The following is a 56,280-nucleotide window of genomic DNA, read 5'->3' on the forward strand; positions in this document are numbered from 1 at the left end:
GAGGAGACCATCCCATCTCGGAAAAACACGGAAAAATAAAAGACGTAAAGATTTTTTTGCCACGAAACCCACTAAAGAACACGAAATTAAAGAGAAAGAAATTTTAATTTTTCAGTCAGTCATCTTTGTTCGTGTTCTTTAGTGGATTTCGTGGCAAATCATTCTTCTTTTTTCCGTGTCCTTCCGTGGATTCCGTGGCCAATCAGGTCTTTAAGCCGCGCCTTCGGAGGCCAGGAAGTTCTGGGCGAAGCGCTGCAGTACGCCGCCGGCGGAGTAAACGGTGACTTCTTCCGCGGTGTCCAGTCGGCAGATTACCGGTACCCGGTCTTCTTCACCGGTCTTGCGGTGGATGACCAGTTCCAGCTTCGCACCCGGGGCTGCGGCACCTTCTACGTCGTAGGTTTCGGTACCGTCCAGCTGCAGGGTCTGGCGTGTGGTGCCTTCCTCGAACTGCAGAGGCATTACACCCATGCCTATCAGGTTGGTACGGTGAATGCGCTCGAAGCCTTCAGCAACGATGGCTTCCACACCCGCCAGGGCTACACCCTTGGCGGCCCAGTCACGGGAAGAACCCTGACCATAGTCAGCGCCAGCGATGATGATCAGCGGCTGCTTGCGCTCCATGTAGGTTTCGATGGCTTCCCACATGCGCATGGTCTTGCCTTCCGGCTCAACACGGGCCAGGGAGCCCTGCACCACTTCACCGTTTTCGTCCCGAACCATTTCGTTGAACAGTTTCGGGTTGGCCAGGGTGGCACGCTGGGCGGTCAGGTGATCACCACGGTGGGTGGCGTAGGAGTTAAAGTCTTCCTCCGGCAGGCCCATCTTGTGCAGGTACTCACCGGCTGCGGAGTCCATCATGATGGCGTTGGACGGCGACAGGTGATCCGTAGTGATGTTGTCCGGCAGGATCGCCAGCGGGCGCATGCCCTTGAGCTGGCGCTCAGCCGCCATGGTGCCTTCCCAGTACGGCGGGCGGCGAATGTAGGTGGACTGAGGGCGCCACTCGTACAGCGGGCTCTTGGCCTGCTCGGCTTCATCCAGGTTGAACATCGGGATGTACACCTGCTTGAACTGCTCCGGCTTAACGAACTCGCCCACAATGCGGTCGATTTCTTCATCAGACGGCCACAGGTCTTTCAGGGTGACCGGCTTGCCGTCCTTGTCGTAGCCCAGGGCGTCCTGTTCGATATCGAAACGCACAGTACCGGCGATGGCGTAGGCCACAACCAGTGGCGGAGACGCCAGGAACGCCTGCTTGGCGTAGGGGTGAATCCGGCCGTCGAAGTTGCGGTTACCAGACAACACCGCAGTGGAGTACAGGTCGCGGTCGATGATTTCCTGCTGGATTTTCGGGTCCAGGGCGCCAGACATACCGTTACAGGTGGTGCAGGCGTAGGCCACGATACCGAAGCCCAGCTTTTCCAGCTCAGGCAGCAGGCCGGCTTCTTCCAGGTACAGGCGGGCAACCTTGGAGCCCGGTGCGAAAGAAGATTTCACCCAGGGCTTGCGCACCAGCCCCAGCTCGTTGGCTTTCTTGGCCAGCAGGCCGGCAGCCACCACGTTGCGGGGGTTGGAGGTGTTGGTGCAGGAAGTGATCGCCGCGATAATCACCGCGCCATCGGGCATCAGGCCCTTCTTCTCTTCTTCCAGGGCCTTGTCCAGGTTCACGGCAATGCCGCGATCGTGCAGGTCGGAAGTCGCCACACGGCGATGCGGGTTGGACGGGCCAGCCACGTTACGCACAACGGTTGAAAGATCAAACTCCAGCACACGCTCGTACTGGGCTTCGGTCATTTCGGTCGCCCACAGGCCGGTTTCTTTAGCGTACTTCTCAACCAGGTCTACCTGCTCGGGCTCACGGCCGGTCAGTTTCAGGTAGTCGATGGTCTGCTCGTCGATGTAGAACATCGCGGCGGTGGCACCGTATTCCGGAGTCATGTTGGAAATGGTGGCACGGTCACCGATGGTCAGGCTGGAAGCGCCTTCGCCGAAGAATTCCAGGTAGGCACCAACAACGCGTTCCTTACGCAGGAACTCGGTAATGGCCAGGACGATATCGGTGGCAGTGATGCCCGGCTGCCGCTTGCCGGTGAGCTTCACACCCACGATATCCGGAAGGCGCATCATGGAAGGCTGACCCAGCATAACGGTTTCTGCTTCCAGGCCACCCACGCCCACAGCAATAACACCCAGGGCATCAATGTGCGGGGTGTGGCTGTCAGTACCTACGCAGGTGTCCGGGAAGGCGATCGGATGGCCATCTTCGTCCGGGCGGTTCTGGATCACCGGAGACATTTTCTCCAGGTTGATCTGGTGCATGATGCCGTTACCGGCCGGAATCACATCCACGTTACGGAACGCGGTGCGGGTCCAGTTGATAAAGTGGAAACGGTCTTCGTTGCGGCGGTCTTCGATGGCACGGTTCTTTTCGAACGCGTCCGGATCAAAGCCCGGAGCTTCCACCGCCAGGGAGTGATCCACGATCAGCTGGGTGGGCACCACCGGGTTAACTTTGGAAGGATCACCGCCCTTCTCCGCGATGGCATCACGCAGGCCGGCCAGGTCTACCAGGGCAGTCTGGCCCAGGATGTCGTGGCACACCACACGGGCCGGGTACCAGGGAAAGTCCAGGTCACGGCGGCGCTCGATCAGCTGCTTGAGGGAATCGGTCAGGGATTCCTTGTCACAACGACGCACCAGTTGCTCGGCGAGGATCTTGGAGGTGTACGGCAGCTTGGCATAGGAGCCCGGCTGAATGGCCTCTACCGCCTGGCGGGTGTCGTAGTATTCCAGGTCGGTGCCTGGAAGGGCTTTTCTGAATTCGGTATTCATGGTTTAAAACCTCTTAAGAACGCTCGCCAATCGGCAGCCAATCCTGGTGCTCAGGGCCAGTGTATTCGGCACTCGGGCGGATGATGCGGTTGTTGGCGCGTTGCTCTTTTACGTGGGCAGTCCAGCCGGAAACCCGGGACATCACGAAGATCGGGGTGAACAGCTCGGTCGGGATGCCCATGAAGTGATAGGCAGACGCGTGGAAGAAGTCGGCGTTACAGAACAGCTTCTTCTCGCGCCACATAACCTCTTCGCAGCGAACAGATACCGGGTACAGCACGGTGTCGCCCACTTCCTTGGCCAGCTTCTCGGACCACTTCTTGATAATGGCGTTGCGCGGGTCGGATTCGCTGTAGATAGCGTGCCCGAAGCCCATGATTTTCTCTTTGCGCTCCAGCATGCCCATCAGGCCGGCTTCGGCTTCTTCCGGAGTCTGGAATTTCTGGATCAGCTCCATGGCCGCTTCGTTAGCACCGCCGTGCAGCGGGCCACGCAGGGAACCGATGGCGCCGGTTACGCAGCTGTGGATGTCAGAAAGCGTGGAGGCACAAACGCGCGCGGTGAAGGTAGATGCGTTGAATTCGTGCTCGGCATAGAGAATCAGGGAAACATTCATCACCTGCTCGTGCAGCTCGCTGGGCTTCTTGCCGTGCAGCAGCTCCAGGAACACGCCGCCGATGGAATCACTTTCGGTGTTGGCGGTGTCGATACGCACGCCTTCGTGGGCGAAGCGGTACCAGTAAGTGATGATGGCCGGGAACACCGCCAGCATACGGTCGATCTTGTCGTCCTGCTCGCTGAAGTCCTGCTCGGTTTCCAGGTTACCCAGCATGGAGCAACCGGTTCGCATGACGTCCATCGGGTGGGCGTCTTTGGGGATCTGCTCCAGCACCAGTTTCAGGGCATCCGGCAGGGTGCGCAGGCTCTTGAGCTTGCCTTTGTAGGCATCCAGCTCGGCCTGGTTCGGCAGCTTGCCACGCAGCAGCAGGTAGGCCACTTCTTCGAACTGGGCGTTGTCAGCCAGGTCGGTGATGTCATAGCCGCGGTAGGTCAGGCCGGTACCGGTTTTGCCAACGGTACACAGGGCGGTTTCGCCAGCCACCTGGCCGCGCAGGCCTGCTCCACCTAGTTTCTTTGCTTCAGCCATGTTGGTCTCCCGTAGTTTCTGTTTTGTTCGTTTTAATTAAATCAAGCGATGTCAGGAGTTCGACAGAAGTCTGGCAGGGGGTCTGACCCCGAGTTCGACCCCGAGTTCGACAGGGGTCTGACCCCGAACGGGGTCAGACCCCCTTACTCCACTTACTCCCAGTCCCCTTACTCCAACATTTCCCTAGTTATCAGTCTTTCTTCTGGGCAAACAGCTGGTCCAGCTTCTGCTCGAAATCGTGGTAGTTCAGGAAGTCGTACAGCTCCATGCGGGTCTGCATCAGGTCTACCACGTCTTTCTGGTCGCCCTTCTCGAGGATGTTCTGGTACACCGTCAGCGCGGCCTTGTTCATGGCGCGGAAGGCGCTCAGCGGATACAGCACCATGGCGGCACCGGCTTCGGCCAGTTCAGACTTGTTGTACAGCGGCGTGGCACCGAACTCTGTGATGTTGGCCAGGATCGGCGCATCGATGGCTTCGGCGAACGCTTTGTAGTCGCTCAGCTCGTGTACCGCTTCGGCGAAGATGCCGTCTGCACCGGCTTCAATGCAGGCCTTGGCGCGGTCAATCGCAGCTTCCAGACCTTCTTTCTGGAAGGCATCGGTACGGGCCATGATGAAGAAATCTTTATCTTCCCGGGCATCGGCCGCAGCCTTGATGCGGTCAACCATTTCCTCTTTGGAAACGATTTCCTTGTTCGGGCGGTGGCCACAGCGTTTCTGGGCAACCTGGTCTTCGATATGAACCGCAGCAGCACCGGCGCGTTCCATTTCACGGATGGTACGGCCGATGTTGAAGGCTCCGCCCCAACCGGTGTCGATATCCACCAGCAGCGGTACGTCTGTGGCAGCCGTAATGCGGCGCACATCTTCCACCACATCGTTCATGGTGGTCATGCCCAGGTCCGGCAGGCCGTAGGAGGCGTTAGCCACACCACCACCGGAAAGGTAAATGGCCTGGTGCCCTACCCGCTCTGCCATCATGGCGGCGTAGGCATTGATAGTACCAACAATTTGCAGCGGCTGGTTTTCTTTCAGGGCCTTGCGGAAACGGGCACCGGGGGAGAGTTTGTTAGCCATGTCATTTACCTCTTTGTTCAGATAGTTAGAACGCCTTCTTGAATCTTTTTCTCAATATTCTTGCGGGCGGCGTTGATGTGTCTTTTCATCAGGAATTCGGCGAGTTCTCCATCGCGCTGGGCAATGGCCTCGACGATACGGCGGTGTTCACCCAGCGCCAGATGGGGGCGCCCGGCCGAGGTGCTTAACCGGTAACGGTACATCCGCACCATGTAATACAGATCGCCCAGCAGCATCTGGGCCAGCTTGGCATTGCGGCTGCCGGTGGCAATCCGGTGGTGGAAATCGTAGTCACCTTCAGCCTGGTAATAAGCTTGCCCCTGAGCTTCTTCTATCATCTTTTCATGACTGTCCAGGGTCGCTTTCAAGTCACGGATTTCCTCATCGGTCATCCGCTCGGCAGCCTGGCGCGCCGCCAGCCCTTCCATCACTTCGCGAATCCGGTAGAGTTCAATCAGCTCATCAGCGCTGACAGACACCACCTTAACCCCGGCATGGGGCCGGCGAACCAGCAGGCCGCGAGACTCCAGCCGGCCCAGTGCTTCACGCAGCGGGCCCCGGGTCAGGTTAAAGCGGGAGCACAGCTCTACCTCACCGATCTTCTCACCGGGCGCAAGGTCTCCGGTAACAATAGCAGTTTGCAGACAATCAAAAGCCTCATCGGCGCGGGTTAACGATTGAATCGCAGGCTGGCTCATAGGTTTGTTAACAATATCTGTTGAATTGTTCTGGAATTTACGCATCAAACCCCGGATTGTCAACAATACTGATTTTCTGGTTAGACTATTTGCTAACAATGACTGCGACCTTTATTACACAGGGCTACCGGAACACCCACGCGCCCTCCCCCTTGCCCGGCAAGTCCGGTAAACTCTGGGACTTGTGAATCATTTTCTGTGTATCACCGGATCAATACTAAGGACGCCCACATGATCAGGAAGTGCCTGTTCCCTGTTGCCGGCTACGGCACCCGCTTTCTTCCGGCCACCAAGGCCATGCCCAAGGAAATCCTGCCGGTTGTTAACAAACCGCTGGTGCAGTACGGCGTAGAAGAAGCAGCCGATGCCGGAATCCATGAATTCGGATTTGTAACCGGCCGGGGCAAGCGTGCGATCGAAGACCATTTCGATATCAGCTACGAGCTGGAGCACCAGATTGCCGGCTCCGGCAAAGAAGGCCTGCTTACTTCAATCCGGGATCTGATCGACAACAACACCTTTGCCTTTACCCGCCAGAACGAGATGAAGGGGTTGGGCCACGCCATCCTCACCGGCCGCAACCTGGTGGGCGACAACCCGTTCGCCGTGGTGCTGGCCGATGACTTCTGCGTGGGCCCGGAAGACGGCGACGGCGTGCTGACCCAGATGGTGAAACTGTACAACCAGTTCCGCTGCTCCATCGTGGCGATCGAAGAAGTGCCGCAGGACGAGACTCACAAATACGGCGTGATTGCCGGTGAGTCCATGAAAGACGGCCTGTACCGCATCACCGACATGGTGGAAAAGCCGGCCCCGGAAGATGCGCCCAGCAACCTGGCGATCATTGGCCGTTACATCCTGACTCCGGACATTTTCGACATCCTGGAGCGCACGCCTCCAGGCAAGAACGGCGAAGTCCAGATTACCGATGCCCTGCTGGAGCAGGCGAAGAATGGCTGTGTGCTGGCGTACCAGTTCAAGGGCCAGCGTTTTGACTGCGGCAGCATTGATGGCTTTGTAGAGGCCACCAACTACGTTTACGAGAACATCTACAAGAAAGAGAACTAAAAGCGGAATCCGGGGCGCCTAGCGCCCCAGCAACTGCAGCACCATGCGCCGGTTATCGTCTGTTGTCTTGCGGAACCGTCGCAGCAGTTCCGCCTCGCCGTCTGTCAGCTGAACCCGGCTGATTTCCTGCTCCAGCTCCTGCAGCGCTACCGAAAGATCATCACTGTTACTGAAGGCCAGGCCTGGCAGCTCCAGCTGGTCACTGTCTCCGGCTTCTTCCATATCGAGCAGCTGTTCAAGGGGCGTCTCGGTCCTGAGACACAGGTCCAGCAATTCGGTAACCCCGGGAAAGCCCCGCTGGCGGGCATCTTCCGCCTCCCAGCTGCGCACCCGCGCCTCGTCTACACCGCAGATTTCAGCAATATCGGCCAAAGACAGCTGCCCCTGCTCCCTTACATGCCGCAGGCGCCTGTTGAACGATTGCAGGTAGCGCATGTCTCAATGCCCCTGAAAATTTGAGAAAAAGTGAATCAATTTGAAAATGTAGCGTACCTACAGCTTTGTACACAATGTTCCTATACTGAAATCACAACAAACATACACGCAGGTAGCCCATGGCCAGGAACGCACTGGACACCGACATCTCATGGCAGCTGATACTCGACGCCGCCAACCGCAGCAACATCACCTTGCCGGCGCCGGGCTCTGATCAACCCGCCCTGAAAATCAACGGCAAAAGCTGGGAGCTGGTACAACCCGCCAGCGAACAGGTGCACAGTCTGTTTTCTTTATTCATGCCCCTGTGCCGGCCGCTGAAAGACGCCAACAGCATCCGGGTAATTGGCCAGTTAGGCCAGAGCCTGGATGGCCGCATCGCCACCGTGACCGGCTGTTCCCGGTTTATCAATGGCGACGACGGCATTACCCACCTACACCGAATTCGAGCCCTGTGTGATGCGGTCGTGGTGGGCGCAGGTACTGCAAGCACAGACAACCCCCGGCTGACCGTTCGCCGCGCACCCGGCCGGAACCCGGTACGGGTGGTGATCGACCGCCACGAACGGGTACCGGCAAGCCATCACCTGTTTACCGACAAAGCGGCCCCCACCCTGCACCTGGTTGCCGGGCACTATCAGCCGGGCCAGCAGCGCATAGAGCCCGGTGCCGTCACCCGGGTGCCCTGCTTGGGCAGCAGCAGCGACACGCAACCGGTCGACCCCAAGCATATTCTCGAGGTGTTACAGGACCTTGGCTTGGGCAAGATTTTTATCGAAGGCGGCGGCGTGACTGTGTCGTCGTTTCTCCGGGCCGGCCTGCTGGACCGGTTGCATGTGATGGTGGCCCCGATGATTATCGGCAGTGGCCGCCCGGCATTTTCCCTGCCAGAGATTGACCAGCTTGATGAGGCCCTGCGACCGGAAGCTCAGCTGGTAAACCTGGGGAGCGATATGTTGTTTGACTTGTCTTTCTACCCGGACCGCAGCTGATCAACGCCCGGAAACCAGCACCAGGGCCCCGGGCAGGCTGGCCAGAAACACCATAGCGCCATAACCCACACTCAGGGCCACACCCTGCTCCGCAGGCAGGCCGGCCAGCGGCCAGAGCAAAGCAGCGGCGCCCTCGCGAACGCCCCAACCGGAAATAGTGATAGGCACCGCCATCGCCAGCAAAAGCAACACACAGAGCCCGGCCAGCATCCAGGGGGACACGCCCTGCCCCAAGACATCCATATCCGCTGCCAGAAGCAGGAAGACCGCCAGGTAAGTACCCAGCACCAGCAGGGAGGTCAGGCACTGCAAGCAGGCATTGCGCCAACCATAGAAAACCTTCCGGAGATCAGCACCCAGGTTTCGCAAATAACTCCGTAGCCTGCTTCCATTTTTCCGGCGAAGCATGAAGGAGGCACCCACACCCGCCAACACCAGAGCCACCATGCCTGCTCCAGCGCTGAGTGACGTTCCAGCGTAAGCAGCCTGAAGTTCAAACCGGCCACTCAGCCACAGCGCCGCCATCGCCAGCACTGCCACCGGCAACAGCACCAACTGGCCAGACAAGCGCTCCAGCATCACAGCATGGATAATGGCCCTGGTGGCGTTGGCAGATAGCGGCTCACCCACCGGGGCGCGGGCGTGCCGCCAGGCACGGTTCACATCCCCCATCACGCCGCCCGGCAAAACCTGGTTCAGGAAGCCGGCGAGATAGTACTCACGCATTGCCACCGGATAGCTCAGGGAAACCCTGAGCCGGCGGGCGGTGAACCACCAACGCCAGGCGGACAACGCCACCTGTGCCACCGATACCGCCAGTATCAGGGAGATGAAAGGAACAGAAAGTCTGGCCAGGGACGCTCGCAACGCCCCGGTATCCAATAGCGACAACACCAGCCCGAGCAAAGCAACCGTAACCAGCCATCGAAGGATCAGGCGGGTGGCCATGCCAGCAAGTCCTCGTGTTGAACGGAAATTCGCAGCTCGCCGGCAGCGAGTTGCTGTTTGCGGGCATGGAGCCAGCGGTTGATTTCTGCCCCTGCCGAAGGCTGTTGTTCGGTCGCTGCCCTGGCCCAGCCCGTCATTAACAAAAGCGCCAGGTCCTGCTCGCCCGAATCCAGCTGCCAGGGGCTGGGCGCTACAGACACCTGGTAGCCACTGGTCACCAGCAAGGCCCGCAGCCGGCGGGTGGCATCTGGCCCCAGTGCGGCACCGGTGCCCTTCTCGCCATGTTGATGCTGGTTGACCAGCGCCCGGAGCCGGTCGTCTGCCGGGTGTTCCGGTGAAAGCTCAAAGCGCCCACTGTAGCTGAGCACAACATGAACAGCCGCATTGCGGGCAACCACGGCACGCACCAACGCCTGCATCCATTCATCACTAACCAGGTCAATCAGTGCCGAAGCACAGACCAGGTCTGCATCTGCCGGCAGCTCATCCTGCATATTGCCTGCCGACAGGCTTTCTGTCCTTAAGCTGACCGATACGCCGGTACCCTGAACCCGCTCCGCAGCGGTGCCAGCCAGGCTGCCGTCAGGCTCGATAAGGGTCCAGTTCTGCGGCCCGGGCAGGCGGGGCGCAAGGTACACAGGGTTCGACCCCCGGCCAGTACCAACATCCACCAGTTGCAGGGGCCTGACGGTGTCCCGGGTGCGCTGATAACGATGCTGACGAACCTGTAGCCAGGCCGCCAGCTGGTCTGTGAGTTTCGGGTTTCTTGCCCGGTGATCCGCCGGCTCCCTGGCCCGCAGCCAGTGATCATCAAAGCGAGCAGGATCTGAAGTTTGTTCGCTCTCAAGGCCAGCCAGGAAGTCCCCGGCGGTGTCTCGCCAGCGCCGTATCCTTGCCCGGCTTTCACGGGCTCCGGCCCTCAGGCGCGCCAGTTCGTCGGCATTCTCAAGCAACCTCGCCAGAGCCTGCCCAAGTGCAGCGATGTCACCCGCCGGATACAGCTGCACACCCGAACGGGCACCGGTTTCCCTCAGTGCACCACCATCGGAGCTGAGCACTGGCAGGCCGCAGGCCAGGGCCTCATCCACCACCATGCCATAACCTTCATACTCCGAGGGCAGCACAAACAGGTTTGCCTGCTGATAGGCATTCCACAGCCCGGTTTCTGAGACCTCACCGGTCAGGCGAATACGACCGGCCAACCCCGGTTCATGTACCTGCGCCTTCACCTCCGCCGAATACATCAAATCTCTCTGATCGCTGCCAAGCAGGGTACACAACCAGGCATCCGCTGCCTGTTCAGCCAGCGCCTGCACCAACTGGTGCTGAGCCTTGCGACGGGACAAATGCCCCACACACAGGATCTGCACAGGAATTGATGGATCTCGGGCTGGCTCTGAGCATGTCGGCAAAGCAAAGAATTCGTCATCAACGGCAGGCAAAGCTGCAGTCACCGAGGCCGCTGGAACCCCATAATGAGCCAGCCTGCGGGCCGTGTAATAGCTGGTGGTGAACACCTTGCAAACGCAGGCGAGAGCGCGCGTCTCGGCATCTTTCAGCCAGGCTTGTTCGGCGGCTGACAGCCCACTTTCGTCTGCCAATGGGTGGTGCACCAGCGCCATCAGATTTAACCGCTTCCGGTGGCGCTCAAGCACCTCGGGCATTCCACCCATCGCCAAGCCGTCCAGAACAACGGATGCGCCCTCTGGCAACGCTTTCAAATAGCGGTCCATGGCATTGATGGCTGTGCCATCCGGCCGGGGGAACTCGCCCTCCAGCCCATCAAGGTGAACCTTCAATCCTGCGTCTGCCAGGGCCTCAGCAAGTTTGCGTACATACCGGTAGCCCCCGGTGTTCTGTTGAGGGTCTCCGGGCACCACAAACCAGAGTTCAGATACCGGCATGGTAGCTGGCCCAGGCAATATGGGATTCGCCCAGGGTTACTTTCAGGCTGACCACACCCTTACCGTCTTCGCCCAACCGGCCGGCATGGATGGCTGCGGCCATGCGATCAAACACCACCTTGGCCATGAACTCGGTGGTGGTGTTGCGTCCGGCAAGTTCGGGCAAGTCGTCCAGGTTCTTCATGTTAAATTCAGAAAGCACTTCTTTGAGCAGTTCCGAAGCCTGGCCGATGTCGACAATCAGATCATTGCTGTCGAGCACATGGCGCTCGAAGGTGACGTCTACCACATAGGTGGCACCGTGCAGCCCCTGGGCCGGGCCGAAAATATCTCCGTTAAAGCTGTGGGCGATCATCATGTGATCGCGAACGGTCAAACTGAACATCGGATTTTCCTTCTAGTAAACAATGCGATGACAAAGTGCATCGGCACCGGGCTTGAGTATATCGGCCGCCACCTTTGGAAGTGCTTCAAAACGCGACTCGCCGCTGATCAGAACATCCAGATCCGGGGCAGCCAATAACTCGAGGGCCAGCGCCAGCCGCCGGCGATGATCCCAGCGTGGGCGCCGTTCCGGCGGCAGCTGGCCAACCTGGCTGGATTTCAGCATCAGGCGCCCGGGATGGAAGGCCTGCCCCAAGGGTACCTGAACGGGCTGGTCTCCATACCAGCTGAGTTCAATTACCCGTGCCTCAGCCCCGGCCAGGGCCAATGCCGTCGCCAACCCCGCGGGTTCGCCGGACGCGTGGATCACAAGGTCACAATCGGCAATATCCGGTTCAGTGGAGAAAGCAAAGCCCAGCCGTTCGGCCACTGCCTGCCGTTGCCCGTTCGGGTCGATGGCCAGCAGTTCCACACCGGGAATCCGGCTAACCAACCATGCCACCAGCAGCCCCACCACACCCAGGCCAACCACCGCAATGCGATCCCCGACCGCCGGCTGGGCATCCCAAACGCCGTTGACTGCTGTTTCCATATTGGCGGCCAGTATCGCCCTGGCCGGCGGCACTGCGGCAGGCAGCGGAATAACGGCCTCGGCCGGCACAGAATAACGCCGCTGGTGCGGGTAAAGGCAGAACACCTTTTGGCCTTGCAAATCGGCTGGCCCGTTCAGCACCTCGCCAACACTGGCGTAGCCATACTTCACCGGCCCGGGAAAATCCCCTTCCTGAAACGGCGCCCGCATACGCTGGTGCTCGGTGACCGGCACCCGCTGGTTGTACACCAGAGATTCAGTCCCCCGGCTGATCGCCGAATAAAGGGCCTGAACCACCACCTGCCCGGAGCCTGGTTGAGAGCGCTCCGGCTCCGGAGCCGGCCGCAGGTCCGATGCCTGAAACCCGGTTATCCAGAAGGCTTCGTTCTTATTTAGTTGCATGAAGAGTCCATTTTCTGATTGGCTGCGTACGCAAAAACAGTATCCCCAAACTATAGTTACAAAACGGGGCCTTGCTCACGCCACTTACAGGCTATACGGACGCAACGGTGTATGGATTCCATCAGCACCACAACCACGCCCACATCCACCACAGCGAGAGACCTCGTTGCTGGGGGCTTTACGCTTTTCGTTTTGGCGTTAACCCTGCGACTGGCATTCAGCCTGCCCGCCGGCTTTCTTGCTCTCAGTGCTGTGCTGTATGCAGTCCAGGGCGCACTGATTCTTCGTTACTGGCCGGGGCGAAAGCCTTTTGGGTGGGCCAATCGGGCTACCCTCGCCCGTTCGGTTATTGTACTGGCACTGATCGCCTGGGCACCCTATCTCGGCGGGCAGCCGGCCCCGGCACTCTGGACCTATGCACTGCTCAGCCTGGGAGCCCTGATTCTGGATGGCGTGGATGGCAAAGTCGCCCGCGCCACTGGCAGCCACAGCGAATTCGGTGCCCGTTTTGATATGGAGCTCGACGCCTTGTTTATCCTCGGGCTTTGCCTTGCCGTACTGGCACTCGATAAAGCCGGCACCTGGGTGTTAGCCCTCGGCCTCATGCGTTATGCCTTTATCGCCGCCAGCCTTGGCTTTGCCTGGCTCAACGCCAACCTGCCAGACAGTTTTCGCCGCAAAACGGTTTGTGTCTGGCAGGTGGTTACCCTGATGGTCGCAGTTATTCCCATCATTCCACCGGCTTTTGCCAGCCTCACCCTCGGGCTTGCGCTTGTACTGCTTGCCTGGTCGTTTTTTGTGGACGTGCGCTGGCTCTATCAACGGAGACACAATCATGACTCTGCCAAACCTTAAAGCAATCACCGCCTCTGCCCTTCTGCTCCTGCCGCTGGCCCTGCAAGCGGCGCCCGCTAAATTTGTGGTGGATGAAGAGCATTTCTCCATGAGTTTTGAAATCATGCACGTGGGCTATGCCCCGGTGATGGGCCTGTTCCGGGACGTTGAAGGACAGTTTGAATACGACGAGAAAACCGGAGAGCTCAGCTCAGGCAAACTGATGTTCAAAGCTGCCAGCGTGTTCACCAACCACGAAAAACGTGATGACCACGTGCGTAACAAGGACTTCCTGAACGCCGGAGCTCATCCCGACATCACCTTTGTGGTCACCGGCTTTGAAAAAACCGGAGACAACACCGGCACCGTAACCGGCGACCTCACCCTTCTGGGCCAGACCCGCCCCGTGGATATAGACGTCACCCTGAACAAAGCGGCGGAGTACCCCTTCGGCCATGAGGAGTACACGCTGGGCATCAGCGCCGAAACCGTCATCAAGCGCAGCGACTGGGGTATGACCTACGGCGTCGACAACGGCATGGTGGGCGATGAAGTAACGCTGCGGTTCGGTTTTGAAGCTATTAAAGAGGGCGGCTGGTTCTGATCATTGTGCGAATTGCTACCCCTCGGTTTTCGCTGCTTTATTTTTTAGTACCCTAACGATAGATTGATCAACCTTTCCCATACAGCTGGCCTGGTTCGATCATGTCTGACGCCCACAAATCCGATCTGCTGCTTGTTGTCGTTACCCTGTTCGCAGCATTCGGCTGGATGTTCTCCAAAGAAGCGGTGCTGATGATGCCACCGTTAATGTTCATGGCAGCCCGGTTTCTGATCGCAGGCAGTGTGCTGGCCCTGATCGCCCTGCCGTCACTCCTGCGCCTGAGCGCAGACCAGCTTGGCCGCGCCGTTGGCGTGGGCGCCGTGTTCGGCATCGCGATGACTTGCTGGATTATGGGCCTGTTCCACGCCGAGAGCATGGGCGAAGGTGCCTTTCTGACCAGCCTGGGTGTGGTGATTGTGCCGGTACTGGCGCGACTGGTATTCGGCGAACCACAACCCATCAGCACCTGGCTGGCCATCCCCATCGCCGTCTCTGGCCTGGCATTGCTTTCCCTGGAAAACGGCTTCCGGCCAGACCCCGGGCAACTCTATTTCGTGGCCGCAGCGTTCATCTTCGCGCTGTATTTCACCCTGAATACCCGGGCCGCCAACCAGCGCACCGTGGTCAACAAGCGCGGCGAAACCATCCAGAAACAAAAGGTACCGGCATTACCGCTAACGGCCATGGCGTTGCTGACCGTGGGATTGGTTACCCTGGCTGAATCCGCCATCAGTGAGCCCTGGGCGCCCACCCTGACCAACCCGCCCCCCATGCTTTATGTATGGGTACTGGCCAGCGCAGTCGTCGCCACTGCGGGGCGCTTTCTGCTGCAAACCTATGCCCAGAGCCTTTCGATACACAGCCACGGAGTGGTGATACTGGTACTGGAACCGGTGTGGGTAGCACTGTTCGCCACCGCCTGGTTTGGCGAAAGCATGACCGCCCTGCAAATGGCCGGTTGCGGCCTGATCTTCGCAGCACTGCTGGTGAACCGTTGGGGTGCCCTGAGCCGCGCCATCAAAGGCCTGCTGAAAGCCAAAAATCAGCCTCAAAGAGGTTGACCAACCCCCGCGAAATCCGTATATTTCGTCTCCGTTGCGAGACAGGACCATAGCTCAGTTGGTTAGAGCGCTACCTTGACATGGTAGAGGTCCGCGGTTCGAATCCGCGTGGTCCTACCAATCTTGCCTGAAAAGTCAGTCACTTACGATTCCCGTAAGCACTGGCTTTTTTGTTTCTGCAGCAACTCCCCGGCTTGGTCACCAAAAAGTAAACATCACCCCTTCCTGTGTTCATAGGTGGCATTCAACCTTCCCGCAAGATAGTCCGAACAGGTGATCGGCTCATATTTGGGCGCTTCGTTCGGCTTTACATCCCGGGGGTCCACCACCGCATCCGGGTCCACTTCCAGAAAGAAGGCCACTGAATAGCGTTCCCGCTCTGGCGCCTTCACCCTGTGTGGTGTCGAAAGATAGGTATCGTTGGTCCAGCGCATCAGGCAATCACCAATGTTACAGACAAACGCGCCTGGAACATGGGGAGCTTCCAGCCAGTGCCCTTGTCGGCTGCGCACCTGAAGCCCCGCTACACCGTCCGTCGCCAGAATGGTGATGTTGCCATAATCGGTATGAGTGCCTGCCCCCGCATCTTCCCGGGCATGCACATCCGAACCCGGCGGATAACGCAGCATTCTCAGGGTTGCAATTGGCTGCTTCAGGTGGGGTTCGAAAAAGTCTTCAGCCAGCCCGAGATCCAGGCTGAAGCCGCGATGGATCAACCGGCCAAGCGCCAAGCATTCCGCAAAGTAATCCAGCGCCCCGGCCTTCCAGCCCTCAATCGGTGGCCAGAAATTAACACCCCGGAACGGCTTTCCTGCCAGTACATCCGGGTGATCTTCAGGGAAATCAGTGCCTATATTAAAGGCCTCTTTCCGGTCTGCGCCGGCTTGCGGGTTCAATCTTTCATCCGCCAGCGCCACATAGCCGCGATTGTGTGGCGACCGCTTGATCGACATCTGCTGCTTCTGCTCGGCTGGCAACTGGAATAACTGCCTGGCCAGATCAAATACGCCCTCACAGACCTCCGCCGGGATGCCGTGGTCACTGACGTAAAAAAAGCCGATATCCCTGCAGGCCCGCCCCAGTTCTGCCGCCGTTGCCTGGCGCTCGGTCAGGTACGGGCTCCGCAAACCTTGTAGTGAAATCACAGGTAACTCATTCATGAACCTTCCTCAGGCAAAACCGGTTGTATGGGGGTGTTCAGCAGCACTTCGTCGCAGTTAACGCCCGGGCCGGCGCGATCCACCACCAGGTAATCGGAGTCAGCCGCCAGCGGCAGTAGCGGCGCGTGCCAGGTGCCCGGCCGGTAGTTCACGCCTTGCCCGCCCCTGGCCCAAAAAGCCCGAACCTCCGTTTCATTAAAGTCGCCGGGGGGCGCCACCACCGCCAGGAAATCTCTACCGTTCATTGGCACAAATGCCTGGCTCCCGAGGGGGTGTCGTTCCATCATGTGGATCTCCAACGGTAAAAGCGGCTGGCCCCGGAAAATGGAGAGGATAGCCCGGGCGCCCTCGCCCAGGCACTCAGCACCTGCCAGCTGGTGGAAACGCTCGGTGCGCCCCTGATTAATCAACAAAGGTGCCGGGCCGTGAGTGTCAATGACATCACCGAAGGGTTCGAAAGCTTCGCGGGTAAGCCGCTCAACCGCTATCAGTCGTAACACGCTCACAGAACCGGCTCCCCGAATAACCGCACCCGACTCACCCCGCCGTCAGGAATCATGTTGAAGCGAATGTGGGTAATGGCTCCAAGCTCCTTGAGATCCGTGAACTTAAGTATGGCGTCGGCCTCAAGGGGTTGGGGCTCCAGCAAGGTCGGCCAGAACATGCTCTGGGTGATCAGCGACGCCGCCGTGCCCGCCCCGGCTTCCACACAGGCGGCCTGTACCGAGCAGGCGGCCGGGAAGTTGCCCTTGAAGTGAGCAGTATCTACCTCGATGCTTTCCGGAATACCTTTGTGGCCGAGGGCCAGAATGCACCAGTCGTTGCCTGGCTCTCTCCTACGCCGTGTTTCCCAGCCGTCGCCCATATTGATGCCTCGCCCGGGGCGCAGCAGCTTTCTGGGTTCACCATAGTGGGCGTCGCTCCAGGCCACCTGGTCGGCACCGCATTCCAGCGCCAGCAAGTTGATGGATTGGTTGGGGGCTGCCCGGCGCCAGTCCATCCACGGCCTGCCATAAACCCGCAGGCGCGCAAGCCCGCCGTCCGGGTAGATATGCAAACGCACATGGGTCCAGGGCCGGTCAGAAGTGATGGCGCAGAACCGATGATCATTGCCGGCAAGCTTGGTAGCCGGCACCAGGGGAACCCACTCGCTGTTGCCATCAGGCACAGCTGCCGGGCTGTAACAGGCTTCCAATGATGCCGCCGGTGGGAAGTTGCCGGTAAAGAAACTGGTGTCAAAGTCCACGCCGGTCAGTACCCCCGGCATGGCCAGCCGCACAATGCACCAGTCGTGGCCGGTGGTCCGGCGCCGGCGGGTTTCCCAGCCGTCCATCCACTTGCCGTGGTCATCGTAGCGGTCAGGGTAGAAAGCAGCCGGCCCAGGTGCCAGCATTCGCGCCCGGGGTGCAAAAAACTCGTCGGTGACTTCCAGTACTTCGGCTCCCAGAGAACTGTCCGCCAGGTTCAGTCCCAGCCGGGCAAACTCCGGGCCTTCCGGTACCGGGGCAATCACTACATCAGTCATGGCAGATACTCGAGGTAGGTTGAGACTCAAAGGGATGGTGCGTGCGCCAGTGCCGGGCAATGTCGACCCGGCGGCACACCCACACCCGGTCGTGCTGTTCCAGGTAATCCAGAAATCGCTGCAGGGCGCGGAATTTTCCCGGCCGTCCGATTAACCGGCAATGCAGCCCCACCGACAGCATCTTCGGGGCTTCCAGGCCTTCGGCGTACAGCACATCGAAACTGTCTTTTAAATACTGGAAGAACTGCTCGCCGGTATTGAAGCCCTGGGGCGAGGCAAAGCGCATATCATTGGCTTCAAGGGTGTAGGGAACCACCAGGTGGGGCTGCTGTGTGCCAGCGGAGTCGATCACCTGTGTCCAGAACGGCAGGTCATCACCGTAATAATCGCTGTCGTACAGAAAGCCGCCCTCCTCGACCACCAGCCGCCGGGTATTGGGGCTGTCGCGGCCGGTATACCAGCCTTGCGGGCGCTCACCGGTGAGTGCCTGGTGCTGCTCTATGGCCAGCTGCATATAGCACCGCTCTTCGGACTCGCTCATCTCCTGATAGTGAATCCAGCGCATGCCATGGCAGGCGATTTCGTGGCCGTCTTCAATAAACGCTCTGACCACCTCCGGGTTGCGGGCCATGGCCATGGTCACACCGAATACGGTCAGCGGCAGCCCGCGGCGACGAAACTCCCGCAATACCCGCCAGACCCCGGCCCGGGAGCCGTACTCATAGAGCGATTCCATGCTCAGGTGCCGGTCACGATAGGGTGCGGCGCCGATGATGTCGGACAGAAAGGTTTCCGAGTGCTCGTCGCCGTGCAGCACGCAGTTCTCACCGCCTTCTTCGTAATTCAACACAAACTGCACCGCGATACGGGCGTTACCGGGCCACTGCGCGTGGGGCGGATGTTCACCGTAACCGCGCATATCCCTTGGGTAGGTTTTACCTTCATTCATCCAGGTCGCTCCAGGCCACAGCCTCTGAGAATAACGTCAACAAGAAAATCCGCGGCATGCCCGAAGTCCCTTGGCTCGTACTCTGCCTTGTTTTCCACCATCAGGATTTGCACCTGAAAATCGGCATAATGCTGGGTCGACGACCAGATCAGGAAAATCAGCTGTACCGGATCCACCGGCGCCATCCTGCCCTCATCAATCCAGTGCTGGATTACCGACGCCCTGCCCCGCACCCACTCGCGCATGTTGGTGCGCAGGTGGTCGAGCAAGAAGGGCGCGCCCTGAATGATTTCCATGGCAAACAATCGTGACGCTAGCGGGTATTGCTGCGACATGTTCACCTTGGTGCGAATAAAGGTTTCCAGTGCAGTAGCCGGATCGTCGTCCGGTTTTATTTCCGAGAATACTTTGTTCCAGCGCAGCAGAATGTCGTCGAACATGGCGCTGTACATGCGTTTTTTGTTGCTGAAGTAATAAAGCACGTTGGACTTCGGCAAGCCGGCCCGTTCAGCAATATTCTGGATGGTGGTGCCCTTGTAGCCGTGCAGGGCAAACTCCTGCTCGGCCGCCTGCAGAATGGCTTCCCGGTTCCGCTCCCGGATCCGGCCAGGCCGGTAGCTCCGGCCCGCTTCAGATGTATTCTGCTGCACTGACAGTGATCTGGTCATGGTTCACTCACTTGTTGTCCGGTGATTCAGGAGTCCACACTTTCCATTCCGATGGACTCCTGAAATGGATCAAAAGTGGAATTTCACCAGTGCGCTGACTGAACTCTGGGTGTCTACCAGCGTCTCGTTCAGGCCAAACTTGTTGTTCCAGTACTGGTACTCAATACCGGCGTAGAGCACGCCCGGGTTGCCCATGAAGTTACCCACGTCCAGCTTGATCTGGGGCGTGAACTGGAACTCGGACTCGTGATCACTGGCCGAGGTGGACCAGTCGATGTAACCATCCACCAGGAATTTCGCCGCACCCACATCAAACGGCAGGCCCCAGGTGACCGTCATCTGCCAGTCATCACTGATCTCGCTGTTATCAACGTAGTAGAAAGATGTAGCGAAGTAACGGAACGCAGGCACGTCCCACGCCAGGCCGAAACCGTACATGTAGTTGTTTGCCTCGGTACCGCCGCCAAATTCGTACTGCCCGGCCAGGGTGATGTCTTTCACCGGCCCGAACGACAAATCCTGGCCTGTCAGCCAGCTGCCGCTGATATTGGGCGCGAATTCACCGTATACGTTGTCGGTACCTTCAAGGTCTCCCTGAGGCTGCTCCCGGTCGATAAAGAAGAAGGTGCCACCCCAGTTGTGGGCGGTCACGTTCTCGAACGTAAAGTAGGTCGCCTCGTATTCCACTCCCCCGTTACCACCGGCGTCGAACTGAACGCCCTGGTAATCGGCACTGTGCAGGATGGAGATACTGGAGCCACCGAAGAACTTCTCGGCATGGGCAGCAGGCGCAAAACAGGCTGCAGCAACGCAGCTTGCGATCAGGATTTTACGAAGTGCTTTCATGGCATAGCCTCTCTGGTTACTTTTTTGGGTCATCGGTTGTTAGCAGTACATCGTTTTAGTTAATGTCCCGGCCGGTAGGGCTGGCCAAGAGACAGCGGGGTGTTCAACCGGGTGCGTACCGGGTCGAACGACAAAAGAATCAGCATCAGGATGGTGACCACGTAGGGCAGCATCGCCAGCAACTCGGTGGGGCTGCGCCAGCCCAGCCCCTGGAGCACCAGGTGAAGAATGGAGGCCGCCCCGAACAGGTAAGCACCCAACAGCAAGCGCCCGGGGCGCCAGCTGGCAAACACCACCAGCGCCAGCGCTATCCAGCCCCGGCCTGAGGTCATGTTCTCGGTCCACATTGGGGTGTAGGCCAGCGACAGATAGGCACCGGCAAGGCCGGCCATGGCCCCGCCAAAGGCCACCGCAAGGTAACACACGGTGAGTACCCGCAAGCCATTGGCGTTGGCCGCACCTGGCGACTCCCCAACGGCCCTCAGAACCAGGCCGCCGCGGCTGAAGCGCAGGAACAGAGCAACACCTGCAAACACCAGCCAGGAAAAATACACCAGCAAATCCTGGGTGAAGAGCGCCCGACCCAGCACTGGAAGATCACTCAACAGGGGGATCGCAATTTTTTCAAAACCCTCGATGGACTGGCCGACAAAGCCGGCACCCACGAAGGCGCTCAGGCCCGTGCCGAAGATGGTTAACGCCAGCCCGGCGGCGTACTGGTTGGCGGAGAGGGTCACTGCCATAACGGCGAACAACATCGACATCGCCAGCCCGGTCAGCATGGCGACAACAACCCCGGCGGCCAGGCTGCCGGTAGACAAGGTCGCGATGAACCCGGCCACCGCGCCCATCAGCATCATGCCCTCCTGCCCCAGGTTGAGAACGCCGGAGCGCTCACAGATCAGTTCGCCCAGGGCCACCAGCAGCAGCGGGGTGCCGGCCACCATCGTGGCGGCAAGAATGTTGGTCAACAGGTCCATATCAGAGCTCCTGGCCGGCCGGGGCGGCGGGTTGGGACAGGCCTGCCGGTAAAGGCCGGCGAAAACGAATCCGGTAGTGAATAAAGGCATCGCAGGTGAGCAGGTAGAATAGCAGCATTCCCTGGAACATGGCGGTCACCGCCTTGGGCATGTTCATGGCAATCTGCAACATCTCGCCGCCAATAAAGGTCAGAGCCAGCAAGGCACTGGCGGCAATAATGCCCAGGGCATGCATCCGGCCCAGAAACACCACAATGATCGCGGTGTAGCCATAGCCCGGCGACACCTGGGGCACCAGCTGTCCGATCGGCCCGGTCACTTCCGCGGCGCCAGCCAGCCCCGCAGTTGCGCCACCAACCAGCAGCGCAAACCAGGTCAGCCGTCTGGCACTGAACCCGGCAAACGCCGCCGCCCGATGATCCTCACCCACCACGTTCAACTGGTAGCCGATGAAGCTGCGGGCAAACAGCACCCATACTGCGACAGCCGCCAGCAACCCGAAGGCCAGGCCGATGTGCAGCCGCGTGCCGTTAATCAGCGCTGGCAACAAAGCCGCATCGGCAAACATCACCGACTGGGGAAAGCCAAACCCGTAGGGATCTTTCAGGGGCCCGTGCACCGCATAGAGCAGCAGGTTCAGGGCGATGTAATTGAGCATGATGGTGGTGAGGATTTCGTTGCAGTTCAGGTGAGTCTTGAGAAACGCCGCAATCGCCGCCCATGCCATACCACCGGCAATGCCCGCCAGCAGAACCGCCGGCAAAACCAGGAATCCACCGGCCTCCCCCACCGAAACCGCAACAGCACTGGCCGCCACCGCGCCAATCAGGAAATGGCCCTCGGCACCGATATTCCAGATTCTGGCCCGGAAGCAGACCGTCAGCCCGGCGGCACACAGCAACAAAGGCGCGGTTTTCAGGCCCAGCTCGGCAAGTCCGGTGAGGTCACTGATCGGCGTGATAAAGAAGAAGGTCAGGGCCTGGATCGGGTCTTTACCCATGCCGAGGAATAACAGGAAGCCGGTTGCGACCGTCAGGGCCAGGGCCAGCAGAGGCGATAACCAGCGCAGGGTGGTAGAGGCTTCAGGGCGGCGCTCAAGCTGCAGCATCAGCAAACTCCTCCGCCTTGAAGTTTCCCGCCATCCACTGCCCGAGTTGATTTATGCTCAACTCAGAAGCCGGGGCCAATGGTGACAGCCGGCCATTACAGATGGCGCCCATCCGGTGACAGAGCTGGTAGAGCTCATCCAGGTCTTCGGATATCAGCAGGATGGCGGCGCCCTCATCGCGCAGTTTTACCAGCGCCTGATGAATAGCCACCGCCGAGCCCACATCCACACCCCAGGTTGGGTGGGAGGCCACCAGAAGCCTTGGTGACTGACAGGCTTCGCGGCCGAGAATGTATTTCTGCAGGTTGCCGCCGGATAAGCTCGAAGCGCTGCTTTGCTCACCAGAGCAGCGCACGCCAAAGCGTGAAATGACGTCTCTGGCAAACTCCCGAACCTTTTGCCGCCAAATCACACCACACTGCACCAACCCCTGCCCAGCAGCGGTCAGCAACGCATTGTCGGCCAGCGACATCACCGGCACGGCGCCCCGGCCCAGCCGCTCCTCGGGCACCACAGCCAGCCCCCGGGCCCGCCTTGCCCCGGGAGGCAGGCGGTCAATCGCCTCGCCGGTGAAACGAATGGCCTCGCCCTTCAGGGTGATCTCCCCGGACAAGACCTTGAGCAGTTCCTCCTGTCCGTTTCCGGCCACCCCGGCAATGCCGACGATCTCGCCTGCGCGCAAGGAAAAACCGATGTTCTTCAGGCTGGTGCCGAAAGGGTCATCCGTTTGCCAGCTCAGCTCCTGCACCTGCAGCAGGGTGTCACCCGGTTGGGCAGCGCTGACCTGGGTTGAAATCGGGGTATCGTCGCCCACCATCAGGCGGGCGATGTCTGAGGCAGATAAGTCTTTCGGCTGGCAATGTCCGCTCACCCGGCCCTGGCGCAACACCGTGGCCTGATCGCACAGGCTTCTGACTTCCTCCAGCTTGTGGCTTATAAACAGAATGCTGCAGCCGTCCCTGGCCAGTTTGCGCAACGTTTTGAACAGTGTGGCCACTTCCTGGGGTGTCAGTACCGAAGTGGGTTCGTCCAGGATCAGCAGGGTACTTTCCTGAACCAGGCAGCGGACAATCTCCACCCGTTGCCGCTCCCCCATAGACAAGGTGCTGACAAAGCGCCGGGGGTCCAGTGCCATCCCATAGTGTTCGGACACCTCCCGGATACGCTGCTCCAGTGCGCCCCGGTCGCGAACCTCATCTGCCGGCAGGCCCAGCGCAATGTTTTCCGCCACGGTCAGGGTTTCAAACAAAGAGAAGTGCTGAAAGACCATGCCTATGCCCAACTGCCGGGCCCGGGCAGGGTTCTCCACTGTCACCGGGTGGCCATTCCAGACAATACGACCGGCATCCGGCTGAACCACGCCATAGATGATTTTCATCAGCGTGCTTTTGCCCGCGCCATTCTCCCCCAGCAGGGCGTGGATCTCGCCGGCGCCCACAGTAAGGTCTACGCCGTCGTTAGCCCGGCATCCCGGGTAATCTTTCACGATCCCCTGCAGCTTTAACCTCTGAGCAGAAACTGCCATTCCCGGTCTCCTCGTAGTCTGGGTCAGGTCCGGCCATAAAGAATCTGACCAACCAATCAACATTTGGTAGCTGAGCAATAACCTTGCCAAAAATGAATTGGTGCTTGATTTGAACAGAGCTAACCAATTGGTCAGCTTTTTGCAGAAGCTCTGGAAAAGAACCTGATCCGGGCGCCTGCCTTATAGGTGCAAGGCCCCGGAATCCCCTTTCCAGACAGCAGAAGCGGAGACCAAGGTGATCGAATTTGTTCTCAACGGCCGTGCCGAAAAAATTGACCAGGCCGACCCAAACCAGAGCATTCTGGAGTGGCTACGCACCAAAAAGCGGCTTACCGGTACCAAAGAAGGCTGCGGCTCCGGAGATTGCGGCGCCTGCACCGTGATTACCGGGGCGCCAGACAAGAACGGTCAAATTCGCTATGAAGCCATTAACAGTTGCATCACCCTGATTGGCAGCCTGCAGGGCAAGCACCTGCTGACCATTGAAGCCTTTCGGGAACAGCCGGCACACCCGGTTCAGCAGAGCCTGATGGACTGCCACGGTGCACAGTGCGGTTTTTGCACCCCGGGCATTGTCATGTCATTGATTGCCCTGCACAGCGAATCTGCACCGGGCGACGCCGACGACCACAAACTGATGGAGGCCCTGGCCGGAAACCTGTGTCGCTGTACCGGCTACCGGCCGATCATGGAAGCCGGCCGACAGGCGCTGGTGCAAAGCTGGCAACCTGGCTCCGATAACCACCCTGCCCGGTATCTGGCCAGGGCCGATAAAGCGGATGGGCTCGCAACGGTTGACGACACCTCGATGACCAGTCTGGAAGCCCGGAACGGCAATCAATACTACGCCCCGGCAACCCTGCCTCAGCTCAAACGCCTGTTGCGCGCTCACCCGGATGCCCGGCTGATTGCCGGAGGTACGGACCTTGTGCTGGAGATCACCCAACAGCTGAAAACCCTGCCCAAGCTGATTAGCCTGGAGCAGGTGCGGGAACTGAATGGCTGCCAGCTGGAAGAAAACCACCTGGTGATCGGGGCCGCCACCCCCTACCGGCAGTTCCACAGCCAGCTGTCCGGGCTCTGGCCGGCCTTCGACCACCTGCTGGAACGGCTAGGCTCATTGCAGGTGCGCAACCGGGGTACCCTCGGCGGCAACATCGCCAACGCCTCCCCCATTGGCGATATGCCGCCGGCATTGATAGCGCTCGATGCCACCCTGGTACTGGAAGGCCCGGAGGGGGCCAGGGAACTCCCGGCAGAACAGTTCTTCAAGGGCTACCGGCAAACCGACCTGCAGCCCGGCGAGTTTGTCCATTCCATCCACATCCCCGTTCCCGAGCCCAACCAGCGCCTGTTCATCTATAAGGTTTCAAAACGGCTCGATGACGATATCTCCGCGGTGCTCGGAGCTTTCCGGCTGACCCTTCGGAACGGTGTGGTTCAGGATTGCCGACTCGCCTACGGCGGTATGGCCGCAACCCCTGCCCGCGCACGCCTTACAGAAGCCGCGCTGCTGGGCAAACCCTGGAATCAACGTTCTGTTGAGCAGGCTATAAAAGCGCTGAGCGACGACTTCTCCCCGTTGACCGACGTGCGGGCTTCTTCCGCTTACCGGTTACAGGTCGCGGGCAATCTGCTTTACAGGGCACTACTCGAAAACTCCGACCTGCATCACCGGGATACCCCGCTCATGGTGACCGACTATGCGTAAACTTCCGCTCAATACCCCCACCCCGGCCCACAGCGCTCTGGGCGTAGTGGGCACCGGCGTCGAACACGACAGTGCCTGGCTGCATACCAGTGGCCAGGCCCGGTATATCGATGACCTGCCTGCCCCCGAAGGCCTGCTGCACGCGGCCGTGGGCCATAGCGAACAGGCCCATGCCCGGATTCTGGAGATGGACCTGTCCCGGGTTCTTGCCAGCCCCGGCGTTGTCGCGGTCATTACCGCTGCCGATGTACCCGGCCACCTGGATATCGGCCCGGTGTTCCCCGGTGATCCGGTGCTGGCCCAGGACACGGTTGAACACATCGGCCAGCCGCTGTTCGCCGTTGCCGCGACCAGTCACGAGGCGGCCCGCAAAGCGGCCCGCAAAGCCATCGTGAACTATCAGCCACTGGAAGCCGTCATCACCGTTCAGGATGCCCTGGAACACCAGCTGTTTGTGCGGCCGGGCCGGCGCCAGCAACGGGGTGACCCGGACCAGGCCATCGCCGGCGCCCGCCACCAGCTTAAAGGCCAGCAACACATCGGCGGTCAGGAGCACTTTTATCTGGAGGGCCAGGCCTGCCTGGTGGAGCCCACCGAAGATGGCGGCATGTTCGTCCATACCTCCAGCCAGCACCCCAGTGAGGTGCAGAAGCTGGTGGCCGAAGTGCTGGGCTTGCCCATCCATTGCGTGCAGGCTGAAGTACGCCGCATGGGGGGCGGCTTTGGTGGCAAGGAAACCCAGGCAGCACCGCTGGCCTGCGTGGCGGCACTGCTGGCCCGGGTGACCGGCTGCCCGGTCAAATACCGCTTGTCGCGCTCAGACGACATGGTGCAAACCGGCAAACGCCATGATTTCTTCAACACCTACCACATCGGTTTTGACGACTCGGGGCTGATCAAAGGCGCGGACCTTATGGTGGCCGGGCGCTGCGGTTATTCTCCGGACCTTTCAGATGCCATTGTCGACCGGGCCATGTTCCATGCCTGCAACGCCTACTACCTGGACCAGGCCCGGGTGGTTGGCCACCGGTGCAAGACCCACACGGTATCAAACACCGCGTTCCGGGGCTTTGGTGGGCCCCAGGGCATGATGATCATCGAACAGGCCATGGACGACATTGCCCGCCATCTGGGCAAAGACCCCCTGGATATCCGCAAACTCAACCTATTCGGCCCCGGCCGCGATGTCAGCCACTATGGCCAGACCATCGAACAACAGGTGCTGCCGGAACTGATCGCACAACTGGAACGCAGCTCCGCTTACCGCCAGCGGCGCCAGGAAATCATTGCCCTGAATGCCCGCAACCCGGTGCTGAAACGCGGGCTGGCGCTGACCCCGGTGCAGTTCGGCATCTCCTTTACCGCAAAACACCTGAACCAGGCCGGTGCACTGGTGCACATCTACACCGATGGCAGCATTCAGGTAAATCACGGTGGTACCGAGATGGGCCAGGGCCTGTACATCAAGGTAGCGCAGGTGGTCGCAACCGCCTTTCAGGTGGACGTGGCGCGGGTCAAGGTTTCCGCTACCCGCACCGATAAGGTACCGAACACCTCCCCCACGGCGGCCTCTTCCGGTTCCGACCTCAATGGCATGGCTGCGCTTGATGCCTGCGAAAAGATACTGGGTGGCCTGACCGCCTTTGCTTCATCCCACTGGAATGTGCAGGAAGAACACGTGCGGCTCCATGCTAACCAGGTTCATATCGGAGACCACTGCCTGAGTTGGGAAGACTTTATCCAGACCGCCTACATGCACCGGATATCCCTGTCCTCCAGCGGCTTCTATGCCACACCGAAGATCCACTATGACCACGACGCCGGTCAGGGCCGGCCGTTTCTGTACTACACCAACAGTGCCGCCTGCTCCGAGGTCGTAGTCGACACCTTGACTGGTGAATACCGGGTGCTGCGTACCGACATTCTGCACGATGCCGGGCGCTCCCTGAACCCGGCCATCGACATGGGTCAGATTGAAGGCGGCTTCATTCAGGGCATGGGCTGGCTCACCACGGAAGAGCTGGTGTACAGCGCCGAAGGCCGGTTACTGACCACCGGCCCAGCCACCTACAAAATTCCCGCCGTTTCCGATTGCCCGCCAGACCTGCGGGTAGCGCTGCTGAAAGACAGCCCCAACCACGAAGCCACGGTATTCCACTCCAAAGCCGTGGGCGAACCCCCGTTCATGCTTGGCATTTCAGTGTGGAGCGCGCTTCGCGACGCGGTATCCAGCCTCAGCGACTACCGCTTCAGCCCGCCACTGGACACGCCGGCGACACCGGAACGTGTACTGAATGCCGTTACCGAAACCCGGCGCTGGGTAAACCAACAGGAGAACGGACAATGATGGCAACGCCCCTTAACTGGCACCAGGCGGTCGCCCTCTGTGAGCAGCGTGGTGAGCCCTATGCCCTGGTGACCGTGCTGGGTGTGACCGGCTCGGTACCGCGGGAGCCCGCCACCAAAATGGTGATCACCGGAGAACACTGTTACGACACCATTGGCGGCGGCCATCTGGAGCACCGCATCTGCCAGCAGGCCCGGGAGCGTCTGGCCAAGGGGCTTTACCAGAGCGAACTGGCGCATTTTCCCCTGGGCGCAAGCCTTGGCCAGTGCTGCGGCGGCAGTGTGTCGGTGCTTCTGGAAACCCATCCGGGCAGCCAGCAACAACTGGTGGTCTTTGGCGCCGGCCACGTGGCCAGGGCCCTGGTGACCATCCTGGCGGAACTGCCCTGGCGCGTTACCTGGGTTGACCCGCGACCAGAACAGTTTCCAGCCGGACCACCGGCCAATGTCCGGATTCACCACACCGGTGACCCCGCCGGCGATGCGCCTGAACTGTGCAACCAGCAACAGGTGTTGATTGTCACCCACAATCACCACCTGGATTTCGAGCTTTGCCGGGCTCTGCTCACGGCCGGTACCCCCGCCGGTATCGGCCTGATCGGCTCTGCCACCAAGGCCGAACGTTTTCGTCAGCGCCTGGCCCATCGCGGCTTTTCGGATACCGACATTGCCCGCATCCGCTGTCCTGTGGGGCGGTCCGACGTGCCGGGCAAACGCCCTATGGAAGTAGCAGTTTCCATCATGGCTGAACTGCTCACCCTGACAGCACAGCCCGATAACCCTGCGTCCAAACGGGGCATTTCCTGGCAACAACTCAAAGGCCTGCTGCCCGAAAAAGAAACCGGAGACCTCCCTTCATGAACCTTGGCGATTTCAATCAACTGCCAGCAGCCGAGGCGGAACCACTGCTGCGGAACTGCTGCGCAGCAGAGACCTGGGTGCAAGGCATGCTTAACGCCCGCCCTTTCATGGATCGCGACAGCCTCTACGCCGCGTGCCGGCAACTCTGGCCGCAGTTGACGGAAGCCGACTGGCTGCAGGCGTTCGAGGCCCATCCCAGAATCGGCAACCTTGACAGCCTTCGAAAAAAATACGCCAGCACCCGCACCCTGGCCGGCGACGAACAAGCCGGCACCCGGCAGGCGGATGAAGACACCCTGCAAAGACTGAGCACCGGCAACCAGGCTTACCTGGACAAGTTCGGGTTCATTTTCATTGTCTGTGCCACCGGCAAAAGCGCCCCGGAGATGCTGGAACTGCTGGAACAGCGCCTTTGCAACACCCGGGCCGAGGAGCTGCAGAACGCGGCACAGGAGCAGGCAAAAATAACCGAATTACGACTGGAGAAACTGTTATGAGCCCGATCACCACCCACGTCCTCGATATCGGCAGCGGCAAACCGGCCGCCGGGGTTCGGGTTGTGCTGGAACGGATCACTGAAGGCGGCCCCGCACTCATGGCCGAAGGCGCTACCGACCAGGATGGCCGGATAACCTCCTGGCTGTCCGGCCCGGTTGATTCCGGCCATTACCGGCTGCGCTTTGCCACCGGCGACTGGTACCAAAAGCGCAAGCTGGACTGCTTCTACCCGGAAGTGACCATCGACTTCACCGTTGCCGACACCGATAGCCACTACCACGTGCCCCTGCTGTTGAACCAGTGGGGCTATTCCACTTACCGGGGGAGCTGATAGACGTGGACCCATTACTTGCGTTTCCGGCGGGATGCCAGGCTTACCGGGGCAACATCCTCCATTTTCTCAACGACCCGGGCAACGCCCCCGAGCCCGAACCTGACAGTTACGAGTACTACCCGGACGGCCTGCTGGTCGTTCACCAGGGCCGGGTACTGGCCACGGGGCCGGCCCCCGAACTCATATCACGCCTGCCCGGCGGAACCGATATCCGGCACTGGCCCGAGGGCCTGATTATGCCGGGCTTTATCGACACCCATGTGCATATGCCGCAACTGGCGGTGATGGCCAGTTATGGCACCCAGCTTCTGGACTGGCTGGAGACCTATACCTTCCCCCATGAGGCCCGGTTCTGCCAAGCCGACTGGGCCCGGGCCGAAGCCAGCCAGTTTCTGGATTTGCTGTTGTGCCATGGCACCACCTCTGCCCTGGTATTCTGCACCTCGCACCCGGCCTCGGTTAATGCGGTGTTTGAGGGCGCACAAAGCCGGGGCATGGCCCTGACTGCCGGCAAGGTCATGATGGACCGGAACGCGCCGGCGAACCTGACCGACACAGCCCGGGAAAGTTATCGGGACAGCTGCGAACTGGCCAAACGCTGGCACAACCGCGGTCGCCTTCGCTACGCCATCACCCCCAGATTTGCCATTACCTCAAGCCCGGCACAACTGCAGCTGGCTGGTGAACTGGCACAGGCATTCCCGGACGCCCTGATCCAGACCCACTGGGCTGAGAATACCGGTGAAATCGAGCTCACCCGGCAACTGTTCCCGGAGCGCCACAGCTACCTGGATGTGTACGACCACTATGGTTTGCTGGGCCGGAATACGGTGCTTGCCCACGGCATCCACATTGGCGACCAGGACCGCCACCGGCTGGCGCAAACCGGCGCGTCTATCGCTTTCTGCCCCACCTCTAACACCTTTCTGGGCAGCGGCCTGTTCGATCTGGGCGCCGCCCGCGCTGCCGGTGTCCAGGTCGGGCTGGCGTCAGACGTCGGCGGCGGCACCAGCCTGTCCATGCTGGCCACCATGGCAGAGGCCTACAAGGTGTGCCGGCTCAGGGGCCAGACACTGACACCCTGGCTGGCCTTCTATCTGGCCACATTGGGCAATGCCAGGGTTCTGCAGCAGGAAGACCAGACCGGTAATTTCCGCCCCGGTAACCAGGCCGATTTTGTGGTTCTGGACCCGCTTGGCGCACCCATCACGGCGATGAAACACCGTGCCGGCCAAAGTCTGCAGGAATTGCTCTTTGACCTGATGATTCTGGGCGATGACCGGGCCATTGCCGCAACTGCCGTCGCCGGCCAGCTTCTCTGGCAGCGCCCTGACGCAGACGAACAACCTGCCCCCCTTTCTTTGACGGCAACAGGAGCCTGACCCTATGGAGGCGTATCTCACCGAATGGCTTGGGCTGATTATTCGCTGGTTTCATGTGATTGCCGGCGTCGCCTGGATTGGCGCATCTTTCTATTTTATCTGGCTGGACAACCACCTGCGCGAGCCGCCGGAATGGAAGCAAGCCAGGGGCATCAAGGGTGACCTTTGGGCCATACACGGCGGTGGCTTTTACGAAGTGGCCAAATACCACCTGGGCCCGGAGCAGATGCCCAGGGAACTGCACTGGTTCAAATGGGAAGCCTACAGCACCTGGCTCAGCGGCATGGCCCTGCTGCTGTTGGTTTACTATCTGGGCAGCCCCGGCTACCTGCTGGACCCGGCCAAAGCCGGTCTCGGCGCCGGCACCGGCGCCGCCCTCGGGCTGGCCAGTATCGCCGCGATGCTTGGCATTTATGAGCTGATGATCCGCAGCCCGCTGGCCGGCAATGGCAAGCTGTTCGGCGCCCTGCTCTACGCACTCCTGGTGTTTGCTGCCTGGGGCCTGTTCCAGATCTTCAGTGGCCGGGGCGCGTTCATTCATATCGGAGCGATGATCGGCACCCTGATGGTAGCCAACGTGTTTCTGGGCATCATGCCCTCACAGCGCGCCCTGGTGAGCGCGGTTCGCAAGGGCAAAACACCGGGGCCGGAGGTTGCCCGGCTGGCAGGCCTCGCCAAGCTGCGTTCCACTCACAACAATTACCTGACCCTGCCGGTGCTGTTCATCATGATCAGCAACCACTACCCCATGTTGTATGGCCACCCCGAAGGCTGGGCCATTCTGGCGGCCATCGGTTTTATCACCGCCTTTGCCCGTCACTATTTCAACCTGAAACACCGGGGCATCCATAAGCCCGGAATACTGGTGCTTTCTGCCTTGCTGACCCTGGCTCTGGTATGGGCCCTCGCCCCTGACAACCGCAATTCTGACGCCGCTGTTGAACGCGTTGTGGCTACCGATACCGAGGTTTCCGGTCTGCTCCGCCAGCACTGTACCGCCTGCCATGCCCGGGAGCCGGCGCATCCGGGCTTTCAGGCACCGCCTGCCGGCATCGTACTGGAACAGCTGACTGACCTGCTGGCCCATTCCGCCCGGGTGCAGCAAGCAGCCGTCCGCACCCATTACATGCCCCTGGGCAATGCCAGCGGCATGACCGAGCAGGAACGCACCGCACTGGGGGGCTGGCTGGATAACGCTGGCCAATAACGCCCTGGCGGCACCGGTTTGGTCCACAGGGCCAGGCCGGAGCGCCATTTCAGGGCACTCTCTTAACACCCGGTGGAGCCCGGAAGCCAACAAAATAGACCATGTGGTCAGGTTTTACGCCACTCGGGCCGGTGTTCCGGGACTCTGGTACGGCAATTGCACTTTCCCTGTGAGTACGCAAAACCTCTATTCCAAACACAGCGAGGAACACCTCCATGAAAGCAAAACAGCAAAAGCCCGGCCTGTTCAGGGGGCTGTCAAAAGCCGTCACTCTGGCAGGCGCCTTGGCCGCGAGCACCTTAGCCCAGGCTGACACCAACATTCGGTTTACCCTGGACTGGCGTTTTGAAGGGCCCTCTGCGCCTTTCCTGATGGCTCTCGATAAGGGCTATTTCAAGAGTGAGGGGCTCAACGTCACCATTGATGCCGGCAATGGCTCGGCAGGTGCGGTTACCCGCGTAGCCACCAACGCCTACGACATGGGCTTTGCCGACTTCAGCGCGCTGACAGAAACCACCTCCAAAAACCCGGAAACCGGTGTAACCGCCGTTTATATGGTCTACAACACCATGCCTGCAGCGGTGTTTGCCCTGAAAGAATCCGGCATTGAAAAACCCGAAGACCTGGCAGGCAAGACTCTGGGCGCCCCCGTGTTCGATGGCGGCCGCAAAGCCTGGCCGTCGTTTGCCCGGCATAACAACCTGGCCGTGGACTCCGTTGAGTGGCAATCAGCCGATCCTGCCATCCGGGAAACCCTGCTGGCCCGGGGTGAGGTAGACGCCATTACCGGTTTCTACTTCACCAGCCTGCTGAACCTAGAAGCCCGCGGCGTTGCGCCGGACAACATCGTGGCGCTGAAATACCCGGATTACGGAGTGGAGTTCTACGGCAACACCATCATTGCCCAGGATGCCTTGCTCGAACAGAACCCGGAGGCGGTCAAAGGGTTTCTGAGAGCCTTCAACAAAGCCCTGAAAGAAACCATCGAAGATCCTGAAACCGCGATTACCTATGTAAAAAAACGGGATGGCCTGATCAAACAGGACCTGGAGCTGCGCCGCCTTAAACTGGCCATGGACAACCACGTGATCACCGAAGAAACCCGCGCGGAAGGTCTGGGCGCCATCACCGAAGCGCGCATGGAGCGGGCCGTGGCGGACATGGTGGCCTCCTATAACCTGGAACCGTCAGACCAACTCACGCGGTTGTTCGACAGCAGCTACCTGCCATCACAGGCAGAGCGCTCGATCGATTGACGCACCTGTGCCCGGGTACCGCGCACCCGGGCTCCCTGGCCTACCGGAGTACCAGATGGACCTTGTCGAGTTTGAGAATGTAAGCATGCGTTACGGAGAGGATGGCCCGCTGGCGATCGAAAACATCTCCCTGAGCGTGAAAGAAAATGAGTTTGTGGCGGTGGTGGGCCCTTCGGGCTGTGGCAAGTCCACCCTGATGAAGCTGGTCACCGGGCTTGCGCCACCGAGCGATGGCTATGTCTATCTGGGGGGCAAGCAAGTGGCGGGCCCGCAGAAGGGTGTTGGCATGGCGTTCCAGGCCTCCAACCTGCTGCCGTGGCGCACGACCCTTGAAAACGTGCTGCTGCCACTTGAGATAGTGGCGGAGTACCGCCACAAGTTCCGCCGGGAAAAAACACAGTTCGAAGAACTGGGGCGCGCCCTGCTCAAGCGGGTTGGCCTTGCCGGCTGCGAACACAAATATCCCTGGGAGCTGTCCGGCGGCATGCAGCAGCGGGCGTCAATCTGCCGCGCACTGATCCACCGCCCCTCCCTGCTGATGCTGGACGAACCGTTTGGCGCACTGGATGCCTTCACCCGTGAGGAACTCTGGTGCATGGTCCGGGATTTATGGCAGGAAGAGCCCTTTACCGTGGTTCTGGTAACCCACGACCTTCGCGAAGCGGTTTTTCTGGCCGATACCGTATACGTCATGAGCAAGGGCCCGGGCCGGATACTGGTTCGCAAGCCGGTAAACCTGCCCCGGCCCAGAGAGCTTTCCGTCACCTACACCGATCCCTTTGCCGACCTGGTGTTCGAATTACGTGACCACATTGGCCGAATCCGGGAGGGATCCTGATGACCCTGGCTCAGCGCAAACGCCTGTTGATGAAAGCCTCGCCCTGGCTATTGCTCCTGTTTCTGGGGCTGTTCTGGGAGCTGCTTTGCTTTGCTTTCCAGATTCCTGACTACCTGTTTCCCGCCCCCACCGATATCTGGCGCTCCTGGCTGGAATACCGGCCACAAATCATTGAGCATGCCACCCAGACACTGTTCACCACCGTTGTCGGATTCGCCCTTGCCGTGGTATTCGGGCTGGTTCTGGGCATGCTGGTGGGTTCCTCACCGGTAATCTACAAGGCCGTCTATCCGTTGATGGTGGGCTTCAACAGCATCCCGAAAGTGGCTTTCGTGCCAGTGCTGGTAGTCTGGTTTGGCATTGGCACAGTGCCCGCCATACTCACCGCATTTCTGATCTCGTTCTTCCCGGTGGTGGTGAATATGGCCACCGGCCTGGCGACGCTGGAGCCAGAGCTGCAGGACGTTATGCGTTCGCTCGGCGCCAGCCGCATCGATATCCTGAAGAAAGTCGCCTTGCCCCGCTCCATGCCATACTTCTTCGCATCACTAAAGGTTGCTATCACCCTGGCCTTTGTCGGTTCGGTCATCTCTGAAACGGTAGCGTCCAACGTTGGCATCGGGTACCTGATGCTGTCGGCAAGCTCGACGATGGATATGGGGCTGGTGTTTGCAGGCCTGGTGGTGATCGGCGTCATGGGCGTGGTGATGTACGAACTCTTCGCACTGGTCGAGCGCCGGATGACCGGTTGGGCCACGCGCGGTTCCGACCCTGCGTTCTGAAACACACCCGCCAGTCAGCCAATAAAGAGCCCCATTGATCGGGGCTCTTTTGTCAGTGTCTGATCAGAATCGTTACTGCGGCAGTGCTGCCCCGACGCCTTCCACGAACCAGTTCATACCCGCCAGTTCCTGCTCGGTCATGGTCACCCCGTCTGCCACTTTCAGCTCGCCGGCCTGATCTTTCAAAGGACCGGTAAACGGATGCAGCTCTCCGGCGCCAATGGCATCAATCACCTGGTTCACGGCCTCCGACTGCTCCTCGCTCAGGCGATCGCTCAGGCCGATAATCTGGATCATATCCTCGTCAATGCCACCCCAGTGATCCTCTGGCACCCAGCTGTCATCCATGACCTTCTGAACCTGCTCAACGTAATAAGGCCCCCAGTTGTTGGCGACGGATAACAGGTGGGCCTCCTTGCCAAACTCCCGCATATCAGAAGCCTGCCCGACACCCCAGTTACCCCGGCGCAAGGCGGACATCAGAGGCGCAGGGCTGTCGGTGTGCTGAATAACCACATCGGCCCCCTGATCCATCATGGCGTTGGCAGCATCGGCCTCTTTGGCCGGATCAAACCAGGTGTTGGCCCACACCACCTTGATCTCGATATCGGGGTTCACCGACTTAGCCCCCAGATACACCGCGTTGATATCGCGAATGACTTCCGGAATCGGGAACGAGGCAATGTAACCCAGCACATTCGACTCGGTCACCAACCCGGCCGCCACTCCCGTTACATAACGCCCCTCGTAGGTCTTGGACAGATAGGTACCCACGTTATCCGCCTGCTTATAGCCGGTGGCATGCATGAAGGTGATATCAGGGAACTGTTCGGCAACCCGGATGGTGGGGTTCATAAAACCGAACGACGTGGTGAAGATAACGTCGTTGCCGGCCTGGGCCAGCATGCGGATGGTGCGCTCGGCGTCGGCACCTTCGGCCACGTTTTCCACATAGGTGGTTTGAACCTGGTCACCGAAGTGCGCCTCAACGGCTTTGCGGCCCAGATCGTGCTGGTAACTCCAGCCGTGATCCCCGATGGGGCCAACGTAGACAAATCCGATTTTCATCGGGTCTTCTGCCATTACGGAAGAAGATAAAGTCAGGGCAATGGCCGCTGCCAGACTGCGTTTCATGCTCATGCATCGTTCTCCTGAACCATTCTGAAGTTGTGTTGCACCGCCCTAAGCGGGTAACAACTTCAGATGGAGCAAAAAGCTGGCCAATTGTTCAGGTTTTTCAATACATTGTTTTTAATGCATTTTCCATTGTCGCTTTGCCAGAATTTAAAAGGCCTGCACTACACCGGTGCGCAACGCCACACCGACAGGCAAGCCCCGGGGCAATAATCACCAGCGATCCCTTTCCTCCTCGTCTGCCTTCTCCTGCTCCGCCTTACGCTCCCGAATCTTCTCCAGCTTTTCCTTGGGAATCTTCATATTGGCGCTATCACGCAAAAACAGCAGGCTGCCGACAACCAATGCGAATGCAGCGAAAAGAAATAGCCAGCCAATGAGCGGCATAATACGGTCTCCTTGAATATCGGCCTTTACGAACAGTAGCACAGCCGGTAAAGGCGCGCTCCCGTAGCCGTTTCCGCTATAATGCCCGGCCTGCTTACCTGAAACCGGAGTACTCCAGCCACCATGCGCCAGACCATCGACCTGACTGTTGAAAGCTCCCGGCTTGCGGTAGATGCGCTGGCGGAAGCATCCGGCCTGCCCAAGCAGCGCATCAAGGATGCCATGGCCAAGGGCGCCTGCTGGTGGACCCAGAAAGGCAAGCAGGTGCGGTTGCGGAAGGCCAAGCGGGAGCTGAAACCGGGCACTCGTATCCAGCTGTTCTATGATGACCAGGTTCTGGCGCGCCAACCGGAAGAACCCGAATTGCTGGAGAACAAAGGCCGTTACACTGTCTGGTTCAAGCCGCACGGGTTGCTGTCCCAGGGTTCGCAGTGGGGCGACCACTGCAGCTTGCTGCGTCTGGCTGAAACCGAACTGAACAAACCCTGTTTTCTGGTGCACCGGCTGGACGGGGATGCCGCGGGCATCATGTTGATCGCCCACGATGGTAAAGCCGCGGCAGCGCTGTCCCAACTTTTCTCCGGACGAACCATGACCAAGATCTACCGGGCCCGGGTAACCGGCAACCTGGTTGCCGACGACCTGCGGATCGACGCGCCCCTGGACGGCAAAGCCTCGGTCAGTCGCGTGACTACCCTCAGCTATGATGCAGATTCCGATACCACCGAGTTGGAAGTCCGCATCGAAACTGGCCGGAAACACCAGATACGGCGACACCTGTCCGGTATTGGTCACCCGATTGTCGGAGACAAACTTTACGGAACAGCAGATTCTGCCGGGCTGCAACTGACCGCAGTTGAACTGGCCTTCCACTGCCCGGTCACCGGCAGACCGGTATCTTTTGCGCTAACCAACCAGGTCTCATAAACAAAGAAGGCCAGCAACAATGCTGGCCTTCTTTGTGTGCAGTGGCGATCAGACCTTGTAGAAATGCCGGTACCAGTCCACGAAGTTGGCTATGCCCTCTTCCACGGTGGTGGACGGCTTGTAGTCCACATCATTGATCAGGTCATCTACATTGGCGTAGGTCGCCGGCACGTCACCGGGCTGCAGGGGCAGCAGGTTTTTCTCGGCCTTTTTGCCGACCCGCTCTTCGATGATCTCGATAAACCGGGACAGCTCCACCGGGTTATTGCTGCCAATGTTGTAGATGCGGTACGGCCCCTTGCTGGTGCCCGGGTCCGGCTGGGCACCGCTCCAGTCTTCGTTGGGCTGGGCGACGTTGTCCAGCGTACGGATGACACCCTCTACGATATCGTCGATGTAGGTGAAATCCCGCTTGTGATGGCCGTGGTTGAACACATCAATCGGTTCGCCCGCCAGGATCTTCTTGGTGAAGATAAACAGCGCCATATCCGGCCGGCCCCAGGGACCGTACACGGTAAAGAACCGCAGGCCGGTGGTGGGCAGGTTGTACAGGTGGCTGTAGGTATGAGCCATCAGCTCATTGGCCTTCTTGGAGGCCGCGTACAGGCTCAGGGGGTGGTCTACGTTGTCATGCACGGAGAACGGCATGGTCTCGTTAGCGCCGTATACCGAGCTGCTGGAGGCGTACACCAGGTGCTTCACGTCGTTATGGCGACAGCCTTCAAGGATATTCATAAAGCCAACCAGGTTGGCCTCTACGTAGGCGTGGGGGTTCTCCAGGGAATAGCGTACGCCGGCCTGGGCGGCCAGGTGCACCACCCGCTCGGGTTTGTGTTCCCGGAACAGGGCTTCCATAGCGGCCCGGTCTGCTACGTCCTGGCGCACTTCGGTGAACCCCGCCTTGCCGGTTAGCCGGGCCAGGCGAGCCTCTTTCAGGTTCACATCGTAATAGTCGTTTACGTTGTCCACGCCGATGACTTCATCACCGCGATCCAGCAGTCGATGGGCCAGGTGTGAGCCGATAAAACCGGCGGTTCCCGTAACGAGGATTTTCAAGATCTGTTCTCCATGAAAAATGGCGCCCGGAGGCGCCTTTTAATGCTTGCTCAGAAGGTGAAGCCGACGCTGGCGAAGGGGCCGGAGAGCTCCACGTCCAGCTTGTCGTCGTCATCTTCGTAGTCAATCGCCATTTCGCGGTAGCCTGCACGCAGCTGCAGCATGGCAATCTCGAACTGGCCATACACGTTCACATCGTGCAGGGAGTCGCCGCTGTAGCTTACAAAGTTACCGTCAGCGCCAACAGACACACCGGTAAACGGCAGGTCGAAACGGGCGGCCAGGTAGCCCATGGGTACAACGGCATCGACGGTGGTTGTACTCACGCGGCCACCAACAGCCGTGTCGCGCACCACCAGCTCACCATCAAACTTGCGAGCGGTCAGGCCGAGATCCAGGTTTACCCAGTTATCCAGCACTTCGTAGTAGAAGGTGGCATCCAGTTGGTCGAGATCCAGATCGGAGTTAACGTCGGCGTTGATGATGTCATCAAAGCCTTCGGGACCAATCTTACCGCTACCACTCTGGGAAATGCTGGTGTAGTTCACCCGTACATTCGGCAGCAGAGGTACCGGATGTTCGAAGTAAGCCGTGAAGTTGGCATTGCTGTCGCTGTCCATATTGAGGTCATTCTCGATGTCAACGGCAGAGCCTTTGTTCACCACCTCACCGGAGAAATCGGAATCCCAGTAGCTTACGTTTGCGCCCACGCCCAGAATGTCGGCATTGGCCAACGGGGCCGCCAGTACCAGCGAACCACCTACAGCAATCATCAACTTACGCATACATCACCTTTCTGCTTGTTGTGCTTTATTCAGTCAAAGTTGATGCCAAGACGGCGACCAACTTCCTCATAGGTTTCGATGACATCACCAAGCCCTTGACGGAAACGGTCCTTGTCCATCTTCTTGCGGGTTTCCTTGTCCCAGATACGGCAGCCGTCGGGGCTGAACTCGTCACCCAGTACAATCTCGCCACCGCTGCGGCCGAATTCCAGCTTGTAGTCCACCAGCAGCATGCCGGCGTCATCAAACAGGGCCTTCAGTACGTCGTTCACCTTGTAGGTGAGCTCTTTCATCCTGGCCAGTTCCTGCTCGCCGGCCCAGCCGAAGCTGACCGCCAGGGATTCGTTTACCATCGGATCGTGCAGGGCATCGTTCTTCAGGAACAGTTCGAACGTGGGCGGATTCAGCTCCTGGCCTTCGTCTACACCCAGGCGACGGCACAGGCTGCCGGCGGAAATATTGCGAACCACGCACTCCACCGGAATCATGTCCAGCTTCTTGACCAGTGATTCGGTATCAGACAGCAGACCCTCGAAGTGAGTCGGCACACCGGCTGCTTCCAGCTTCTCCATGATGAAGGCGTTGAACTTGTTGTTCACCATGCCTTTGCGGTTCAGCTGTTCTTTCTTCTCGCCGTCAAAGGCCGAGGTGTCATCCCGGAATACCAGAACAAAACGCTCGGGGTCGTCAGTGCGATATACGGATTTTGCCTTGCCGGCGTAGAGTTCTTCACGCTTTTCCATTGGGGTCTCCAAACGCGGGCGACCTGTCAGCCGCCCCGTTGATCAATACAGTTGTTCAAACAAACGGGTGAGCAAGTCAGATGCGCTGTACTCACCCGTGTAGTTGTCCTGCTGCTCGGCCGTTACAAACACGGCGTCGTCTTGCTGCTCAACCCGCACAGTATGGGTGTGAGTGGGTTCGTCTTTACTGCTGAACCAGGAGAACCAGCCAGGCGAGCGCTCGTCTTCGGTGCGGAAATCCACCTGGAACCAACCGGCGCTGCGGTTAAGGTCCATCACCTCAGCGTCGATATCGGTCAGGGACCGGTTTACCTCAGCCCAGGTCCGGCCGTAATCCAGCTCTACCCTCACCGCAGTGGCAACGTCGCCTTCCGACAACAATCGCACCAAAGGCTCGGCTACCATGCCGGATGCTGCCCGGGAGAAGGACTTGTTGTCTTCACGGGCTTTCAGGAACTCGCCCAGTTCACCCAGCAGGGCTTTCTGGCGCTCCAGGGCCGATTCAGAACCGGCAGCACCGTCATCCCAGCTGACCAGGCCCTCAGGGTTCTCTGCCAGTTCAACCGTGCGGACACGAATCTCGGTGGTCTTGCGGCGGATACCCGGAGCCAGGCGGGTCTGTACCAGCACGCGCGGCTCGTCGGCGGCCGGGGTGTTATCCAGGCCGAGAAGCTCACGGCTGCGCTTGCTGAAATTAGCCAGCTCACTCTGCATAACGCCCAGCTGCGGGCTGTCGTAGGCCATGCCCAGGCCAGACTGGTTCATCCAGGCGCTGACCACAGGCCACAGCCGGCCCGGCACTTCGTTCACCAGCAGCCAGGCCCGACCATCCAGCTCTTCGATCACATAGTTCTGATCGAGAATTTCGGAGGTCATGTCCGGGGGCTTGGGAATCGACGACGGATACATCCGGCGGGAATCATCGGTATTGATGCTCCGTACCGGCATGATTTCAGAAAAACGGGACTGGTCTGCGCTCTCCGGGATTTCAATGGGCTGCCCTTCGGGCGCATCCACGTAGCGCTGGGAACGGTCTTCCAGCAAGCTGCAACCAGCCAGGCTGGTTACAAGCAGAATCCCGGCCACTGGCCGGGACATCTGCGGGGTTTTACTGCGGGCTCGTGCAAGAAACTGCATCGGCAACTCCGGTTAGCGGGTGGTTCTTACGGCTTCAGAGAACACCAGCGGCTCTGAGGGCGTCTTCCACCTCGCCGTGGAACTTCTCGCTGAGCGGTGTCAGCGGCAATCGGATGCCTTCACCAATCATGCCCATGCGCTGCAAGGCCCATTTCACCGGAATCGGATTGGCTTCCAGGAACAGCTTGCGGTTCAGCGGCATCAGCAGCTCGTTAAGGCGAGCGGTTTCGCCCTGATCACCGGCAACCGCCGCTTCACACAGCTGGGACATGGCTTTCGGAGCCACGTTCGCGGTTACCGAAACGTTACCCTTGGCGCCGGCCAGCATCAGGTCTGCTGCGGTAGCGTCGTCACCGGAGTAAACCGCCAGGCGGCCTTTAACGGCCTCGATCAGTTCGCTGCCGCGGGGAATGTTACCGGTGGCGTCTTTAATACCGACAATATTGGGAATGTCAGCCAGGCGCTCAACGGTCTCGTTCAACATGTCGCAGGCGGTACGGCCCGGCACGTTGTACAGAATCTGGTTCATGCCCGGTACAGCTTCGGCGATGGTCTTGAAGTGCTGGTACAGGCCTTCCTGGGTCGGCTTGTTGTAGTATGGCACCACAAGCAGACAGGCATCGGCACCCAGTTTGTGGGCTTCAGTGGTCAGTTCGATCGCTTCGCGCGTACTATTACCACCGGTACCGGCAATCACAGGAATCCGGCCGGCCACCCGTTTTATGATATGCCCGATAACCCGACAATGCTCTTTCGGGTCCAGGGTTGCGGATTCGCCGGTGGTACCCACAGCAACAATACCGTGAGTGCCGTTTTCGATGTGAAAGTCCACCAGTTTGTCCAAATCCTCCCAGTGAATCTCACCGTCTGGATGCATGGGCGTGACCAGTGCGACAAGGCTACCCGTAATCATAAAAGCTCCGTCCGAATAAAACCGATATGGTAATGTTGGGCTCGTAACGACACAAGGGAATTCAAGGAGAACTCATGTCATCTGTAGCATTGAACCAACCCATCCCTGATTTTGAAGCCTCGGCCACCGGTGAACAGGTCATCCGGCCAGCCGACCTCAAGGGCAAAAACATCGTTATCTATTTCTACCCGAAAGACAATACACCCGGCTGCACCACCGAGGGCCAGGACTTCCGCGATCGCATGTCACAGTTCGCGGAGCTGGACACCGAAATCTTCGGTGTTTCCCGGGATGGCCTGAAGGCTCACGAGAACTTCCGGGCGAAATACGATTTCCCCTTTCACCTGATCTCAGACAAAGATGAAACCCTGTGCAAGCTGTTTGACGTCATCAAACTGAAAAAGCTCTACGGCAAGGAGCACCTTGGCATCGAACGCAGCACCTTCCTGTTCGACAAGAAAGGTGTGCTGCGCCAGGAGTGGCGGGGCGTAAAAGTGCCCGGCCACGTTGACGAAGTGCTCGAGGCCGTCAAGGCGCTCTGAATCAGGTTTCCTGTGCCGGTGCGGGTATGTCTTCCTGCACCGGCCACGCGGCAAACACGGCTTTCAGCATGGTTGCCAGCGGAATCGCAAAGAACACACCCCACAAGCCCCAGATACCTCCGAAGAACAGTACCGCCACGATAATGGCCACCGGGTGCAGGTTGTTAACCTCTGAAAACAGTACCGGAACAAGCACGTTGCCATCCAGCGCCTGGATAATGCCGTAAACCACCATGATCCAGATAAACTGGCTGCTCCAGCCAAAGGCGAACAAGCCGATAACGGCGACCGGCACGGTCACCACGGCGGCACCGATGTAGGGAATCACCACGCTCAGCCCCACCAGCAAAGAGAGCAGCGCCGCATAGGGCATGCCCAGCAACTTGAACGCCACGTAGGTGGTCCCGCCAACGATCAGGATTTCCACGGCTTTACCGCGCACATAGTTGGCACACTGCAGGTTAACTTCGTGCCAGATACGAACCATCATCGGGCGTTGCGGCGGCAGCAGGCGGCCAATGGAATTGACGATGAGCTCCCGGTCTTTCAGGAAGAAAAACACCAGGATCGGCACCAGCACCATATAAATCAGCAAGGCCACCAGATCCGGAATACTGGAAAGCGAGAAAGACACCAGCCACTGGGTTGCGTGCCCTACTTCCGCAGAGATTTCCGCGTAAATCAGGTTCACCGCCTCTTCGGATACCAGGTGAGGATATTCCTGCGGCAACAGTGAAAGATACGACTGCAGCTCCCGGATAATCCGGGGCGCTTCGCCGGCCAGGGTGCTCACCTGCGTCCAGATAAGCGGCAGCAGGCCGAAGATAAACCCGATCAGCACGCCCATAAACACCAGGAACACCGAAATAACCGCAACCGTCTGGGGAACCCCCATGCGATTCAGCTTGGACACCAGCCCTTGCAGGATAAAAGCGACAATCAGTGATGCAATGGCCGGGGCCAGCATGGCACCGAACCAGATGACGAAAATTGTTCCGGTCACCAGCAGCAAAAACAGGATGACCGCTTCTTCGTCCGAGAAATACTTGTGGGCCAGGCCCCGTAAAATTCTGACCATGAAAATCTCCGGAAATTAACCGCCGCACTCTATCATGAAACGATAGACGCCATTACTCTCCGATTGGCTGACAAGCCGGTGGGGCGACATGGCAACATAGGCGGGAATGTCCCGGTTAGAGCCGGCATCGGTAGCCAGCACTTCCAGCTGCTCACCCGGCGACATGCCGTTGAGCTCAAGCTTGGTCTTCAGTAACGGCATCGGGCAGCGCAGGCCGCTTGCGTCCAGACTTCGGTCAGCCATAAGAAAAAGTTACCATTAACATTCAGTCAGTATTCAGGCACGCATTATGCCGGTGGTGTTACCCTATTGCACCTCAAGAGTTGGTAATCCAAACCAGAACTTCGAAGGGCACCACTGGTCTAACGGCCATCTGAAACCGGGGCAGTATCGGAATCCATGACGCACTCCAAAAATCGCCGAAGCAGATCGCGTTCAAGCCTGGCCCTGACCCTGGCCGCCAGCCTGCTGACCACACCGGCTGCGCTGACCGCCAATAACTCCACACTGCCCAGCATTGGCGGCAGCGGTGGCCTGATTTCCGGCCAGCAGGAGGCCGACATCGGCCAGCAGGTGATGACCTCCATCCGGCGCTCGGCCCCGCAGATCCAGGATCCGCTGGTTTACGACTATCTCAGTTCAATGATTTACCGGCTGGTGCCCTCGGCTCCGCTGGATGATCGCAATCTCAGCCTGGCACTGATCGACAGCCCTGCCCTGAACGCCTTTGCCGTGCCCGGCGGTATCGTTGGCGTGAATGGCGGGCTGTTTTTGAACGCCGCCACCGAGCAGCAGTTTGCTTCGGTACTGGCCCACGAACTGGCGCACCTGAGCCAGCGTCACTTTGCCCGGCGCATGCAGCAGCAGGAAACCAGCGCACCGCTGACCCTTGCCGGTATGATTGCGGGCATTGTGTTATCGGCAGTGACCCAGTCCGACATCGGCATTGCCGCCATTGCCGGCACCCAGGCCATCTCCATGCAGAACATGCTGGCCTACAGTCGATCCCACGAACAGGAAGCTGACCGTGTGGGCCTGGACATCCTGGCCAGCGCCGGCATGGATCCGCGGGGCATGCCGGAAATGTTCGAGATCATGATGCGCCAGAACCGCCTGCAAGGTAACCGGCTGCCGGAATACCTTTCCACGCACCCCCTCACCCAGAGCCGGGTAGCCGACACCCGCAACCGGGCCGAGCAATACCCTGACGAACGAGTGCGGGATGGCCAGGAATACCACCTTGTCCGCAGCCGCCTGCAGGTGCACTACGCCCAATCCCCGGAGATTGCGATCGAAACCTTCGAGGCCTACCTGAACCGGGACGACGCCCAGCGCAACGATGCCATCCGCTATGGCCTGGCCGTGGCCTACCACGAAGCCAGGCAGTACCAGAAGGCAGAAAACATCCTGAGAGAACTGCTGGAAGACAATCCGGGGCGCATCACGTTTCAGGTCTCCCTGGCCGAAACACAAATCAGCCAGCAGCGCTTTGCCGAGGCCAGGAATCTGTTGCAGGGTGCGCTGTCACGCAATCCGGGCAACTACCCGATCAGCATGATGCTGGCCAGCGCCGAAATCGGTGACGGTAACGGCTCTGCAGCAGCGTCTGTACTCAGGGATATGAGCCGACAATATCCGCACCAGGAACAGGTCTGGCTGCGACTGGCAGAAGCAGAAGGTATGGCCCGCAATATTGTGGGCGTGCATCGGGCGCGGGCAGAGTATGAGGTACTGATGGGAGACTGGCGTGCGGCCCAGCGCCAATTGCGCCAGGCCCAGGAACTGCTGCCGGCCGGGTCTACCGAACGGCAGGTGATCAATCAGCGCCTGGGCGAAATTGCCAGCCGCCTTCAGGAGGCCCGCCAGTAAGAACGGGCAAGGCTGAAATCAGGCGTTGCCTGCGGCCTTCAGGTTCATATTGGCGGTAAAGTCCAGCATACGGCGCAGGGGGCGCAGGGCATCCTCGCGCAATGCATCGTCTACCAGCACTTCCTGGTCACCGGTTTCCAGGACATGCAGCAGGTTCTCGAGCCCATTCATGGCCATCCAGGGGCAATGAGCACAGCTGCGGCAGGTAGCGCCGTTTCCGGCAGTCGGGGCTTCAATCAAAGTCTTGTTCGGCGCCAGCTGCTGCATCTTGTAGAAGATACCGTTGTCGGTGGCGACAATGAACTCTTCATTCGGCAGGGTCTGCACCGCGTTAATCAGCTGGGACGTTGAACCCACCACATCCGCCATCTGCACCACGGCATCCGGTGATTCCGGGTGCACCAGCACGGCGGCATCCGGATACAGGGCCTTGAGATCTTCCAGGCCACGGAACTTGAATTCCTCGTGCACAATGCAGGAGCCGTCCCACAGCAGCACATCGGCGCCCGTGGTTTTCTGCACGTAGTGGCCAAGGTGTTTGTCTGGCGCCCACAGGATTTTCTCGCCCCGGGCATCCAGGTGCTCAACAATAGCCTGGGCACAGCTGGAGGTAACCACCCAGTCTGCCCTCGCCTTCACGGCCGCCGAAGTATTGGCGTAGACCACCACGGTCCGGTCCGGATGCTGGTCGCAGAACTCGGAGAACTCGTCCGCAGGGCAGCCCACGTCCAGCGAGCAGGTCGCTTCCAGGGTGGGCATAAGCACACGCTTTTCCGGATTAAGGATCTTGGCGGTCTCACCCATGAAGCGGACGCCTGCCACCACAACCGTAGACGCGGGATGCTGGTTGCCAAAGCGGGCCATTTCCAGCGAGTCTGCCACACAACCACCGGTTTCCTCAGCCAGTCGCTGGATGTCCGGGTCTGTGTAGTAATGCGCAACCAGCACGGCATCCTTCTCCTTGAGGGCATCTTTGATGCGCGCCTCGAGGTCGGCCTTTTCACTGTCGCTCAAAGGCTTGGGCTCGGCCTGGTGGGCCAGGTGTTCCTGAACAAGGATACGGTCTTGCGCTCGTGTCATCGCTGGATCTCTGAAATACGTTTACCGCCAGAGTATATCACTTCCCCACCGCATTTCATCGGCCTGCAATATACCCGTGATAAAGCCCTGAGTGGCAGCCGGGGCTGATTAAAAGATGGTGGCCCGACAGGCAAAAAAAAAAGAGCCCGAAGGCTCTTTTTTTCAACCGAATCGCCCTGAGGCACTCCGGTTTGTTGGTGGGTCGTGAAGGATTCGAACCTTCGACCAATTGGTTAAAAGCCAACTGCTCTACCAACTGAGCTAACGACCCGTAACTGTTTTGCCGGCTTTTCATCCGGCGAACACCCGCGTTGGTTTCGGGCATTCTGTGTTTGGTGGGTCGTGAAGGATTCGAACCTTCGACCAATTGGTTAAAAGCCAACTGCTCTACCAACTGAGCTAACGACCCAAACGAGGCGCACATATTACTGAATTTTTTTTGGTGATCAACCCCTTTTTTCGGGAATCTTTATATTTTTTTCCTGACTGATCACCGGACAACCAGATCGTTCAATGTGCGATCAACTTCCTGCACTGTCCAGGTATTTTTTAGCCAGGTCTGCGGCAGACGACTGCGGATAACGATCGATCACGCTCTGCATCCGGCGCACGGCTTCGTCTTTCTCACCCAGCCGATCCAGCGCGACACCCAGCTTGTAGACCGCATCTGGCGCTTTGCGGTGATCACTGTAGCGGGTTGCCACAAGCGTGAACGCCTGCTTGGCCTGCTCGGGCTGCGGCTTTGCCAGATAAACCTCACCGAGCCAGTAATAGGCATTCACGGTAAGGTCGCCTTCGGGATACTTGTCGACAAAGTCATACAGCCGTGAAATGGCGGTGTCGTAGTCTTTGTCGTTACGGATCAGGCTGATGATCTCGTCATACGCCTGTTTCTCGTCCGCTTCCGGAGACCGGTAAACCTTCACCGGCTGTACCGGCTGCGAGCCACTGCCCCCTGAAGCGTTCGCGGCCCCGCCTGAACTTGCGGCAGCAGGCTCAGGGCGCGCCTCGATCGCCTTGGAGAGATCCAGGATACGCTGATCCAGGTCGACGTACCGATCCCGGCCCTGCTGTTGCAACCGGTTAATTTCATGCTGCTGCTCTTCAACCCGGCCCTGCAGGCGGCGAACATCGCCCTGCAACTGCTGGATCATATAGAACAGTTCGGCACTGCTCTGGGAGGAGACATTCGACGACTGTGCCTGAACGACTCCCGCCAGGCCAAGGCCCAGCGGGATCAGCACGGTCGCCATGAGCTGTTTTCTCATGGGCCCGTCCGGTTAATCAGAAGGTTTACTGGAAAATCAACTCTACGCGACGGTTCTGCGCCCGGGCGCTGTCGGAAGTGCCACGTACAGCCGGCTTCTCTTCTCCGTAGCTTACGGTTTCCATCTGGCCACGGGAAGCCCCGTTCACAATCAGGAAACGCTGGATAGCATTGGCACGGCGCTCACCAAGGGCCAGGTTGTACTCCTTGGTACCGCGGTCATCGGCGTGGCCTTCCAGGCGAACCTGCTGGCGCGGGTTGTCGGCCAGGTAGCGGGCGTGGGCAACCAGCACGTCACGGGCTTCCTGCTTGATTTCGGAAGTATCGAAATCGAAGTAGAAGGTCGTGATATCACGCAGGGCCTGCTGCTCGGCCTGCTCACGGGCAGCCTGGCGCTCTTCGTCGCTCAGAACACCGGAGGAAACGCCATCGCCATCGTCGCCACCATACACCGTGGAGCCGTCATCACCGCCGATAGCCTGGACGTCAGAACCGTAGGCTTCGTCTTCCATGTTTTCGCCGGTGGAGCTACAGCCTGCTACCAGTCCGGCAGAAAGCACCATAGCGAACACTTTTGTTGAGAATGACAGTTTCATACTTCCTTTCCCTCTTTTTGAGTTTGCTTAAATCAGTTTTTCTGCCCGCGCTAACAGCCTCAGCGGGTGATCGGCCCCCAGGCCGGTTCTCTTACATCGCCATCGGCCGCAGGCAGGCTGTAGGCCGCACCGCCGTCGGCAGAAACAACGGTCAACACGCTGGCTCCGTTCTGGCCGGTGGCATAGATCAGCAGTCGGCCATTGGGCGACACGCTGGGTGATTCATCCGATTCGGTACGGGTGATGATGCTTTCGTCACCGGTTTTCAGGTTGGTGCGGGCAATGTGGAATGCCCGGTCCCGCTGGTGCACGTAATACACGTACTCACCCTTGTTATCCGGCCGCGGCCGCGCGTTGTAGCGACTGCCGAAGGTGATCCGGCGCGGCTCGGCACCCGGGCGCTCCATGAAGTAGATCTGCGGGCCACCGGAACGGTCCGAGGTAAAGTAAATGCCCTTGTTGGCATAGTCCCAGGCCGGCTCGGTGTCGATGGCCCAGTGGTTGGTCAGCTTGGTGGTTTTCCGGCTGGCCAGGTCCATCTGGTAGATTTCCGCATTGCCGTCACGGGACAGGGTCATCAACAGGGACTTGCCGTCTTCCGACCAGGCCGGGGCCGAGTTCAGGCCGGAGAAATCCGCTACCTTGTCCCGCTGCCCGGAAGACAGCTCGTGCACATAGATGGCGGGCTTGCCGGTTTCGAACGACACATAGGCCAGTTTCTTGCCGTCCGGCGACCAGGCCGGAGACAGAATCGGCTCACGGCTTTCCAGCCGGATTTTTGCCCGCTTGCCGTCCACGTCACTGACCTGGAGCCGGTAACGCATCTGGTCGCCCTCACCGCTCACCGTCACATAGGCGAGCTTGGTGGAGAACACGCCCGGCTCTCCGGTAATGGCTTCGTAAATGCGGTCGCTGATGTGATGCGCCAGGGTGCGGACGCTGCCAACACCGGCAGCTGCGGTCTCACCCAGGATCCGCTTCTCCTGGTTTACATCAAACAGTTCATAGCGGGCCTGAACCCTGTCGCCACTGCGGGTCAGTTCGCCTACCAGCACATAGCGCTGGCCGAGCATGCGCCAGTCCCGGAAGTACACATCCGAACCCTTCGATGGCAGGCTCAGCATTTTCGAGGGCTCAAGCGTGCGGAACTCACCGCTCATGGTGAGGTCGCCTTGTACGATACTGCTCACCTTGTCGCCCGGCGGCATGGCGCCGCTTTCGGCAAACGGCACAACCGACACCGGAATGGCCGAGTTCGCCCCTTCGGTTATCCGGATCAGCAGCTCGGCGCTGGCGTTACCTGCCGACAGCATCATCGCTGCCAGCCAGCCGGTCAGGAGCATTTTCACGGTTGTTTTATGGCAACTCGTTTTTTGTGTCATATCAGTCCCTGGCCTCACCGCAGGCGTTGCGGATTGAATTCAATCGTAAACTGGCGGAAGTACCGCTCGAAAGTATCCCTGTCGTCCGGCACCGGGTAGCGGTTAAGCGAGCGGGCCGCACCCAGCGCCGAGTTATCGAATGCTGTATTGCCACTACTGCTGACCAGCCGCACATTGGCGAGTTCCCCGGTCGGCAACAGGGTAATCTGTAGCCTGGCCACCATGTTCTCTGTGGCGGAAGACGGCGGATACCAGGCCTGGCTCAGACGGTCCCGAATCAGGGCCTGGTATTTTTCGCTGTCACTGAGCTTCTGGGCTTCCCGGGCTCGTGCCGCTGCCGCCTCCTGCTGGCGCCGTGCTTCTGCCTCCCGCTCCTGGCGGGCCTGCTCAGCCAGCGCTTCCAGCTGCTGTTCTTTCAGGCGGCGCTCGGCTTCTTTGCGCTTACGCTCCGCCTCTTCCCGGGCTTGCTGTTCCTGGCGCTGGCGTTCGGCCTCCTCACGGCGGCGCTGCTCTTCTTCCGCCTTACGCTTAGCCTCTTCGCGGGCACGCTGCTCCTGCTCGGCTTTCTGGCGAGCACGCTCCTTCGCCTCGGCTACCGCTTTCTGGCGGGCGGCTTCTTTCTCGCGAGCCTGTTGCTCGGCCAGCTCCCGGGCTTTCGCCTCCTGCTGTTTGCGCTCCTGCTCTCGCTTGCGAGCCTGCTCTTCGGCCTCTTTGCGCCTGGCTTCTTCCTGTTGCCGTTTGCGCTCGGCTTCCGCTTGCTGCCGCTCTTTCTCTTCCTGCAAGCGACGCTCTTCTTCCTTGTCGCGCTGATCCTGCTCGTCGACCACCGGGCTGGGCTTGGGCTCGGGGCTTACCAGCCTTGCCGAGATACTGCGGGGCTCCGGTTCCTGTACAGGATTGGTCCACGACCAGCCTGCCAGGGCAATCACCAGAAGCAACACATGCAGTGCCACCGATAACACAACCGGCGACTTCCACGGCGGCGTATCGGTACTGATCGTTTCCCGTTCGTGACCTATCACAACTCGTTCGCCACCTTGTTACGGGTTAGTGTCGGGCATGTCTGTGATAAGTCCAACGCCGCTGGCGCCGGCCGCCTGCAGTGCCGCCATCAGGCGCACCACAACACCGTAATCCACAAACTCGTCCCCGCGTACCATGATTTCACTGTTGGCCCGCTGGGAAAGAATCTTCGCCACCTGGTCGGTCACTTCGTCCAGCGACATCGGATCGCCGCCACGATCACCCACTTCCAGGTAATAGGCGCCATTGGCATCCACAGACACGGTAATGGATTCCACGTCTTTGTCCTGCTGGATCGGGTCAGACGTGGTTTCCGGCAAATCCACCTTCACCCCCTGGGTGAGCATGGGCGCCGTCACCATAAAGATCACCAGCAGCACCAGCATTACGTCAATGTAGGGCACCACGTTGATTTCCGACATCGGCCTGCGCCGCTGCTGGGGCATCATTCCCATGCCTTTCATACCGCTTCTCCCCTTTGCCCGGTGTCAGCCATCAGCCTGCGGCCTGGTCGCTGTTGTGAACCCGGCGATGCAGGATGCTGGAGAATTCCTCCGCGAAGGTCTCGTAGTTCTTCAGCAAGGCATCAGACATAGCGGCGAACCGGTTGTAGGCAATAACCGCCGGAATCGCGGCAAAAAGACCCATGGCGGTGGCGATCAGGGCTTCGGAAATGCCCGGCGCAACCGTAGCCAGGGTTGCCTGCTGAACTTGCGCCAGGCCCCGGAAGGAGTTCATGATGCCCCAAACGGTACCGAACAGGCCCACGTAGGGACTGGTGGAACCCACCGTGGCCAGGAACGGCAAATGGGTTTCGAGCCGCTCCTGCTCCCGGGAGAAGGCCACCCGCATGGCGCGCTGGGCACCTTCCATGACCGCATCTGCGTCCCGGCTTTGCTGGCGCAGGCGGGAAAATTCCTTGAAACCTGACCGGAACACCGCCTCCATGCCGGAGTACGGCGTGGGATCTGAGCTTACTTCCTTGTACAGCTGGCCCAGGTCCATCCCAGACCAGAACCTTTCTTCAAAGGCCAGCTGCGCACGCTTGGCCTTGCGAAACACCTGCAGGCGCTGAAAGATTAAAGCCCAGGACATAACCGAGGCTGCCACCAGCAACAACATAACCAGTTGCACCAGTACCCCGGCGTTCGCAATCAGATGCCAGACTGAAAGTTCCGCTTCCACTATCTACTCCCGACCAAGTTTATATTTTTCAATTCGTTACGCGGAGTTCTTAAGAATCTCCAACATGTTTTCCGGCAAGCGGCGGGGCTTCCCGGTATCCAGTGCAATACACGCCACCCGCACTTCTGCCTCACACAATAACTCCCGGCTCTCCGCCTTCAGTACCTGCTGGCGAAAGCTCATCCATACCCGGGACGATGCCACCGGCTCGGCAGTAACCAGCAGCTGGTCATCCAGCTTTGCCGGCGTCCGGTAATGGATGTTCATGCGCTGCACTACGTAGCTGATGTTGTCCTCAAGGCCAGCCCGAAGGCCCACACCCCGGCTGCGAACCCATTCGGTTCGTGCCCGCTCCATGTAGTGCAGGTACTTGGCGTGGAAAACAATACCACCGGCATCCGTATCTTCTATATACACCCTGATAGGTAGTTCGAAGATATTCGGGCTGTTCTCAGTCAAAACGATCTTCCTCCCTACCGGATTTCGGCGGCACCACACCGAAATGCTGGTAGGCGTTGGAGGTCACCATACGCCCCCGGGGAGTGCGCACCATGTAGCCTTGCTGGATCAGGAACGGTTCCAGCACATCCTCGATGGTGCCCCGCTCCTCGCTGATTGCTGCCGCCAGGCTCTCTACGCCCACCGGGCCACCATCAAACTTTTCGATCATCGCCAGTAACAGGCGGCGGTCCATGTGATCAAAGCCCTGGCTGTCTACTTTCAGCATATTCAGGGCCTGGTCGGCGATATCGGCGGTGATATGGCCGTCTGACCGAACTTCCGCGAAGTCCCGCACCCGGCGCAGCAGCCGGTTGGCAATCCGTGGTGTGCCCCGGGAGCGGCGGGCAATCTCGAAGGCACCGGACTCATCAATTTTCACTGACGACAGGCGGGCCGAACGGATGATGATGTGGGTAAGGTCCTGGGTGTTATAGAACTCAAGCCGCTGCACAATGCCAAAGCGATCCCGCAACGGCGAAGTCAGCAGGCCGGCACGGGTGGTGGCACCCACCAGCGTGAACGGTGGCAAGTCCAGCTTGATGGAGCGGGCGGCCGGCCCTTCTCCGATCATGATATCCAGCTGGTAGTCTTCCATGGCCGGATACAGCACTTCTTCAACCGCAGCGCTCAGGCGATGAATCTCGTCGATAAACAGGACATCGCCTTCTTCCAGATTGGTGAGCATGGCGGCCAGGTCGCCGGCTTTCTCCAGCACCGGTCCGGAGGTGGTCTTGATGGACACCCCCATCTCGTTGGCAATGATGTTGGCCAGCGTGGTTTTACCCAGCCCCGGCGGGCCGAAGATCAACACGTGGTCCAGGGCTTCCTGCCGGGCACGGGCGGCAGAAATGAAGATCTCCATCTGTTCACGGACACTGGGCTGGCCAACATACTCGGATAGCAGCGTAGGCCGGATGGCCCGGTCCTGTACTTCCTCGTAGTCTCCGGCTGTCGCCGATATCAGTCGGTCCGATTCAATCATGGCATTATCCGCTTGCTGGGAATAAACAACGTGCCCATTGGTTGCCCCTGAATTCCAGGTTGCACCAATTGTACAAAGGGCTTGGTTCGAGTCACGTTACGCTCTCTACACAATAGTGTCATGGAGCGACACAAAAAAGCCGGGACATCACCCGGCCGGTATCATGTTCTTCAGGGCAAGCCGTATCAGCATTTCGCTGGTCATCTCCGGCTCGGCCACCTTGCTGATGGCCTTTGCCGCTTCCTGGGGTTTGTAGCCCAGGGCAATCAGGGCCGCTTCCGCTTCGTCCCGCGGGTCCGGGCCTGTTGGCGGTTGATTACCAGGGCCCCCGGATGCAGCCGGGGTGTCCGGCATCGCCGGCACAAACTGCCCTTCCAGCTGTCCGATACGGTCCGCCATCTCGATCAGCAGTCGCTCTGCCGTCTTTTTGCCGACGCCGGGCAGTTTCACCAGGGCGTTGACGTCTTTCACTTCCACGCAGCGGATAAACTGCTGCGCATCCAGGCCGGAGAGTATGCCTACCGCCAGCTTGGGGCCTACACCGTTGACCTTGATCAGCAGGCGGAACAAATCACGGTCGAGCCGTGAGGCAAAGCCGAACAGGCTCTGGGCATCTTCCCGCACCGCAAAATGGGTGTGCAGGGTGACTTCCTGGCCTGCATCCGGAAGATGAAAAAAGGTGGTGTAGGGAATGTCGATTTCGTAACCCAGGCCGGAGCATTCCACCAGAACGTGCCCCGGCGCCTTCTCCAGCAATATTCCTCGAATACGACCAATCAAAGCAGGACTCCTGTAGCTGTTGCCAGCCGGTTATTGTTGTCGCACACGCCCGCTACGCACCTTGCCACCAGACCGTGCCAGCTTCATGACACTCTGATTCATATGGGCATGGCAAAGGGCAATGGCCAGGGCATCGGCAGCATCGGCCTGAGGCTTGCGGGACAACCCCAGCAGCGCCTGTACCATATGCTGCACCTGGGACTTGTCCGCACCACCGGTACCCACCACCGCCTGCTTGACCTGCCGGGCCGAGTACTCGTGTACCGCCAGGCCGCTGTTGGCAGCGCTGACAATGGCCGCTCCCCTGGCCTGCCCCAGTTTCAGGGCGGAATCCGGGTTGCGGGCCATGAACACCTGCTCGATGGCAAATTCTTCAGGGCGATACTCGCCGATGAGAAGCGCAAGGCTTTGGAAGATGGTTTGCAGACGCTCGGCCATGGGCTTTTCCCCCACCCGGATGCAGCCGCTGTCGATGTACTCGATGGTGCGACCTTCAACGCGGATGATGCCGTAACCGGTAATTCGGGAACCGGGGTCTACCCCCAGGATGATTGCCATCCGTCTGCCCTCGGAAGTGGGAGAGTGTGGCCAGGCCGGAGGTGGCGCACCACCTCCGGCATTGTGCCCTTACTCTTTGTCTTCTGCCTTGTTGCCTTCAACGGCCTTGGCAGAGCGGCGCAGGCGAATGTGCAGTTCTTTCAGCTGCTTTTCATCAACCTCGCCCGGCGCCTGGGTCATCAGACAGGTGGCGCTCTGGGTTTTCGGGAAGGCGATGACATCGCGGATAGACGAAGAACCGGTCATCAGCATCACCAGGCGATCCAGGCCAAAGGCCAGGCCACCGTGCGGCGGGCAACCGAACTTCAGGGCATCCAGCAGGAAGCCGAACTTGGCGCGGGCTTCTTCCTCACCAATGCCGAGGATGCGGAATACGGCTTCCTGCATTTTCTCGTCGTGGATACGGATGGAACCACCACCCAGCTCGGTACCGTTCAGAACCATGTCATAGGCACGGGACAAGGCGTTCGCCGGGTCTGCGGCCAGGTCTTCCGGGCTGCAGGACGGTGCGGTGAACGGATGGTGGATAGCCGTCAGGCCGCCATCCGGCAGTTCTTCAAACATCGGGAAGTCCACAACCCACATCGGCGCCCACTCGCAGGTGAGCATGTTCAGGTCGTGGCCAACCTTTATGCGCAGGGCACCCAGGGCTTCGTTCACCACGGTAGCCTTGTCGGCACCGAAGAACACGATGTCGCCGTCTTCTGCGCCCACGCGCTCCATGATCGCCAGGGCAACGTCATCACCCAGGAACTTCACGATCGGAGATTGCAGGCCTTCGGCGCCCTTGGCCAGCTCGTTGACCTTGATGTAGGCCAGGCCTTTCGCGCCATAGATACCGACAAACTTGGTGTAGTCGTCAATCTGCTTACGGGTCAGCTCGGCACCTTTGGGCACACGCAGGGCGGCAACACGGCCTTTCGGATCCTTGGCGGGGCCGGCAAATACCTTGAAGTCGACACTTTCAACCAGGTCGCCCACGTCTTGCAGTTCCAGCGGGATACGCAGGTCCGGCTTGTCGCTGCCGTAGCGCTGCATGGCCTCGGAATACGGCATGCGCGGGAATTCCGGCAGGTCGACATCCAGCACGTCTTTGAACAGTGCACGGATCATGTCTTCGTTCAGCTTCATCAGGGCCTCTTCATCAATGAAAGAGGCCTCGATGTCTACCTGGGTGAATTCCGGCTGACGATCGGCCCGCAGGTCTTCGTCACGGAAGCACTTGGCAATCTGGTAGTAACGATCAACGCCGGACACCATCAGCATCTGCTTGAACAGCTGCGGAGACTGGGGCAGCGCGAAGAAAGAACCTTCGTGGGTACGGCTCGGCACCAGGTAGTCGCGGGCACCTTCCGGTGTGGCGCGGGTCAGGATGGGGGTTTCCACATCCATGAAGC

At 59.6% G+C, this 56,280-nt stretch carries 57 protein-coding genes and 3 tRNA genes (1 of these 60 only partly in view); 19 read left to right on the forward strand and 41 right to left on the reverse strand.

The window, feature by feature from the left end:
• Positions 1 to 210: 210 nt before the first annotated feature.
• The 4 genes from acnD to B2589_RS04350 all read right to left on the reverse strand — a co-directional run bounded on the left by acnD (position 211) and on the right by B2589_RS04350 (position 5,758).
• Positions 211 to 2,835: a Fe/S-dependent 2-methylisocitrate dehydratase AcnD gene (gene acnD / locus B2589_RS04335; protein ID WP_286815725.1), complete on the reverse strand. Its 2,625-nt coding sequence runs from the start codon at positions 2,833 to 2,835 to the stop codon at positions 211 to 213.
• 13 nt (positions 2,836 to 2,848) lie between these two features.
• On the reverse strand, positions 2,849 to 3,982 hold the full coding sequence (prpC, locus tag B2589_RS04340; protein ID WP_286815726.1) for a bifunctional 2-methylcitrate synthase/citrate synthase: 1,134 nt from the start codon (positions 3,980 to 3,982) through the stop codon (positions 2,849 to 2,851).
• 190 nt (positions 3,983 to 4,172) lie between these two features.
• Positions 4,173 to 5,060 (reverse strand): methylisocitrate lyase, encoded by an 888-nt coding sequence (gene prpB, locus B2589_RS04345; protein ID WP_058340762.1) that lies wholly within the window; start codon positions 5,058 to 5,060, stop codon positions 4,173 to 4,175.
• Between the two features lie 17 nt (positions 5,061 to 5,077).
• A complete protein-coding gene (locus B2589_RS04350; protein ID WP_286815727.1) occupies positions 5,078 to 5,758 on the reverse strand; it encodes a GntR family transcriptional regulator in 681 nt (226 codons plus the stop codon).
• Positions 5,759 to 5,989: 231 nt separating this feature from the next.
• Between B2589_RS04350 and galU the strand changes: the two genes are divergently transcribed.
• A complete protein-coding gene (gene galU, locus B2589_RS04355; protein WP_286815728.1) occupies positions 5,990 to 6,826 on the forward strand; it encodes a UTP--glucose-1-phosphate uridylyltransferase GalU in 837 nt (278 codons plus the stop codon).
• A gap of 18 nt (positions 6,827 to 6,844) precedes the next feature.
• Here galU and B2589_RS04360 read toward each other — a convergent pair whose 3' ends face one another.
• Positions 6,845 to 7,261 carry a helix-turn-helix domain-containing protein gene (locus tag B2589_RS04360; protein WP_058340760.1) on the reverse strand — a complete coding sequence of 139 codons (417 nt, stop codon included), beginning with the start codon at positions 7,259 to 7,261 and terminating at the stop codon, positions 6,845 to 6,847.
• Positions 7,262 to 7,380: 119 nt separating this feature from the next.
• On the opposite strand from B2589_RS04360, the gene B2589_RS04365 reads away from it, so the two are divergent.
• On the forward strand, positions 7,381 to 8,253 hold the full coding sequence (locus B2589_RS04365) for a RibD family protein (RefSeq protein ID WP_286815729.1): 873 nt from the start codon (positions 7,381 to 7,383) through the stop codon (positions 8,251 to 8,253).
• On the opposite strand, the gene B2589_RS04370 is transcribed toward B2589_RS04365, so the two are convergent.
• From B2589_RS04370 to B2589_RS04385, 4 genes are read right to left on the reverse strand one after another with little or no spacing between them, the layout of a single operon-like run.
• On the reverse strand, positions 8,254 to 9,201 hold the full coding sequence (locus tag B2589_RS04370) for a lysylphosphatidylglycerol synthase transmembrane domain-containing protein (RefSeq protein ID WP_286815730.1): 948 nt from the start codon (positions 9,199 to 9,201) through the stop codon (positions 8,254 to 8,256).
• Positions 9,186 to 11,105, reverse strand: coding sequence for a glycosyltransferase (locus tag B2589_RS04375; RefSeq protein WP_286815731.1), 1,920 nt, complete (start codon positions 11,103 to 11,105; stop codon positions 9,186 to 9,188). Before B2589_RS04375 ends, B2589_RS04370 begins: the two co-directional genes overlap by 16 nt.
• A complete protein-coding gene (locus B2589_RS04380; protein WP_022989063.1) occupies positions 11,092 to 11,490 on the reverse strand; it encodes a 6-pyruvoyl trahydropterin synthase family protein in 399 nt (132 codons plus the stop codon). The genes B2589_RS04375 and B2589_RS04380 overlap by 14 nt, the downstream gene beginning before the upstream one ends.
• 12 nt (positions 11,491 to 11,502) lie before the next feature.
• The gene (locus B2589_RS04385) at positions 11,503 to 12,483 is read right to left on the reverse strand and encodes a zinc-dependent alcohol dehydrogenase (protein WP_286815732.1); all 981 of its coding nucleotides are present in this window, start codon (positions 12,481 to 12,483) and stop codon (positions 11,503 to 11,505) included.
• Between the two features lie 111 nt (positions 12,484 to 12,594).
• Between B2589_RS04385 and B2589_RS04390 the strand changes: the two genes are divergently transcribed.
• The 4 genes from B2589_RS04390 to B2589_RS04405 all read left to right on the forward strand — a co-directional run bounded on the left by B2589_RS04390 (position 12,595) and on the right by B2589_RS04405 (position 15,102).
• Entirely contained in the window at positions 12,595 to 13,338 is a 744-nt protein-coding gene (locus tag B2589_RS04390; protein ID WP_286815733.1) for a CDP-alcohol phosphatidyltransferase family protein, read from the forward strand.
• Complete coding sequence (locus B2589_RS04395) at positions 13,319 to 13,921, forward strand: YceI family protein (protein ID WP_286815734.1); 603 nt, start codon at positions 13,319 to 13,321, stop codon at positions 13,919 to 13,921. The genes B2589_RS04390 and B2589_RS04395 overlap by 20 nt, the downstream gene beginning before the upstream one ends.
• 101 nt (positions 13,922 to 14,022) lie before the next feature.
• Positions 14,023 to 14,982, forward strand: coding sequence for a DMT family transporter (locus B2589_RS04400; RefSeq protein WP_022989067.1), 960 nt, complete (start codon positions 14,023 to 14,025; stop codon positions 14,980 to 14,982).
• Positions 14,983 to 15,025: 43 nt separating this feature from the next.
• Positions 15,026 to 15,102 (forward strand) — tRNA-Val (locus B2589_RS04405).
• Between the two features lie 95 nt (positions 15,103 to 15,197).
• Here the strand turns inward: B2589_RS04405 and B2589_RS04410 are convergent.
• The 9 genes from B2589_RS04410 to B2589_RS04450 all read right to left on the reverse strand — a co-directional run bounded on the left by B2589_RS04410 (position 15,198) and on the right by B2589_RS04450 (position 23,743).
• On the reverse strand, positions 15,198 to 16,142 hold the full coding sequence (locus B2589_RS04410; RefSeq protein WP_286815735.1) for an isopenicillin N synthase family dioxygenase: 945 nt from the start codon (positions 16,140 to 16,142) through the stop codon (positions 15,198 to 15,200).
• On the reverse strand, positions 16,139 to 16,648 hold the full coding sequence (locus tag B2589_RS04415; RefSeq protein ID WP_286815736.1) for an ureidoglycolate lyase: 510 nt from the start codon (positions 16,646 to 16,648) through the stop codon (positions 16,139 to 16,141). Before B2589_RS04415 ends, B2589_RS04410 begins: the two co-directional genes overlap by 4 nt.
• A complete protein-coding gene (gene alc / locus B2589_RS04420; protein ID WP_286815737.1) occupies positions 16,645 to 17,667 on the reverse strand; it encodes an allantoicase in 1,023 nt (340 codons plus the stop codon). The genes B2589_RS04415 and alc overlap by 4 nt, the downstream gene beginning before the upstream one ends.
• Positions 17,660 to 18,616, reverse strand: a complete 957-nt coding sequence (gene puuE, locus B2589_RS04425) for an allantoinase PuuE (protein ID WP_199457935.1) — start codon at positions 18,614 to 18,616, stop codon at positions 17,660 to 17,662. The genes alc and puuE overlap by 8 nt, the downstream gene beginning before the upstream one ends.
• Positions 18,613 to 19,284: a TetR/AcrR family transcriptional regulator gene (locus B2589_RS04430; protein WP_153739990.1), complete on the reverse strand. Its 672-nt coding sequence runs from the start codon at positions 19,282 to 19,284 to the stop codon at positions 18,613 to 18,615. The genes puuE and B2589_RS04430 overlap by 4 nt, the downstream gene beginning before the upstream one ends.
• Before the next feature lie 69 nt (positions 19,285 to 19,353).
• Complete coding sequence (locus tag B2589_RS04435) at positions 19,354 to 20,130, reverse strand: outer membrane protein OmpK (RefSeq protein WP_286815738.1); 777 nt, start codon at positions 20,128 to 20,130, stop codon at positions 19,354 to 19,356.
• 59 nt (positions 20,131 to 20,189) lie between these two features.
• Positions 20,190 to 21,110, reverse strand: coding sequence for an ABC transporter permease (locus tag B2589_RS04440; RefSeq protein ID WP_286815739.1), 921 nt, complete (start codon positions 21,108 to 21,110; stop codon positions 20,190 to 20,192).
• A 1-nt stretch (position 21,111) separates the two neighbouring features.
• Positions 21,112 to 22,221: an ABC transporter permease gene (locus B2589_RS04445; RefSeq protein ID WP_227548814.1), complete on the reverse strand. Its 1,110-nt coding sequence runs from the start codon at positions 22,219 to 22,221 to the stop codon at positions 21,112 to 21,114.
• Positions 22,205 to 23,743 carry an ABC transporter ATP-binding protein gene (locus B2589_RS04450; protein ID WP_286815740.1) on the reverse strand — a complete coding sequence of 513 codons (1,539 nt, stop codon included), beginning with the start codon at positions 23,741 to 23,743 and terminating at the stop codon, positions 22,205 to 22,207. Before B2589_RS04450 ends, B2589_RS04445 begins: the two co-directional genes overlap by 17 nt.
• Before the next feature lie 235 nt (positions 23,744 to 23,978).
• Between B2589_RS04450 and xdhA the strand changes: the two genes are divergently transcribed.
• The 10 genes from xdhA (at position 23,979) to B2589_RS04500 (ending at position 34,958) form a co-directional block, all read left to right on the forward strand.
• The gene (gene xdhA, locus B2589_RS04455; RefSeq protein WP_286815741.1) at positions 23,979 to 25,454 is read left to right on the forward strand and encodes a xanthine dehydrogenase small subunit; all 1,476 of its coding nucleotides are present in this window, start codon (positions 23,979 to 23,981) and stop codon (positions 25,452 to 25,454) included.
• Positions 25,447 to 27,801 carry a xanthine dehydrogenase molybdopterin binding subunit gene (xdhB, locus tag B2589_RS04460; RefSeq protein ID WP_286815742.1) on the forward strand — a complete coding sequence of 785 codons (2,355 nt, stop codon included), beginning with the start codon at positions 25,447 to 25,449 and terminating at the stop codon, positions 27,799 to 27,801. The genes xdhA and xdhB overlap by 8 nt, the downstream gene beginning before the upstream one ends.
• Positions 27,798 to 28,661, forward strand: coding sequence for a xanthine dehydrogenase accessory protein XdhC (gene xdhC / locus B2589_RS04465; RefSeq protein ID WP_227548806.1), 864 nt, complete (start codon positions 27,798 to 27,800; stop codon positions 28,659 to 28,661). Before xdhB ends, xdhC begins: the two co-directional genes overlap by 4 nt.
• Positions 28,658 to 29,158, forward strand: coding sequence for a 2-oxo-4-hydroxy-4-carboxy-5-ureidoimidazoline decarboxylase (uraD, locus tag B2589_RS04470; RefSeq protein ID WP_153739997.1), 501 nt, complete (start codon positions 28,658 to 28,660; stop codon positions 29,156 to 29,158). The genes xdhC and uraD overlap by 4 nt, the downstream gene beginning before the upstream one ends.
• Complete coding sequence (uraH, locus tag B2589_RS04475; protein ID WP_153739998.1) at positions 29,155 to 29,490, forward strand: hydroxyisourate hydrolase; 336 nt, start codon at positions 29,155 to 29,157, stop codon at positions 29,488 to 29,490. Before uraD ends, uraH begins: the two co-directional genes overlap by 4 nt.
• A 5-nt stretch (positions 29,491 to 29,495) precedes the next feature.
• The gene (gene guaD / locus B2589_RS04480; RefSeq protein WP_094624145.1) at positions 29,496 to 30,875 is read left to right on the forward strand and encodes a guanine deaminase; all 1,380 of its coding nucleotides are present in this window, start codon (positions 29,496 to 29,498) and stop codon (positions 30,873 to 30,875) included.
• Positions 30,876 to 30,879: 4 nt separating this feature from the next.
• Positions 30,880 to 32,082, forward strand: a complete 1,203-nt coding sequence (locus tag B2589_RS04485; RefSeq protein ID WP_286815743.1) for a urate hydroxylase PuuD — start codon at positions 30,880 to 30,882, stop codon at positions 32,080 to 32,082.
• A gap of 215 nt (positions 32,083 to 32,297) precedes the next feature.
• A complete protein-coding gene (locus B2589_RS04490; RefSeq protein WP_199457930.1) occupies positions 32,298 to 33,338 on the forward strand; it encodes an ABC transporter substrate-binding protein in 1,041 nt (346 codons plus the stop codon).
• Positions 33,339 to 33,393: 55 nt separating this feature from the next.
• Positions 33,394 to 34,176, forward strand: a complete 783-nt coding sequence (locus tag B2589_RS04495) for an ABC transporter ATP-binding protein (RefSeq protein ID WP_022989086.1) — start codon at positions 33,394 to 33,396, stop codon at positions 34,174 to 34,176.
• Entirely contained in the window at positions 34,176 to 34,958 is a 783-nt protein-coding gene (locus B2589_RS04500; RefSeq protein ID WP_022989087.1) for an ABC transporter permease, read from the forward strand. The genes B2589_RS04495 and B2589_RS04500 overlap by 1 nt, the downstream gene beginning before the upstream one ends.
• 72 nt (positions 34,959 to 35,030) lie before the next feature.
• On the opposite strand, the gene B2589_RS04505 is transcribed toward B2589_RS04500, so the two are convergent.
• Both B2589_RS04505 and B2589_RS04510 read right to left on the reverse strand, forming a co-directional pair.
• A complete protein-coding gene (locus B2589_RS04505) occupies positions 35,031 to 36,098 on the reverse strand; it encodes a BMP family ABC transporter substrate-binding protein (RefSeq protein WP_228285881.1) in 1,068 nt (355 codons plus the stop codon).
• A 207-nt stretch (positions 36,099 to 36,305) separates the two neighbouring features.
• Positions 36,306 to 36,479: a DUF2897 family protein gene (locus B2589_RS04510; RefSeq protein WP_022989089.1), complete on the reverse strand. Its 174-nt coding sequence runs from the start codon at positions 36,477 to 36,479 to the stop codon at positions 36,306 to 36,308.
• A gap of 123 nt (positions 36,480 to 36,602) precedes the next feature.
• Here B2589_RS04510 and B2589_RS04515 point away from each other — a divergent pair, with 123 nt between their 5' ends.
• Positions 36,603 to 37,406: an RluA family pseudouridine synthase gene (locus B2589_RS04515; protein ID WP_286815744.1), complete on the forward strand. Its 804-nt coding sequence runs from the start codon at positions 36,603 to 36,605 to the stop codon at positions 37,404 to 37,406.
• A gap of 48 nt (positions 37,407 to 37,454) precedes the next feature.
• On the opposite strand, the gene B2589_RS04520 is transcribed toward B2589_RS04515, so the two are convergent.
• From B2589_RS04520 to dapA, 5 genes are read right to left on the reverse strand one after another with little or no spacing between them, the layout of a single operon-like run.
• Positions 37,455 to 38,462, reverse strand: coding sequence for an NAD-dependent epimerase (locus B2589_RS04520; protein WP_286815745.1), 1,008 nt, complete (start codon positions 38,460 to 38,462; stop codon positions 37,455 to 37,457).
• 50 nt (positions 38,463 to 38,512) lie between these two features.
• Positions 38,513 to 39,247 (reverse strand): TIGR04219 family outer membrane beta-barrel protein, encoded by a 735-nt coding sequence (locus B2589_RS04525; RefSeq protein ID WP_286815746.1) that lies wholly within the window; start codon positions 39,245 to 39,247, stop codon positions 38,513 to 38,515.
• A gap of 29 nt (positions 39,248 to 39,276) precedes the next feature.
• Positions 39,277 to 39,990: a phosphoribosylaminoimidazolesuccinocarboxamide synthase gene (purC, locus tag B2589_RS04530; RefSeq protein WP_286815747.1), complete on the reverse strand. Its 714-nt coding sequence runs from the start codon at positions 39,988 to 39,990 to the stop codon at positions 39,277 to 39,279.
• Between the two features lie 42 nt (positions 39,991 to 40,032).
• On the reverse strand, positions 40,033 to 41,127 hold the full coding sequence (gene bamC, locus B2589_RS04535; protein WP_286815748.1) for an outer membrane protein assembly factor BamC: 1,095 nt from the start codon (positions 41,125 to 41,127) through the stop codon (positions 40,033 to 40,035).
• Between the two features lie 34 nt (positions 41,128 to 41,161).
• Positions 41,162 to 42,040 (reverse strand): 4-hydroxy-tetrahydrodipicolinate synthase, encoded by an 879-nt coding sequence (dapA, locus tag B2589_RS04540; protein ID WP_058340732.1) that lies wholly within the window; start codon positions 42,038 to 42,040, stop codon positions 41,162 to 41,164.
• 74 nt (positions 42,041 to 42,114) lie between these two features.
• On the opposite strand from dapA, the gene B2589_RS04545 reads away from it, so the two are divergent.
• Positions 42,115 to 42,582, forward strand: coding sequence for a peroxiredoxin (locus B2589_RS04545; RefSeq protein ID WP_286815749.1), 468 nt, complete (start codon positions 42,115 to 42,117; stop codon positions 42,580 to 42,582).
• Position 42,583: 1 nt separating this feature from the next.
• On the opposite strand, the gene B2589_RS04550 is transcribed toward B2589_RS04545, so the two are convergent.
• Together B2589_RS04550 and B2589_RS04555 are read right to left on the reverse strand one after the other, a co-directional pair.
• Positions 42,584 to 43,660, reverse strand: coding sequence for an AI-2E family transporter (locus B2589_RS04550; protein WP_058340730.1), 1,077 nt, complete (start codon positions 43,658 to 43,660; stop codon positions 42,584 to 42,586).
• Between the two features lie 15 nt (positions 43,661 to 43,675).
• Complete coding sequence (locus B2589_RS04555) at positions 43,676 to 43,903, reverse strand: sulfurtransferase TusA family protein (protein ID WP_058340729.1); 228 nt, start codon at positions 43,901 to 43,903, stop codon at positions 43,676 to 43,678.
• A gap of 156 nt (positions 43,904 to 44,059) precedes the next feature.
• Between B2589_RS04555 and B2589_RS04560 the strand changes: the two genes are divergently transcribed.
• Positions 44,060 to 45,529, forward strand: coding sequence for a M48 family metalloprotease (locus B2589_RS04560; protein ID WP_286815750.1), 1,470 nt, complete (start codon positions 44,060 to 44,062; stop codon positions 45,527 to 45,529).
• Positions 45,530 to 45,547: 18 nt separating this feature from the next.
• Here the strand turns inward: B2589_RS04560 and nadA are convergent, their stop codons facing one another.
• From nadA to aspS, 14 genes are all read right to left on the reverse strand, one after another.
• Positions 45,548 to 46,609 carry a quinolinate synthase NadA gene (gene nadA / locus B2589_RS04565; protein ID WP_094624156.1) on the reverse strand — a complete coding sequence of 354 codons (1,062 nt, stop codon included), beginning with the start codon at positions 46,607 to 46,609 and terminating at the stop codon, positions 45,548 to 45,550.
• A 195-nt stretch (positions 46,610 to 46,804) separates the two neighbouring features.
• Positions 46,805 to 46,880, reverse strand: a tRNA-Lys gene (locus B2589_RS04570).
• 62 nt (positions 46,881 to 46,942) lie between these two features.
• Positions 46,943 to 47,018: transfer RNA gene (locus B2589_RS04575), tRNA-Lys, on the reverse strand.
• Positions 47,019 to 47,130: 112 nt separating this feature from the next.
• Positions 47,131 to 47,877, reverse strand: a complete 747-nt coding sequence (gene ybgF / locus B2589_RS04580) for a tol-pal system protein YbgF (protein ID WP_286815751.1) — start codon at positions 47,875 to 47,877, stop codon at positions 47,131 to 47,133.
• 25 nt (positions 47,878 to 47,902) lie between these two features.
• A complete protein-coding gene (pal, locus tag B2589_RS04585) occupies positions 47,903 to 48,472 on the reverse strand; it encodes a peptidoglycan-associated lipoprotein Pal (RefSeq protein WP_058340725.1) in 570 nt (189 codons plus the stop codon).
• A 59-nt stretch (positions 48,473 to 48,531) separates the two neighbouring features.
• Positions 48,532 to 49,815 (reverse strand): Tol-Pal system beta propeller repeat protein TolB, encoded by a 1,284-nt coding sequence (tolB, locus tag B2589_RS04590; protein WP_058340981.1) that lies wholly within the window; start codon positions 49,813 to 49,815, stop codon positions 48,532 to 48,534.
• A gap of 53 nt (positions 49,816 to 49,868) precedes the next feature.
• Positions 49,869 to 50,876, reverse strand: coding sequence for a cell envelope integrity protein TolA (tolA, locus tag B2589_RS04595; RefSeq protein WP_286815752.1), 1,008 nt, complete (start codon positions 50,874 to 50,876; stop codon positions 49,869 to 49,871).
• 18 nt (positions 50,877 to 50,894) lie between these two features.
• Entirely contained in the window at positions 50,895 to 51,341 is a 447-nt protein-coding gene (tolR, locus tag B2589_RS04600) for a protein TolR (RefSeq protein ID WP_022989105.1), read from the reverse strand.
• A 31-nt stretch (positions 51,342 to 51,372) separates the two neighbouring features.
• Positions 51,373 to 52,062 (reverse strand): protein TolQ, encoded by a 690-nt coding sequence (tolQ, locus tag B2589_RS04605; protein ID WP_286815753.1) that lies wholly within the window; start codon positions 52,060 to 52,062, stop codon positions 51,373 to 51,375.
• 36 nt (positions 52,063 to 52,098) lie between these two features.
• On the reverse strand, positions 52,099 to 52,521 hold the full coding sequence (gene ybgC / locus B2589_RS04610; RefSeq protein ID WP_094624160.1) for a tol-pal system-associated acyl-CoA thioesterase: 423 nt from the start codon (positions 52,519 to 52,521) through the stop codon (positions 52,099 to 52,101).
• The gene (gene ruvB / locus B2589_RS04615) at positions 52,514 to 53,545 is read right to left on the reverse strand and encodes a Holliday junction branch migration DNA helicase RuvB (protein ID WP_058340722.1); all 1,032 of its coding nucleotides are present in this window, start codon (positions 53,543 to 53,545) and stop codon (positions 52,514 to 52,516) included. Before ruvB ends, ybgC begins: the two co-directional genes overlap by 8 nt.
• Positions 53,546 to 53,692: 147 nt before the next feature.
• Positions 53,693 to 54,325, reverse strand: coding sequence for a Holliday junction branch migration protein RuvA (ruvA, locus tag B2589_RS04620; protein ID WP_058340721.1), 633 nt, complete (start codon positions 54,323 to 54,325; stop codon positions 53,693 to 53,695).
• Positions 54,326 to 54,355: 30 nt separating this feature from the next.
• The gene (gene ruvC, locus B2589_RS04625; protein ID WP_022989110.1) at positions 54,356 to 54,883 is read right to left on the reverse strand and encodes a crossover junction endodeoxyribonuclease RuvC; all 528 of its coding nucleotides are present in this window, start codon (positions 54,881 to 54,883) and stop codon (positions 54,356 to 54,358) included.
• Positions 54,884 to 54,952: 69 nt separating this feature from the next.
• Positions 54,953 to 56,280: the 3' portion of an aspartate--tRNA ligase gene (gene aspS / locus B2589_RS04630; RefSeq protein ID WP_094624163.1), read on the reverse strand. Its footprint extends 472 nt past the window's final position; 1,328 of the gene's 1,800 nt are visible here — the last part of the coding sequence; the start codon falls outside the window, past its right edge; its stop codon occupies positions 54,953 to 54,955.

This window comes from Marinobacter sp. UBA3607 (assembly GCF_002375525.1).
GTDB classification, from domain to species: Bacteria; Pseudomonadota; Gammaproteobacteria; order Pseudomonadales; family Oleiphilaceae; genus Marinobacter; species Marinobacter vinifirmus.

Coding starts and splice junctions, on each gene's coding strand:
- B2589_RS04545 (WP_286815749.1), top strand. CDS start 42,115: ATGTCATCTGTAGCATTGAACCAACCCATCCCTGATTTTGAAGCCTCG.
- B2589_RS04365 (WP_286815729.1), top strand. CDS start 7,381: ATGGCCAGGAACGCACTGGACACCGACATCTCATGGCAGCTGATACTC.
- prpC (WP_286815726.1), bottom strand. CDS start 3,982: ATGGCTGAAGCAAAGAAACTAGGTGGAGCAGGCCTGCGCGGCCAGGTG.
- B2589_RS04410 (WP_286815735.1), bottom strand. CDS start 16,142: ATGAATGAGTTACCTGTGATTTCACTACAAGGTTTGCGGAGCCCGTAC.
- B2589_RS04500 (WP_022989087.1), top strand. CDS start 34,176: ATGACCCTGGCTCAGCGCAAACGCCTGTTGATGAAAGCCTCGCCCTGG.
- tolB (WP_058340981.1), bottom strand. CDS start 49,815: ATGCTCCTGACCGGCTGGCTGGCAGCGATGATGCTGTCGGCAGGTAAC.
- B2589_RS04515 (WP_286815744.1), top strand. CDS start 36,603: ATGCGCCAGACCATCGACCTGACTGTTGAAAGCTCCCGGCTTGCGGTA.
- B2589_RS04505 (WP_228285881.1), bottom strand. CDS start 36,098: ATGAGCATGAAACGCAGTCTGGCAGCGGCCATTGCCCTGACTTTATCT.
- B2589_RS04510 (WP_022989089.1), bottom strand. CDS start 36,479: ATGCCGCTCATTGGCTGGCTATTTCTTTTCGCTGCATTCGCATTGGTT.
- B2589_RS04435 (WP_286815738.1), bottom strand. CDS start 20,130: ATGAAAGCACTTCGTAAAATCCTGATCGCAAGCTGCGTTGCTGCAGCC.
- uraH (WP_153739998.1), top strand. CDS start 29,155: ATGAGCCCGATCACCACCCACGTCCTCGATATCGGCAGCGGCAAACCG.
- B2589_RS04440 (WP_286815739.1), bottom strand. CDS start 21,110: ATGGACCTGTTGACCAACATTCTTGCCGCCACGATGGTGGCCGGCACC.
- nadA (WP_094624156.1), bottom strand. CDS start 46,609: ATGACACGAGCGCAAGACCGTATCCTTGTTCAGGAACACCTGGCCCAC.
- B2589_RS04430 (WP_153739990.1), bottom strand. CDS start 19,284: ATGACCAGATCACTGTCAGTGCAGCAGAATACATCTGAAGCGGGCCGG.
- xdhC (WP_227548806.1), top strand. CDS start 27,798: ATGATGGCAACGCCCCTTAACTGGCACCAGGCGGTCGCCCTCTGTGAG.
- uraD (WP_153739997.1), top strand. CDS start 28,658: ATGAACCTTGGCGATTTCAATCAACTGCCAGCAGCCGAGGCGGAACCA.
- B2589_RS04525 (WP_286815746.1), bottom strand. CDS start 39,247: ATGCGTAAGTTGATGATTGCTGTAGGTGGTTCGCTGGTACTGGCGGCC.
- B2589_RS04385 (WP_286815732.1), bottom strand. CDS start 12,483: ATGCAACTAAATAAGAACGAAGCCTTCTGGATAACCGGGTTTCAGGCA.
- B2589_RS04390 (WP_286815733.1), top strand. CDS start 12,595: ATGGATTCCATCAGCACCACAACCACGCCCACATCCACCACAGCGAGA.
- pal (WP_058340725.1), bottom strand. CDS start 48,472: ATGAAACTGTCATTCTCAACAAAAGTGTTCGCTATGGTGCTTTCTGCC.
- galU (WP_286815728.1), top strand. CDS start 5,990: ATGATCAGGAAGTGCCTGTTCCCTGTTGCCGGCTACGGCACCCGCTTT.
- B2589_RS04550 (WP_058340730.1), bottom strand. CDS start 43,660: ATGGTCAGAATTTTACGGGGCCTGGCCCACAAGTATTTCTCGGACGAA.
- B2589_RS04370 (WP_286815730.1), bottom strand. CDS start 9,201: ATGGCCACCCGCCTGATCCTTCGATGGCTGGTTACGGTTGCTTTGCTC.
- B2589_RS04395 (WP_286815734.1), top strand. CDS start 13,319: ATGACTCTGCCAAACCTTAAAGCAATCACCGCCTCTGCCCTTCTGCTC.
- bamC (WP_286815748.1), bottom strand. CDS start 41,127: ATGCAGTTTCTTGCACGAGCCCGCAGTAAAACCCCGCAGATGTCCCGG.
- dapA (WP_058340732.1), bottom strand. CDS start 42,040: ATGATTACGGGTAGCCTTGTCGCACTGGTCACGCCCATGCATCCAGAC.
- B2589_RS04555 (WP_058340729.1), bottom strand. CDS start 43,903: ATGGCTGACCGAAGTCTGGACGCAAGCGGCCTGCGCTGCCCGATGCCG.
- B2589_RS04380 (WP_022989063.1), bottom strand. CDS start 11,490: ATGTTCAGTTTGACCGTTCGCGATCACATGATGATCGCCCACAGCTTT.
- B2589_RS04560 (WP_286815750.1), top strand. CDS start 44,060: ATGACGCACTCCAAAAATCGCCGAAGCAGATCGCGTTCAAGCCTGGCC.
- B2589_RS04400 (WP_022989067.1), top strand. CDS start 14,023: ATGTCTGACGCCCACAAATCCGATCTGCTGCTTGTTGTCGTTACCCTG.
- B2589_RS04490 (WP_199457930.1), top strand. CDS start 32,298: ATGAAAGCAAAACAGCAAAAGCCCGGCCTGTTCAGGGGGCTGTCAAAA.
- B2589_RS04450 (WP_286815740.1), bottom strand. CDS start 23,743: ATGGCAGTTTCTGCTCAGAGGTTAAAGCTGCAGGGGATCGTGAAAGAT.
- puuE (WP_199457935.1), bottom strand. CDS start 18,616: ATGAATGAAGGTAAAACCTACCCAAGGGATATGCGCGGTTACGGTGAA.
- xdhB (WP_286815742.1), top strand. CDS start 25,447: ATGCGTAAACTTCCGCTCAATACCCCCACCCCGGCCCACAGCGCTCTG.
- B2589_RS04485 (WP_286815743.1), top strand. CDS start 30,880: ATGGAGGCGTATCTCACCGAATGGCTTGGGCTGATTATTCGCTGGTTT.
- B2589_RS04360 (WP_058340760.1), bottom strand. CDS start 7,261: ATGCGCTACCTGCAATCGTTCAACAGGCGCCTGCGGCATGTAAGGGAG.
- tolR (WP_022989105.1), bottom strand. CDS start 51,341: ATGAAAGGCATGGGAATGATGCCCCAGCAGCGGCGCAGGCCGATGTCG.
- B2589_RS04495 (WP_022989086.1), top strand. CDS start 33,394: ATGGACCTTGTCGAGTTTGAGAATGTAAGCATGCGTTACGGAGAGGAT.
- B2589_RS04350 (WP_286815727.1), bottom strand. CDS start 5,758: ATGAGCCAGCCTGCGATTCAATCGTTAACCCGCGCCGATGAGGCTTTT.
- ruvC (WP_022989110.1), bottom strand. CDS start 54,883: ATGGCAATCATCCTGGGGGTAGACCCCGGTTCCCGAATTACCGGTTAC.
- B2589_RS04375 (WP_286815731.1), bottom strand. CDS start 11,105: ATGCCGGTATCTGAACTCTGGTTTGTGGTGCCCGGAGACCCTCAACAG.
- acnD (WP_286815725.1), bottom strand. CDS start 2,835: ATGAATACCGAATTCAGAAAAGCCCTTCCAGGCACCGACCTGGAATAC.
- alc (WP_286815737.1), bottom strand. CDS start 17,667: ATGACTGATGTAGTGATTGCCCCGGTACCGGAAGGCCCGGAGTTTGCC.
- purC (WP_286815747.1), bottom strand. CDS start 39,990: ATGGAAAAGCGTGAAGAACTCTACGCCGGCAAGGCAAAATCCGTATAT.
- prpB (WP_058340762.1), bottom strand. CDS start 5,060: ATGGCTAACAAACTCTCCCCCGGTGCCCGTTTCCGCAAGGCCCTGAAA.
- ruvB (WP_058340722.1), bottom strand. CDS start 53,545: ATGATTGAATCGGACCGACTGATATCGGCGACAGCCGGAGACTACGAG.
- ybgF (WP_286815751.1), bottom strand. CDS start 47,877: ATGAGAAAACAGCTCATGGCGACCGTGCTGATCCCGCTGGGCCTTGGC.